Here is a 57671-nt window from a genome sequence, read left to right on the forward strand (position 1 = left end):
GATCTGCTTGTCCTCGCGCATCACCGCTTCCAGGGCGCGGACGGATTTCTCGCGCCCGACGAAGAGCGGGACGATCATGTGGGGGAAGACCACGATGTCGCGCAGCGGCAGCACGGGCAGCACGTCGCCGCGCAGCGGAGCCGGGGTGGATTGGGGGGAAGCCGCCATGTCGGACCTCACTTGGGACAGTCGGCGCGGAACCCGCCCCCGGTGCGACGCCCCGCATGGGCAGCCCCGGTTATCGGCACGGGCCCCGTCGCCACGGGGTTGTCACACAGATGGGTCCCCGTGAGGCAGCCGCAAGCGGCGGGGACCCGGCAGTTCAGGCACTCGACTGTTCGGCCTTGCGCTCGCCATAGATGAAGAGCGGGCTGGCGCGGCCTTCCGCGACCTCGCGGTTCACCACCACCTCCTCGACATCCTCGAGGCCCGGCAGGTCGAACATGGTGCCGAGCAGGATGCTCTCCATGATCGAGCGCAGGCCGCGCGCGCCGGTGCGGCGCTGGATGGCGCGGGTGGCCACCGACTTCATCGCATCCTCGGTGAAGGTGAGCTTCGCTCCCTCCATCTCGAACAGGCGCTGGTACTGCTTGACCAGCGCGTTCTTCGGCTTGGTCAGGATCTCGATCAGCGCCTTCTCGTCCAGGTCCTCGAGCGTGGCCACCACCGGCAGGCGGCCGATGAATTCGGGGATCAGGCCGAATTTCAGCAGATCCTCGGGCTCGACCTCGCGCAGGATGGCGCCGGTGCGGCGCTCATCCGGGGCGCGGACCTCGGCGCCGAAGCCCATGCCCGAGCCCTTGCCGCGCGCGCCGATGATCTTCTCGAGCCCCGCGAAGGCGCCGCCGCAGATGAACAGGATGTTCGTCGTGTCCACCTGCAGGAATTCCTGCTGCGGATGCTTCCGCCCGCCCTGCGGCGGCACGGAGGCGACGGTGCCTTCCATGATCTTGAGCAGCGCCTGCTGCACGCCCTCACCGGACACGTCGCGGGTGATCGAGGGGTTGTCCGACTTGCGGGAGATCTTGTCGACCTCGTCGATGTAGACGATGCCGCGCTGCGCGCGCTCCACATTGTAGTCGGCCGCCTGCAGCAGCTTGAGGATGATGTTCTCCACATCCTCGCCGACATAGCCGGCCTCGGTCAGCGTCGTCGCATCCGCCATCGTGAAGGGGACGTCGAGGATGCGCGCGAGCGTCTGCGCCAGCAGCGTCTTGCCCGAGCCGGTGGGCCCGACCAGCATGATGTTGGACTTCGCGATCTCCACCTCGCCCGACTTCCCGCCATGGGCGAGCCGCTTGTAGTGGTTGTGCACCGCGACCGAGAGCACCTTCTTCGCGTGGTCCTGGCCGATGACGTAGTCGTCGAGCACCTTGCAGATCTCGCGCGGCGTCGGCACGCCGTCGCGCGACTTCACGAGGTGCGTCTTGTGCTCCTCACGGATGATGTCCATGCACAGTTCGACGCACTCGTCGCAGATGAACACGGTGGGCCCGGCAATGAGCTTGCGGACCTCGTGCTGCGATTTGCCGCAGAACGAGCAGTACAGGGTGTTCTTCGAGTCACCGGACTTGCTCATGCGCGCTCCGAAAGTCTACGGCCGGGCCCGGCCGCGGCTGCGGCAGGACAGGACCGCCACCCCCCACGCGGGGGGCGGTTGAAGGGTCAGTGTAGCCCCGTGTTCTCGCCGGGGAAAGCATCGAACGCGCAAGGAACGAGGCGCGAACACCGCGGGAACGCGGCGTTCACATGCCCCGAGGCGGCGCGGAGAGGGGCCGATCAGCTCTTCGCCGCGTCGGCCGGCGGCACCGGCCGCTGCTGCACCACCTCGTCGATCAGCCCGAAGGCGCGGGCTTCCTCGGCGCTCATGTAGGTGTCGCGTTCCATCCGGCGCTCGATCTCGTCGATCGCCTGGCCGGTGTGGTGGGCGTAGAGCGCATTCAGCCGGGCGCGGGTCTTGATGATCTCGCGCGCCTGGATCTCGATGTCGGTGGCCTGGCCCTGGGCGCCGCCGGAGGGCTGGTGGATCATCACCTGGCTGTTCGGCAGGGCGAAGCGCTTGCCCTTCGCACCCGCCATCAGCAGCAGCGAACCGGCAGACGCCGCCATGCCGATGCACACGGTCGAGACGGGGCTGCGGATGTACTGCATCGTGTCGTACATCGCGAGGCCGGCCGTCACCACGCCGCCGGGGCTGTTGATGTAGAAGGCGATGTCCTTGTTCGGGTTCTCGCTTTCCAGGAACAGGAGCTGGGCGCAGATCAGCGAGGCCACCTGGTCGTAGATCGGCCCGGTGAGGAAGATGATCCGCTCCTTCAGCAGGCGCGAATAGATGTCATAGGCCCGCTCGCCGCGCGCCGTCTGTTCGACGACCATCGGCACCAGCGAGTTGTTCAGCACTTCGACCGGATCGCGGTCCCGCATGGTCAGTCCTTTCCTGCCGGCCCGGAGGGCGCCGGCGCCTGGTTGGGTGGGGCTGCCGGAGCCGTCACGGCCCCCGGCGACTCTACCCGGTTGCGGTTAATGTGGGGAAACCGCGGGCGGGCGCAAAGCCCCCCCCCGGCCCGGCTCTTTTCGGCCGGCATCGCCAGCCATCCCCCGGCACGGTAGAAGGTGCTGCATGCGAAGCCTGCTTCTCCCGCTCACGCTGGCCGCGCTGCTGGGTCGCCCCGCCGCGGCCGACACCGCGACCGACCCGTGGGAACGGGTGAATCGCCAGGTCCACGCCTTCAACGCGGCCGCGCGCAGCCATGCCCTGTCGCCGCTGGCGCGGCTCTGGCGCAGCCATGTGCCGCCGGGCGCGCGGGCCGGGATCGGCCTCGCGGTCGGCAATCTGGGGGAGCCGTTGACGGCGCTCAGCGGGCTGGCCGCCGGCGAGATGGGCCTTGCGGGCCATGCGCTGGCGCGCTTCGGCATCAACACTACGCTCGGCCTGGGCGGCTGGCGGGATGCGGCCGCCGAACGGGGCTGGGAGGTGCGGCGGATGACGCCGGGCGATGCTGCCTGCGCCTGGGGCATCCCAAGTGGCCCCTTCCTGATGCTGCCGCTGCTCGGCCCCTCGACGCTGCGGGACGCGGCGGCGGGGCTGGCCGGCAATGCCGCCCTCGCCCAGGGGCTGGGCACGCTGCCGGTCGCCGGCCTGCAGGCGGGCGAGGCCTTCCTGGGCTATGAGCGGGTGGAACCCGCCCTGCAGCGGCTGGAGGCCGAAGCGCTCGACCCCTATGCGGTGCTGCGCAGCGCCTGGCTGCAGCGCCGCGCGGCGGCCTGCCCCCAGGACGCCCTGGCCGAGGAGGCCCGGGCGCCCGAGGAGTAGGGCCCGGGCCGAGGCCCTCAGGCGGCGGGGGTCAGCGCGTCCGGCGCCACGGACACTTCGGTGACCTTGGCGAGTTCGAGCACGAAATCGACCACCTTCTCCTCGAAGATCGGCGCGCGGAGGCTTTCCACCGCCTGCTGGTTCTTCTGGAAGAACTCGATCACCTGCTTCTCCTGGCCCGGATAGCGGCTGGCCTCGCGGCGCATCGCCTGGCCGAGTTCCTCGTTCGTCACCTGGATGTTGTTGGTGCGCCCGATCTCGGAGAGCAGCAGGCCGAGGCGGATGCGGCGCTCGGCGATGGCGCGATAGTCCGCCTTCAGCGTCGCCTCATCCTTGCCCTGGTCGTCGGCGTCGAGCTTGCCTTCCTTCATGTCGGCCTCGACGCGCTGCCAGATCTGCTCGAACTCGCCATCGACCATGCCCGAGGGCACCTCGAAGGCGGCGCGCTCGGCCAGCGCATCCAGCAGCAGGCGCTTCACGTTCTGGCGCGCGACGGAATCATACTCGCGCTGCAGGCTCTCGCTGACCTGGGTGCGCAGCGAGGCCACGTCCGGCAGGCCGAGCCGCTTGGCGAATTCGTCATCCACCTCGGGCAGGACCTTCTTCTTCAGGCCCTTGGCGGTGATGGCGAAGACCGCCGCCTTGCCGGCGAGGTCGGCCGAGCCGTATTCGGCCGGGAAGGCCACGTCGATGTCGCGCGACTCACCCGGCGAGAGGCCGACGAGTTGCTCGGTGAAGCCGGGGATGAAGCCCGAGCCACCGACCTCGATCGGCATGTCGCTGGCGGTGCCGCCCTGGAAGGGCTCGGCCAGGGAGCCGTCCTCGTTCTTCAGGCGGCCGACGAAGTCGCAGACCAGCACGTCGCCGGTCACGGCCGGGCGCACTTCGGCCACGTCCTCCATGTTGGCGAGGCGGTCGCGCATGGTGGCGAGGAAGCCCTCGATCTCGGTCTCGCCCGGGGTCGCCTTCTGGCGCTCCAGCGCGATGGTGCTGAAGTCGGGCATCGGGATCTCGGGCAGCAGCTCGAGGTCGATCTTGTATTCCAGGTCGCCACCCTCGGCGTAGTTCACCAGCTCGATCTTGGGCTGCATCGCCGGGCGGAGGCCGCGATCGGTGATGACCTGGCGCGTCGCCTCATCGACGGACTGCTCCAGCACTTCGCCGGCGACCGCGGTGCCGTAGCGCTGCTTGACGACGGCCGGCGGCACCTTGCCGGGGCGGAAGCCGGGCAGCTTCAGTTCGGCGCCGAGCTCGGCGAGGCGCTTGTCGCGCTTCGCGGCGAGGCTGGCCGCGGGGACCACGACCTGGAACGCCTTCTTCAGCCCCTCGGCGGGAAGCTCGGTGACCTGCATGGGGAACCTTCTTGATCAGTTAGGGGGCGGCCGCTCGATGGCGGGCGCCAGGAGCATGGAAGCCGGCCCCGATAGCGCCCAGGACGCGCGGGGGCAATGGGGCGCGCGCAGAAAGGGCGCGGCCCGGCCGTCCGCGCCACCCTTTCCAGGGCTGCACAGCGGTCCCCGCGCCCATTGTCCGAGGGGCGGCATATGCGGGCGAAGGGACTCGAACCCCCACGGCTTGCGCCACTGGAACCTAAATCCAGCGTGTCTACCAATTCCACCACGCCCGCACGGGGTCGGTCACCCGTGCCGCATGACTATCCCGGCAAACGGGGCCGCGCCAAGCGTCTCAGGCGGCGGGCGCGGTGGCCTCGAGCTTCAGCGCCTCCAGCATCGCGCCGCAGGCGGCCAGCTGCTCGCGGCGGCTGACACGGGCGGGCACGAAGCTGCGGTCGGTCCGGATCCGCAGCCAGGCCTCGCGCGGGGCAGGCGAGGCCGGCAGGCGCAGCGTGATCCAGCGCTCCGGCTGCGCCGGCCCGCTGGCCTCGATCGGCGCCCCGGCCCCGGCCAGCTCCAGGCTGAGCGTCACGGCGGTGTCGATGCCCGGATAGGCCGCGAATTTCAGCCGCAGCACCCCGCCCTCGGGCAGGGGCGGTAGGCGACAGGCGAGGCCGGCGATGTCCGCCTCGGTCCAGAAGCCGCGCCCCGCCAAGGGCAGCCACCCTGCCGCGAGGAAGGCCCGGGCGGCGGGCTCGGCCGGAAGGGTGCCGTAGCGATAGGTCTGGCCGGGCGTGATGTCGGGGAAGTGCGTCGGCCGGCTGGGCTGGCGCGGGGCCAGTTCGGCCTCGATCTGGTCCAGCATGATGTCGCGCTGGGCGATGAAGTCGGGCGTGAGATAGGCGAAGGGCGCCGCCGGCAGGCCGAGCGCCTGCAGCCGGCGGAAGATGTAGCCCTCGTCGAACATCACGCGGCGGGCATCGATCACCGGGTAGCGCAGCATCCGCTGCTCCAGCGCGTCCAGCGAGTGCACATAGCGCCAGTTCCGCCGCCGCAGGCGGGAGACCACCTCGCCGAGGTCGCGGCGCACGAAGATCACCTGGAAGTCGTCCGGGTGGCGCTCCAGATAGTCCAGCACCTGGAAGGGCTGCACCACATCCTTGACGATGCAGGGCGCGGCCGTGGTGGCGTAGCGCTTCAGGATGGCGGCGAAGCGGCCCTGCAGCTCGGGCCGCGTGCTGTAGAAGATGGGCTCGCCCAGATCCGCGAGCTCGGCCGGCACGGGCAGGCCGGCGCCTTCCCAGCGCAGGGCGTTGAGCACCTCGCCCGCCATGGCGCCGGAGGTGGCCAGCCCGGTGGCGCGGGCCACGATGTCATAGGTCTGCGTGGTGAAGCCGCGCGGAAACCCGATCAGCAGCAGTGATCTGCGCATGGCGCGGCACCGGGCGCTTCAGCGCCGGAGCAGCGCGCGGGCGCAGGCATCCAGGATCGCCTCCGCATCCAGCCCATAGGCCTTGTAGAGGTCCGGGATGTCCCCCGCCTGGCCGAAGCGCGCCACGCCGAGGGGTTCCACCGCCTGGCCGTGCACGCCGCCCAGCCAGGCATGGGCGGCCGGGTGGCCGTCGAGGATCGTCACCAGCGCGGCCCTTGGGTCGAGTGGCGCAAGCAGCCGGGCGATGTGGCTCTCGCCACGGCGGGCCAGCCAATCCGCGTGCAGCCGGTCGGGCGAGGTGATGGCGAGCAGCCCGGCCTCGGGCACGTCCTCGCGCAGCGCCGCGAAGGCCTCCTGCGCCTCGGGGGCGAGCGCGCCCTGGTAGGCGATGGCAAGCGGCGCGCCCGGACCGGGCGGGATCGCCCAATAGGCGCCGGCGATCACGCCCGCCGCATCCAGCACGCGATCGGGCTGCGCCAGCGCGCGGGTGGACAGGCGCAGCCACACCGCGCTGCCGTCCGGCTTCTGCATGTGCTCGAAGGCGAAGCGCAGCAGCACGGCGAGTTCATCGGCGAAGGCGGGCTCGAAGCTCGCGAGGCGATCCTGCGCCATGCCGATCAGCGGCGTGTTGACCGATTGGTGCTGCCCGCCCTCCGGCGCCAGGGTCAGGCCCGAGGGGGTGGAGACCAGCAGGAAGCGCGCATCCTGGTAGCAGCCATAGATCAGCGCATCGAGGCCGCGATTGACGAAGGGATCATAGACGGTGCCGATGGGCAGCAGCCGCGCCCCGTAGAGGTCATGCGCGAGACCAAGCGCCCCCAGCACCAGGAACAGGTTCTGCTCGGCGATGCCCAGCTCGATGTGCTGGCCTTCCGGCCCCATCCCCCAGCGCTGCGCACTCGCCAGCTTGGCGTCCCGGAATACGTCGTTCTTGAGATGCCGGTCGAAGATGCCGCGCCGGTTCACCCAGGGGCCGAGATTGGTGCTGACCGTCACATCGGGGCTGGTGGTGACGATGCGCGCGGCGAGATCCGCCGCATCGCCGTGCCCGCGGCCGATCTCGGCCAGGATCTCGCCGAAGGCCGCCTGGGTGGAAAGCATCCGCCCCGGCGGTACGCGCGGGCCCGGCAGGGTGGCGGGCAGCGGCACCGGAGAGGCGTTCAGCCGCCTGCCCTCCGGCGCGATGGGCCTGGCGAAGGGCGTGGAGTCGAGGAAGGCGCGCAGCGTCTCGGGGCTGGCGGCTAGGCCCTCGAACTCATCCCACTCATGGCCGTCGCGGATGTTCATGGCGCGCTTGAAGGCGGCCATCTGCTCCTTCGTCATCAGCCCGGCATGGTTGTCCTTGTGCCCGGCGAAGGGCAGGCCCATGCCCTTGATGGTGTAGGCGATGAAGCAGGTGGGCTGGTCGCCCGATTCCGCCTGGGCGCGGAAGGCCTCGCTCAGCGTCTCGATGTCGTGGCCACCGAGATTGGTCATCAACTCCGCGAGTTCGTCATCGCTCAGCGGATCGACGATGGCGCGCACGCCGGGCACGCGGCCCAGCTCGGCCAGCAACGCGTTGCGCCAGGCCGCACCACCCTGGAAGGTCAGCGCGGCGTAGAGGCTGTTGGGGCAGTCGTCGATCCAGCGGCGCAGCGCCTCGCCCTCCGGCCGCGCGAAGGCGGCCTCCAGGCGCTTGCCGTATTTCAGCGTGACCACGTTCCAGCCCATGTCGCGGAACAGCCCCTCGATGCGGCCGAACAGCCGGTCCGGCACCACGCTGTCGAGGGATTGGCGGTTGTAGTCGATCACCCACCAGACATTGCGGACATCATGCTTCCAGCCCTCGAGCAGGGCCTCGTAGATGTTGCCCTCATCAAGCTCGGCGTCGCCCACGATCGCCACATGCCGCCCCGGCGGGATCTCGGGCCGGCCAAGCCCGTGCAGGCGCACATAGTCCTGCACCAGCGCGCCGAAGGTGGTCAGCGCCACGCCGAGGCCGACCGAGCCGGTGGAGAAATCCACCTCCGCCCCGTCTTTGGTGCGGGACGGATAGGGCTGGATGCCACCGAATGCGCGCAGCGTGGAAAGCCGCTCGCGCTGCTGGCGACCGAACAGGTAGTTGATGGCGTGGAAGACCGGTCCGGCATGGGGCTTCACCGCCACGCGATCCTGCGGGCGAAGGATCTCGAAATAGAGCGCGGCGAGGATCGACACGGCCGAGGCGCAGCTCGCCTGGTGCCCGCCGACCTTCAGCCCGTCGCGGTTCGGGCGGATGTGGTTCGCGTGGTGGATCATCCAGGCCGAGAGCCAGAGCAGCTTGCGTTCGAACTGATGCAGCAGTTTCACGCGGTCCGCCGGGGGGATCTCAGGACGGATCGGCCGATCCACGGTCATGCTGCGTCTCCGGTTCTCTGGCTGGGCCAGATGGGTATGCCGGCCCCGGCGGCGGAAGGACCCGGCTATGGGGAGCATAGAGCTTTTTGCAGTTCCCGCACGCCCCGCCTCCGGGGCATGATCCGTCCCGGTTGCAGATCGACCTGCCTATCCCCTGTCCAGGAGAAGCCCGCGATGCCGCCCAAGAGCCAGCCCGAGCCCACCGCCACGCCCCACCCGATCACTGAGGCGCAGTTGCGCGCCGCCAGCGGCGGGCTGTGGCAGTTCAACGGGGGCGGGAACCAGAACACGACCGGCAGCAAGGACGGCGACTGGATCATGGGCGGTGACGGCAACGACACCGTCGACGGCAATGGTGGCGAGGACCTGCTGGAAGGCAATGCCGGCAACGACCTGATCTTCGGCGGCAATCAGCGCGACATGATCTATGGCGGCTCCGGGGACGACACGATCGCCGGGGGTGGCTCCGGCGACCGGCTCTACGGCCAGGACGGCAATGATTCGATCTATGGCGGAGGGGGAAATGTCGTCGCCTATGGCGGTTCGGGGCAGGACACCATCGTCTCCGGCTGGTCCCATGATCCCCAGCGCCCCGGCGACCACGCCTTCGCTTATGGCGAGTCCGGCAATGACAGCCTGCTGAGCGGCAACGGCCACGCGCTGCTCGATGGCGGCAGCGAGGACGACACGCTGATCGGCGGGAACCAGGGCGGGGATACGCTGCTGGGCGGCTTCGGCCAGGACGTGATCCGCTCCACCGGCAACAGCCTGATCGATGGCGGGCTCGGTGCCGACCTCATCTACGCCAAAGGCGGCGACCACGTGACAGGCGATGCCTCCGACACGCTGGTCGTCTCCGTCCCCGGGATGACGCTGCAGCAATTGGCGGACAACCTCAGCATCTCGCACTGGGCCGGCGTGATGTTCAAGGAACCGGGCATCGTCATCGACTGGGAGCGCAACACCATCACCTTCACCGATGGGGTGGGCGAGTGCCACATCGCGCTGCCCGACGGCACCGGCATCTTCTTCACCGGGGTCGGCACCATCCGCCTGGAGTCGGGCACATGATGGCGCGTCGTGTCCCGGCCCCTGCCACAGGGGAGTCCGTGGCGCTGGACGCCGCGGCGCTGGCCCGCGTCTCGGGTGGCGTCTGGCGCTTCCATGGCGGCGGCAACCAGGAGGATGGCGGCTCCGGCGAGGATGACTGGATCATGGGCGGCGACGGCCAGGACACGATCCGCGGCGGGAACGGCCAGGACGCGCTGGAGGGCAATGCCGGCAATGACAGTGTCCACGGCCAGGATGGGCGGGACACGCTGCATGGCGGCAGCGGCGATGATCGCGTGCTCGGCGGCCATGACGAGGATGTGCTGAACGGTCAGGATGGCCAGGACTGGGTCGAGGGCGGCTACCACGACGACACCGCCTATGGCGGCGCGGGCGACGACACGATCCTCGGCGGCAATGCCGGCCAGTCGAGCTGGAGCAACGGCGCCGATGGCAATGACGTGCTCCATGGCGAGGACGGCAATGATTCCATCCGCGGCGGCTTCGACGACGACACGGCCTATGGCGGCTTCGGCAACGACACCCTCATCGGCGAGACGGGCGATGACCGGCTGGAGGGCGATTTCGGCCATGACTGGCTGGATGGGACGCAGGGCGACGACACGCTGTTGGGCGGGGCGGGCGACGATACGCTCAACGCCGGCACCGGCGAAGACGTGATGGACGGCGGGCTGGGCGCCGACACCTTCATCGTCTCGGGCAGCGACATCAAGAACGGCACGGTGAACCTCGACATCCGCGGCGACGGCGCGGATACGCTGCTCTTCGACCTCGACCGCTTTGACTATTCGCCGGCGCAGATCATGGCGGCACTCACCGTGACCCATGCCGGCGGCCCCGCCTTCCCGGCGCCGCAGATGCGCTATGACGCGGCGACGGGCACGCTGACCTTCACCGGCCCCGTGGGCAGCGGCAGTATCCAACTCGGGCAGGATGTCATCAGCTTCACCGGGATCGGCACGATCAGGTTCCAGGTGAGCTGAGCCGACGCAGGCATCGCCTCCCCCTCTCCATTGGCCATGCCCTTCCAGCCGGCCGGCGGCATGGCCTAGACTGAAGGGCAGGTCAGGCGGGGGCAGGTTCATTCCGATTGGGCGTCTCACGCGGCGCGGGCTTGGCGCGGCCGCGCTCGGCATGGCGAGCCCGGCGCTTGGCGCCGGGAGCAGCCGGTATTTCCGCACCTCGGATGGCGTGCGGCTGCACTACCTCGAGGCCGGGTCGGGCCGCACGCTGGCCATCATCCCCGGCTGGTGCATGCCAGCCTGGATCTTCGAGCCCCAGATCGCCGCCCTCTCGGCGCGCTACCGCGTGGCGGTGCTGGACCCGCGCGGCCAGGGGCGGTCGGAGATCCCGCGCCAGGGCTATGAACCCACAAGGCGGGGGCGCGATGTGGGGGAATTCATCGCGCAACTCGGCCAGCCGCGCCTGGTGCTGGCGGGCTGGTCGCTCGGCGTGCTCGATTCGCTCTCCTGCGTGAATGAGAGCGGGGATGCGCGCCTGGCCGGCCTGGTGCTGATCGACAATTCCGTGGGCGAGGGCACGCCGCCCCCCGCCCCTTCCGGCAATTTCTTCGGCAATCTCCGTCGCCAGCGCGACCGCACGGTGCGCGGCTTCGTCGCCAGCATGTATGCCACGCCGCAGAGCGCCGACTATCTCGATCGCCTCGCGCGCGATGCGCAGCGCATGGCGGTGGAGGACAGCATCCGCCTGCTCTCCTACCCCCGCCCGCGCGAATTCTGGCGCGAGACGCTGTATGCGACGCGCCGGCCCGTGCTCTACGCGGTGCGCCCGCGCTTCCGCGGCCAGGCGGAGCTGGTGGCCCAGCGCCACCAGGCCGCCGAGATCGACATCTACGACAATGCCGGCCACGCCCTGTTCGTTGATGAAGCCGCGCGCTTCAACGCCAGCATGGACCGCTTCCTGACGCAAAGGGCTCGATGGGCGTGAGTGCAACGATGACGGCGCGTCGCGCCTCGGCTTCGCTGGTGCCGCTGTTCCTGATCGCGGCGGCGGCGGTGGGGGTGGAGATCGCCCTCACCCGCTTCTTCGCCGTCGCGGGCTGGTCCGAATATGGCTACTGGGTGATCTCCATCGCCATGACGGGCTTCGCCGTCTCGGGCGTGGTGATGGTGCTCGGGCGGCGCTTCTTCCTGGATCGCGCGGCGGTGCTGCTGCCTGGCCTGCCGCTGGCGATGCTCGCGGCCGGGGCGGCGGGCTGGATCGCCGCGGCGGCGAACGGCTTCAACCCGCTCGAACTGCAGAACCCGGCCACGGCGGGGCCGCAGCTGTGGAACATCGCGGGCTACTACGCCGCGCTGTTCCCCTTCTTCTTCCTCGCCGGCCTCGCCGTGTCGCTCAACTTCGTGGTGCATGCCGACCAGGTCGGGCGCGTCTACGGCTATGACCTGCTCGGCGCCGGCTTCGGCGCGGTGGCCGCGCTCGCGCTCATGTTCGCGCTGCATCCCTTCCTGCTGATCCCGGCGCTGCTGCCCCTGCTTGCCCTCGCCGCCTTCCTCAGCGGACGCGGGCCCTGGCGAATCGCGGCCGCGCTGGTGCTGGTGGCGGCGGAGGCGGCGGTGCTGCTGCTCGCCCAGCCGCGCGTGAGCGAGTTCAAGGCGATCTACGCGCCCCTCAACGTGCCGGAATCGCGGGTGATCGGCGCATGGCTGCACCCGCGCGGCCATTACCAGCTGCTCGACAATTTCACCGAGCGGCTGGACACCGACGTCTCCAACAATGCCGGCGGCATCGGCACCGCCCCACCCCCGCGCAGCTTCGGCCTGTATCGCGACGGGGCGCGCATCGCCGCCCTGCCGATGCCCGGGCCGGTCAGCGCCGGCCATGCGCCCTCCGCGCTCGATGCCGCGCCCTATGCGCTGCTGGAGGCGCCGCGCGTGCTGGCACTCGGCGGCGCCGGTGGCTTCCGCCCGGCCGAGGTGCTGGCGTTGGGGGCAAGCCATGTCACGCTGGTGGAGCCCGAGGCGATGCTGGCGCGCGCCCTGCGCCAGGGCCTCGGCCCCTCCCCGGCCCTGGCGCCGGATCCGCGCGTGAGGCTCGCGGAGGAGCATCCGCTCACCGTCGCCGGGCGCTTCGACCTGGTGGACATCTCGGGCGATTTCCTTGGTGCGGATGACCAGAATCGCCATCTCTACACCGCCGAGGTGCTGGCCGGCTGGTTGCGGCGGCTGGAGCCGGGCGGGTTGATCTCGGTGCCCATCGGCATCCGCGAATTGCCCGCCTATGCGGTGCGCGTCATCGCCACCGCCGAGGCCGCGCTGCGGCTCGCCGGCGTGGCCGAGCCTGCGCGGCACCTCGTGATCATCCGCTCCGCCTGGAATCTGCGCGTGCTGATCGCGCGCGACCCGCTGGATTCGGCACGGGTAGCAAAGCTGGAGGCATTCGCCGCCGCGCGCAGCTTCGACATCTCCCACGCGCCGGGCCTCGCCGCGACGGGGCGCAATGTCTGGAACGACCTGCCGCCGGTCTCGCTGGAAGCGACCGAGATGGCGACCGCCGAGGCGGCCGAGGACGCGGTGGCGGAGGAAGCGGCACTCCTGCTGGCCGGCACGCCCAAGCGCGACGCCTTCGACCGCTCGGCCGTCACCGCCGACCGGCCCTGGCTGACACCGGTGGTGCAGCTTGCCGCACTGCCCGCCGCCATCGCGCGGATCGAGTTGCTGCCCCAGCCGGAGATCGGGCTGCTGGTGAATGCGGCGGTGCTGGCGCAGGCGACGATCCTCGCGCTGGTGGTCTCTGGCCTGCCGCTGCTCGCCCGCGGGGCGCTGCGCGTGCCGGGGCGGATCCTGGGCCGGGCGCTGATCTACTTCCCCGCGCTGGGCCTGGGCTTCCTGCTGATCGAGATCGCCCTGATCGAACATGCGGCGCTGCTGCTGGGCGACCGCACCTCGGGCTTCGCGCTGGTGCTGACGGCGATGCTGGTCTTCTCCGGGCTTGGCGCGATGCTGGCCGGGCAGGCGCGGAACCCGGATCGCGCGCTGCGCCTGGCCGTGGCGCTCGCGCTCGCCTCGGTGGTGCTGGCGGTGCTGTTCCTGCCGGGCGCTGTCCGGGCCGCGCTTGATCTGCCCTGGGCGCTGCGCGTGGTGCTGCTGGTGGCGGCCCTCGCGCCGCTCTCGCTCGCGATGGGCATGCCCTTCCCGCTCGGGCTGGATCGCTTCCAGGAATCGGGGCCGGCGATGCTGCCCTGGGCCTGGGCGCTGAACGGCGCCTTCAGCGTGGTGGCGACACCGCTGGCCAACCTCATGGGCCACGGAATCGGCATCACCGCATTGTTTCTTGCGGGATTCGCTTGTTACCTTGGCGCCGCCCTAGCCTGGCCTCGGAGAGCCTGATGATCGCGACCCGCCGAACCCTGCTTGCCGCCGGCGCCGCCGCGCTCGCGCTGCCGGCCGCTGCCCAGACCCCCGCAGCCCCGGCAGCACCAGCCGCCAGCGCCTGGACGCGCGAGAGATACCTGGAGGCGATGCGCGCCTCGAACCGGCCGACCGACATCTCGGTGGCGAATTTCCAGGCGATCCAGACCCGCAAGGTGGCCGCGCTGAACCGGATCGAGGCCTATCTGCGCGCCCGCTTCCAGGCCGCCGACCCGGCCGTGATGCGCGCCTTCGCCGAGGTGCCGCGCGAATACTTCCACTACATGCATGAGGGCCGCCGCTCCACCGCCACCGACGCCTATGAGACCGAAGCGAAGCCCTGGGCCGTGGGCTATGGCTCGGCGCTGTCGGATTACCTCGGCCAGGCCTACATGACCCAGGTCTGCGCGCCGAAGCCGGAGCATGTGGTGCTGGAAATCGGCACGGGGTCGGGCTTCCAGGCGGCGCTGCTGTCGCGCATCGTGGCGAAGCAGTATTCGATCGAGATCATCGCCCCGCTCGGGAATTCCGTGGCGCCGATGTGGGCGCCGCTCGGCTACACCAATGTGGAATCCCGCGTCGGCGATGGCTTCTTCGGCTGGCCGGAGGTGCAGGGCGGCTTCGACACCATCATCGTGACCTGCGCCGCGCAATGGGTGCCGCCCGCGCTGCTCGAGCAGCTCAAGCCCGGCGGGCGGCTGGTGATCCCGATCGGCCAGCCCTTCCGCCGCGGGCAGTTCCTCTACATCTACACCAAGGATGAGGATGGGCGCGTGCGCAGCCGCAAGGATGTGGGCGTGTATTTCATTCCGATGACGGGTGCGATGATGAACCGCCCGGAGCTGCGCCAGGCGCCGCCGCAGTAATCGGCTACAGGAAGCCCTTCGCCAGCTTGCGCACCGCGCTCGACGCGGCGCGCCCGCCCTCGCCCGCATAGTCCTCGTGGTATTGCTCGATCTTCGCGGGATCGTAGAGGTAGTTCACCATCAGGCCATGGGCCTCGCGATACCCCTTCTCGGAGGTATCGCCGCGCCAGTTCAGCCTCTCCACCCGCGCCCCGTTGGACAGGTGGAAATGCCCCACCGGGTCGCGCGCGCGGTTGCCGCGCCCGGCGCTCTCGGCCAGGAGGTAGCGCGCGGCGGCACGCAGCAGCACGGGCTTGAGCAGCTTGGCCAGCGCCTCCTGCCGCGGCCAGCCGCGCCGCTCCAGCGCGCGGGCAAGCGCCGCCACGGGCGTCTCGCCCAGCGGCGCCAATTCGCCGAGCGCCAGGCGGATCGGCACGGCCTCCTCCTCGCTCAGCAGCCCGGCATCGCCGGCCGCCAGCTTCTCCTCCAGCCAGCGGCGGAAGCCGGGCATGGGAGACAGCGTGGCGAAGGTCTTGAGGTTGCGGAACTCGGATGACAGCAGCGTCACCACGCGCTTGATCAGGAAATTGCCGAAGGAGATCCCATCCAGCCCGCGCTGGCAGTTGTTGATGGAATAGAAGATCGCCGTGTCGGCCTCGGCCGGGTCCTGCACCGGCGCCTTCTCGTCCAGCAGGCGCTGCACGCTGTCGGCCATGCCCTTCACCAGCGCGACCTCAACGAAGATCAGCGGCTCATCGGGCATGCGCGGGTGGAAGAAGGCGTAGCAGCGGCGGTCGGAATCCAGCCGGTTCTTCAGGTCGCGCCAGCCGCGGATGCGGTGCACCGCCTCATAGCCCACCAGCTTCTCGAGCAGCGAGGCGGGGGATGACCAATCGACCCGGCGGAGTTCGAGGAAGCCGAGGTCGAACCAGCTTGCCAGCAGGCCGCGCAGATCGGCCTCCAGCGCCTGCAGCAGCGCATCGCCCTTGGTGAGCATCAGCAATTCGGCGCGCAGATCCACCAGGAACTTCACGCCATCCGGGATGCCGGTGAACTGCGTGAGCAGGCGCAGCCGCGGCGGCTCCAGCGCACGGCGCATCCGGGCCTTGGCGACGGCTTGCTCGACGGGCGTCGTGGCCTCCGCCACCTGCGCCCAGGCGGCGCGCGCGGCCTGCATGTCGGAATCGAAGCCGGCCAAAGTGCGCAGGAAATGGCCGCGCCCCTCGGCATCCAGGCCCAGATAGGCCTGCGCCAGCCCCGCCGCGCGGCCCCGGGCCGAGACCTCGCCGCCCTTGCCCGCGAGGCAGGCGCGCATCTGTTCCGCGAGGTCGGCCACCGGCTCGCCGCCCGCCACGTCGCGCCAGAGCGCCGTGACGCGCCTGAGGGCCCGGTCCAGAAGTCCCGGGGCCTCTGCCAGCTCCGACATCACGGTTCCTTTCGCCATGTTTCAGGAAGCTTGCCAGAAGCGGCAGGCGCCCGTCGAGAGAAACCGGGTGTCGGGCCGAGGCGAAGCCGCCTCAGCCGAACAGCGTGATGTCCGCCGCGGTGAGTGTCGGCTTCCCGGAGAACTGGAACATCGCGCTGGCAGCCGCACCGCCGCCGCCATCCGCATCGAACCAGAGCCGGCCGGTATCGGTCTCGTAGATGAATTGCGGCGTGCCGCTCGCCGAAGTCGCGAGGCCGGTGGCATTGGCCGCGAAGTTCGCCGCCGCGAGCGCGCCGGGCGCGAGGCTGCCGAAGCCGGCCGCGGCGAATTCCAGCCGGTCCACCAGGTGCTCGAAGCCGAACACGCGGTCACCGGCGGTCTCGGCCAGGTTCGCCCAGCGGAAGATGTCGGCCACGCCCGCCGCGCCGGTCAGGCGATCCGCGCCCTCGCCGCCGATCAGCGTATCGCCGCCACCGCCGGCCGAGAGCCTGTCGTCACCGGCGCCACCCTCCAGCAGGTCAGCACCCGTCTGGCCGTTCAGCACGTCATTGCCCTCGCCGCCCTGCAGCGTATCCGCCCCCCCGGCGCCGTTCAGCGTGTCGTGGCCTGCGAGGCCGGCGAAGAGATTGTTGCCCGCATTGCCGAGCATCTGGTTGCCGCTGGCATTGCCCGTTCCGGCGATGTTGGCGCTGCCCAGCAGGCGCAGGATCTCCACCTCCGCCGAGAGGACATGCGAGACGGTGGCGCGCACCTCGTCTCGCGCCCCCTCGCCGGCCACCTCCACCACAAGGTCGAGGGCATCGCGGATGAGGTAGATGTCGTCATTCGCCCCGCCCAGCAGGCTGTCCGCCGCGCCGATGCCGCCATCGAGCGTATCCGCCCCCACGCCGCCCAGCAGCGTATCGGCCCCGTCGCCGCCAGTGAGCACATCCGCGCCGCCCAACCCGGCGAGCAGATTGGCGGACGCATTGCCGGTGAGGGTGTTGCCCCCCTCGCTGCCGGTGCCCTTCTCCGCCGTCCCGAGCAGCACCAGCGCCTCGAACCCATTTGCCAGGGTGAAGTCGATGCTGGCGCGCACCGTATCGATGCCGCCGGCCCCAGTCTCGTTCACCGCGTCACCGAGGGCGTCCACGATGTAGACATCGTCCCCCAGCCCGCCGAACATGCGGTCATTGCCGCTGCCGCCATCGAGCGTATCGGCGCCATCGCCGCCGAGCAGGCGATCATCGCCCGCACCACCCTGCAGATTGTCGGCGCCGAGACCGCCATCGAGCGTGTCCGCGCCATCCAGACCCTGCAGCGTATCGTTGAATTCGGCGCCGCGGAGCGTGTTGGCCAGCGCATTGCCGGTGCCCGAGAAGCTGCGCCCGCCCGTGAAGACCAGATGCTCCACCTGCGCGGCCAGCGTCAGGGCGCCGATGCCGGTGCGCACCGTATCGATGCCACCACCGGCCGCCTCCACCACGACATCGCCCGCGCGATCAACGATGTAGACGTCATCGCCAAGACCGCCGGTGAGCGTATCCGCCCCGCCGCCGCCATCGAGCGTATCGGCGCCGGAGCCACCGAACAGCGCATCGGCCGCATTGCCCCCGGTGATCGAATCCGCCGACGCCGAGAACACCGGCAGGGTCAGGTCGAAGCCCGCGCTCAGCCCATCCAGGCCCGTCGCGATGATGCGGAAGGTCAGCACCCGGCCGAGATGCGCCGCCAATGCATTGTCCGCCGCCACCTCCAGTGCGGCGCCGTTGAGGCGCAACAGGGCGGCAGCGGCCGATGCGCTCAGCCCGCCCGCGGCATCGCCGAAGGCGTAGCTCTGCACATCGCCGAAGACGCCATTCGCATCGGTGGCGCTGAGCAGGCCGATCCGGTGCCCACGCAGGTCGCCGGCCTCGCCGATGGCCTCGGCCGCGCCGTCGCGCAGCGTCAGGGCCGTGGCGGCCTGCGCCATGGCATCGGCAATGGCGCCGCTGCGCCCGCCGAAGCTGAGCAGTTCCACCGCCGCGTTGACGTAGTCCTCGCCCTCATGGCCGGGCGTCGCTGGCGCGCGCAGGTCTAGGACCTTGTAGTCGCCATGGGCCAGGCGCGTGACGCGGTAATTCGCCCAATCGGCACTGTAGACGGCGACATCCGGCGCACCATCGAGCGCCTGGGACTGGTCGAGGATGTTGTCGTTGCCCGCGCCGCCGATGAAGCGATCGGCGCCCTTGCCGCCGATCAGCAGGTCATCGCCGGCCCCACCGATCAGCGTATCGGCATCGACCGCGCCCGCGCCCTGGCGCAGATCCCCGGTGATCTGGTCATTGCCATCGCCGCCAAGAAGCAGGTCAGAGCCTCGGCCGCCATACATGGAATCGTCGCCGGCGCCGCCGTCGAAGACCACGCTGGCCGTGCCGGAATCGGGGCTGCCCGCCAGCCGCGCCCACATCACATCATGGCCGCCATAGCCGTAGACCGTGTCCGCACCGCCGCCCGATTCGAAGTAGTCGGCGGAGTTGCCCTCGAGCCCGCGCAACAGCTCCGCCGCGGTCGTGCCCTGGAAGAGCTCATCCTGGCCACCGACCACGAGCTCGACCGTGCCGCGCGCGGAGACATGCCCCACCGCATCCACTGCCGCGTAGCTGATCAGCACATAGGCGTTGGTCGGCGAGTTGCCGTCCGGATGCGTCAGGTAGTCGTTGAGCATCGCGTTGAACACGCTGTTGGGCGTGAAGCGCAGGCTGCCCGTACCCTCGATCGAGAGTTGCGCCTGAAGCTGCGCGATCAGCGCGGCGCCGGTGGTGGCGATGCCGTTGATGACAACCGCGCCGGTCGTGGCGTCGATCGCCGCACCCGGATCACCGAAATGGACGCTGGTGATCCGCGGCCCGTCCGCGCCCGTGGCGATGGCCAGCACATCGCCGACATCCGCATCGGTGTCGTTGCCGAGCACGTCGACGAGGATCGCTTCATCCTCGCTGCCGCCACCGTAGTCCTCCACCGCAACGGGCGTGGCCACATTGCCGGAATCGACGCTGATGGTGACGTCCCGGGACAGGCTGAGACCATCCTGGCCGGTGGCGCGCAGCGTGACGCGCAGCTCCGTGCCGAGCGGCAGCGTCGCGCCCTCGCGCACCCGGATCTCGGTGCCGACAATGCTGAACAGCGCCTGCGCTGCCGCCGAATCTAGCCCGCCCTCGCGATCGGCGAAGGTGAAGAGCTGCGTATCCCCGAAGACCGCGTTGACATCGGTGGCGTCGAGCGTCGCCACCAGCGTGCCGGCCGCGGCAAGGCCAGAGAGGGTGATGGCCTCGCCCTCGCCGGGTGTCGCATCCGTCACCGTCATCGCCGTCGCGGCCTGGCGGATCGCTGCCGCCATATCGCCAGTGCGACCGCCGACGCGCAGCAGCTCGATGCCCTGCAGCGTATCGGCCTCACCGCCCGCGGTCACCAGATAGGCGCCGCCCGGCAGCGTGGTGACATTCAGATCCGGCCAGAAGCCCGCATAAAGCGCGACATCCGCCGCCCCCGCGCCGCCATCGAGCAGGTCCGCGCCGAGCCCGCCCTCGAGAACATCGTTCTCCTCACCGCCCCGCAGCGTATCCGCGCCCGCATCGCCCTGCAGCGTATCGGCGCCGCCGAGGCCTTCGAGGCGGTTCGCCCCGATATGGCCGAGCAGCCTGTTCCCCTGCGCATTGCCGCTGCCACTGGTCACGGCGAGGTCGGCCAGCACCATCACCTCGAAATGGTCCGGCAGCACCATCTCCGTGAGGGCGAAGATGGTGTCGGCGCCCTCGCCCGCCAGCTCGGTCACGACATCGCCGGCGGCAACGAGATAGGCGTCGTTGCCCGCCCCACCCTGCATCGTGTCGGCGCCGCCGCCGCCCGCGAGCACATCGTCGCCCGCCAGGCCGCGCAGCAGATCCGCGCCGAGCCCGCCTTCCAGCGTATCCGCCGCCGCCGTGCCTTCCAGCGTGACGTTGGCCTCGCCCACGATCAGCGTGAGCTCCGTGCTGCCGGTCAGCCCATCGGTGCCGGTGGCGCGCAATTCGAGGCGCAGGGTCTGCCCGCCGAGGGCGGCCAGCGCCGCGCCATCGCGCACGAACAGATTGCCGTCCTGAAGGCGGAACAGCGTGGTCGCGTCCACCTCATCGCCCGCCACGTCGAGGAGGGAGAAGCTCTGCGTGTCGCCGTAATCGCCATTGGCGTCGCTGGCGCCAAGCTGGCCGAGCAGCGCACCGGTGGCGAGGCCAGGTTCGAGGATCTGGGTGGTGCCCCCGGCCCGCCCGCCCTCGGGTGGCTGCAGCACCACGAGGCTCGCCGCCTGGGCCACGGCATCGCCAATGGCCGTGGTGACGCCGCCGATGCGGATGGTCTCGATCCCGCTCAGCAGGTCGGTGCCCAGCGGCGCGCCGGCGCGCAGATCCGTCACGCGGTAGCCGCCCGAGACCTGCTCCACCCGCAGCTGGTTCCAGGCGGCGTCGTAGATGGCGAGATCCTCGCCCTCGCCACCGATCAGGATGTCGTTGCCCGCCCCGCCGGTAAGCGTGTCGGCACCCGCAGCGCCCTCCAGCGTATCGGCGCCAGCCGCGCCCTGCAGCACATTCGCCCCGGCATTGCCGGTGATCCGGTTGGCGGCATCATTGCCGCTGCCCGTGCTGGCGGCATCGCCCGTGAGGATCAGGTTCTCGAAGCCCTCGGCGAGCGTGAAGCTGAGCGCGGTGCGCACCGTGTCGATGCCGATGCCGGTCTCGAACAGCGAATCGGCGGCGCTGTCCACGACATAGGTGTCGTTGCCCTCGCCACCGGACAGGGTGTCATTGCCCTGGCCGCCATCCATCCAATCATCGCCTGCCTCACCGACGAGCTGGTCGACGCCATCGAGCCCGAGCAGCGTATCCGCGCCATCGCCGCCGTTCAGGAGGTTGCCGTCGTCAGTGCCGGTGATCCGGTTGGCGAGCGCATTGCCGAAGGCGAAGGAACTGCCGCGTTCCGTCACGCCCACCAGCACGATGTTCTCGACATGCGCGAACAGGTCGTTGATGGCATCGACCCGTACCTCGTCGATGCCGCCATCGGCGGCTTCCTCGACCCGTGTACGCGGGGCGAAGTCGTTGTGGACGAAGCGCAGCACATAGGCGTCGTTGCCGGCGCCGCCGCGCAGCGTATCCGCACCACCCGCGCCATCGAGCACATTGTCGCCCTCGTTGCCGAGGATCAGGTTGGCCGCGGCATTGCCGGTGCCGGCCACGCCGCCGGCGATCAGTTCCAGCACCTCGATATTCGCGCCCAGCGTGAAGCTGGCGGCGCTGGATTGCACGCGGTCCTGCCCGGCATTCGCGGCCTCGACCACCACATCGCCGGCCTGATCGACGATGTAGGTGTCGTTCCCCGCGCCACCCACAAGGCTGTCGGCCCCGGTGCCGCCATCAAGCGTATCGGCGCGCATGTCGCCGATGAGCGTGTCATTGCCGCCGAAGCCGCGCAGCGTGTCGAAGCCGCGCCCACCCGCGAGGCTCTCGCTGGCCTCGGTGCCCTCGACCAGCAGGCCCGAGGGGCCGACCACCACCTCGACCAGCGCCTGCGTCGTCAGGCCATCAAGGCCCGTCGCCGCCAGCATCAGGCGCAGCGTTTGCCCCCCAAGCGCTTCAAGCAGGCCATCGCCGCGCAGGCGCAGCGCCGTATCCGCATCGCCCTGCACCAGTTCGAACAGAGCGCCGGCCTGCGCGGCATCAAGGCCGCCAGCGGCATCGCGGAACGTCACGGTGTTGCGATCGCCCAGCGGGGCGTTGCGGTCCGTGACGGTGATCAGGCCGATCTGCGTGCCTGCCGCCGCATCGAAATCAACCACCCCGGCGGTCAGCGCGATGGCGCTCGCGGCCACGGGCATCGCATCCGCGAGACTGCCCGAACGACCCGCGAAGGAGAGGAACTCGATCCCCTCCAGCGTGTCCGCGCCTTCGGCCCCCGCGATGCGCAGCAGACCACCGCCGAGATCGGTGAAGGTCACCTCGCCGAAGCCGGAGTCGAAGATCGCGGTGTCATTGCCCGCGCCACCGACCAGACGGTCATTGCCGCGCCCGCCCGTCAGGCGGTTGTCGCCGGCGTTGCCGGTGATGACGTTGTCACCCGCATTGCCGGTGCCATTGAGGTTGGCGCTGCCGGTCAGCGTCAGGTTCTCGATGTTCGCCGCCAGCACATGGCTGCCCTTGCTGATGACGAGGTCGATGCCCTCACCTGCGGCCTCGGTCAGCACATCCTGGCCATCGACGTAGTAGGTATCGTTGCCCGCCCCGCCCGCGACGCTGTCCGGCCCGGTGGCGGGGCTCACGAAGCCGGTGATCGAGATGCTCTCGCCGAAGTCATTGTCCAGCACGAAGGTATTCGCGCCGGCATTGCCGGTGATCCGGTCGGCCCGCGCCTGCGAGCCGGTGATGGAGAGATTGGCGCTGCCGGTCAGCACGATCTGCACGTTGATGCGGGTCGGCGTGCTGATTTCGGGGGTGAAATTGTACAGCTGCGCACCGGCGAGGTCGATGCCATCGAGTCCGGTGAGCACCACGTCGAACAGGTCGTAATTCAGCTCATCGATGAGTTCTTCGTAGTGATAGGTATCGGCACCCGATCCACCATCGTAGTAATCGGCACCCGCACCGCCGATCAGCACATCATTGCCGGCATTGCCGTACAGCCAGTCATTGCCGCCGCCGCCATTCAGCGTGTCGTTGCCCACGCCGCCATAGAGCGTCTCGGCCGCATTGCCGCCCTGGATAGACTGCGCCAGACCGACAACATCCACGATCACCCTCTGGTCGTAGGACAGCCCGTCCTGGCCGGTGGCGCGCAGGGTGAAGCCGAAGCCCGACCGCAGATTGCCCAGCAGCACCTGCGTCTGCACATAGGTGTCCACGGCGATGAGCTGGTCGCCCTCAACCCGGAACACCGCATCGGCCCGGAACTGGTGGATCTGGCCGATGATCTCGAAGCTGTAGGTCTCCCCGAAATACCGGTTGGCGTCGATGACGAAGATGCGGCCGAGGGACACCCCAGCCGAGGCGCTGGCAGACATCTGCACCAGCACCCCGCCATCGGCTCGCGCCGTGCCGAGCGCGACGTAGGAGGGCGCCTGCGCCACCGCCTCGGCGATGCCGGCCTCGCTGCCATTGGGCGTGCTGCCTTCGAAGATGATCTGCTCGACGCCGAGCAGCAGATCGCCATCCACCCGGTAGCCATCGCCCTCACGCGTCACGCGCGTCGGCGTCCAGGCCCCGCTGTAGATCGCCTGGTCATTGCCCTGCCCGCCGTCGAGCGTGTCGGCGCCAGCGCCGCCGAGCATCGTGTCGTCGCCGGCCTCGCCGCGCAGGAGGTCGGCATCCTCGCCGCCTTCCAGACGGTCATTCTGCGTCCCGCCGAGCAGCGTGTCGGCGCCCGTCCCGCCGAACAGCATGTCGGCATCCAGCCCGCCGCGCAGCACATCGTCGCCGGCATCGCCGGAGAGACGGTCATTGCCCTGTTCGCCATCGATGGTGTCGTTGCCGCCCGCACCGTTCACCGTATCGGCGCCGCCGCGGGCGTTCAGCGCATCATTGCCCACACCGCCCGAGAAGCTGTCATGCCCGTTGCCGCCCGCGATCACGACATCGAGCGTCGTGATCCGGACGGTGAAGCTTTCGACCCTGGTGAGCCCATCGAGACCCGTCGCCGCCATGGCGAAGGTGATGCTCTCGCCCACCGTGCGCGTGGGCAGGGCGGCGGGGTTGCGCAACTGCACCTCATCGCCGACCAGTTGGAAGGCTGCCGCCGCGGCGGCGGCGGAGAGCCCGCCCGGCGCATCGACGAAGCTGAAGGCCTGCACATCGCCGAAGACCGCGTTGCGGTCGGCCGCATGCAGCCGACCCACCACCGCGCCGGCGGCGGCGGTGTTGAGCAAGGTGAGCGTGCCGTCGGAGCCAGGGGAGAGATCCTCCAGCCGCAGGCTGTCGGCGGCGACCGCCACGGCATCCGCGATGCGTCCGGTGAAGCCGGCCACACGAAGCATCTCGACGCCCGAGAGCCGGTCGTGCCACAGCCCCGCCAGACCGCTGACCGTCGCCCCCGGCGTCGCGTCGGTGTTGTCGCGCAGCCAGTAGCCGCCCTCGAAGGCGGCCAGGACAAGCTGGTCCCAGCGCGCGGCATGGACCGCGAGATCAAGCTCGCCCGCGCCACCATCGAGGCTGTCACGCCCCGCACCACCCGTGAGCGTGTCAGACCCCGCCCCACCGAGCAGCACATCGTCGCCCGCGAGACCCGATAGCGCGTTCGCGCCAGCATTGCCTTCGATCGTCTCGCCCTGCGCCGTGCCGGTGGCATCGATCGCGTCGCTGCCGAGCAGGCGAAGATGCTCGATATTCGTCATCGTGACGGCGAAGGCGGCCTCCACAGTATCGGTGCCACCATTCGCCGCCTCGACGATCTGGTCGAAACCATCTTCCAGGCGGTAGAGATCGTTGCCGGCGCCGCCGGTCAGCGTATCGGCACCGGCACCGCCGGCGAGCGTATCGTCCCCATCGCCACCGAGCAGCGCGTCTGCGCCGTCACCGCCGAGCAGGCTGTCCGCATCGCCGCCGCCCGAGAGCGAGTCGGCCCCCGCGCCGCCCTCCAGCAGATCCTCGCCCGCACGGCCCGAGAGCGTATCCGCGCCATCGAGACCGCGCAGCGTATCGGCGCCCGCGCCACCGAGCAGGCTGTTGGCAGCCCCGTCACCCGTCAGGCTGACGGGTGTTACCGCGCGCTCGAAGGCGAAGGTGAAGCCGCGGCTGAAGCCATCGAGGCCGGTCGCCCGGATGCCGATGTCGAGGCGCGTGGGCATGTCCGCCACGTCGACACCGCTGCGCAGCACGATGTTGCTGCCCGCGAAGGTGAAGAACTGATCCATGACGGCGCGCGAGGTGATGCGCACCTGCCCGCCGGCACCGTAGGAAATGGCCTGCTCGAAGCTGTAGCTCTGCACATCGCCGAAGATCGCGTTCACGTCCGTGGTCGCGATGGTGGCGATCACCTCGCCGGCCGTGGCCAGTTCGCGCACGCGGATCGCGCCGGTCTGCACCACGCCGCCCACACTCAGCGTCATCTCCGTCGCGGCGCGCCGCACCGCCTGTTCCGCCGTGCCGATGACACCATTGAAGCTGAAGCGCTCGACGAAGCCGATGAAGTCGATCTCGCCATTCGGCAGGGTCATCAGCGTCATGGAGGAATTGAGATCGGCGTTCCGCCAGGCGATGTCGTAGATCGCCAGATCGTCGCCATCGCCGCCGAGCAGGCGGTCATTGCCGGCGCCGCCGATCAGCACATCGTCGCCCGCACCGCCCGTCAGCGTATCGGCGCCATCGCCGCCCGACAGGCGGTCCGCGCCCGCCTCACCCTCCAGGCCATCATTGTGCAGGCCGCCGGTCAGCGTATCGGCACCCTCGCCGCCGAAGATGAAGTCGCGCTCATCGGCGCCGGTCAGGACGTTGGCGCCCTCATTGCCGATGATGGTCGCGGCGACATAGGGCGCCATCCCGAGCAGGCTGACATTGGCGTTGCCCGCGCCGGTGAGTCGGATCACCTCGGGCGTCGGCGCCGCGCCGATGAAGGTACCCAGGGTGACCGAGACGCTGGACAGGATCGTCCCGCGCTCGGTACCGCTGTCCTGGATGCGGTCGCCGACATTGTCGAGGATGAAGAGGTCGCGCCCTGCCCCGCCCGAGAGCGTGTCCGCGCCCGTGCCGCCATCGAGCGTGTCCGCGCCGTCCGCGCCCTGCAGCAGGTCGGTCCCCGCGCCGCCGAGCAGCAGGTCATTTCCCCCGGCGCCGATGAGCGTGTTGGCGGCGTTGTTGCCCTCCAGCGTCTCATCCCGCGCGCCGCCCTCGGCGGACACCGCGCTGCCGCCGTTCAGCAGCACGACGTTGTCGAACCAGGCGGCGTGGTCCGCGGCCCGGTAGTTCACGCTGGTGCGCAGGGCATTCGCCTCGCCGGTATCGGCCGCCACGCGGTCGCCGGCATCGTCGATGATGTAGAGATCGCGCCCCGCACCACCCGAAAGGCTGTCCGCCCCCGCGCCGCCATCCAGCGTGTCGGCACCAAGGCCCGCATCGATGGTGTCCGCGCCGGCGCCGCCGAGCATCGAATCGGACGAATCGCGGCGGAAGAGCTCATCGACCACGCGCGTGTACACGGCGATGGAAGGATGGCCGCCCGCATCGCCATAGGCGAGCACGATGCGATCGCCCTCGGTGCGCAGATCGAGCGCCACGCCTTCGCGCGCAGTGACGATGTCGTTGCTGCTGTCGGTCAGCAGAACCGTCTCGCCGGTGCCGCGGTGGTGGATGTAGACGTGCGGCTGGCCATCCGCGACGCCTTCGATGCTCGCCGAACCGATCTCCCAGTAGGAAATGCCGATGACCGGGCCCTGCAGCATCCGCGGTTCGACCGTGCGCAGGGTGGCGGCGATGTTGGTGGCGCGCGTGACAAAGGCCACGATCTGGCCGTCATCGGAAATCGCCACCTGGCTGACCGCCGCATTGGCGCCGCGCGTGATCAGATGGGTGACGCCCATCTCCATGTCCCGCACGAAGACATCGCGCTGGCCGTTGGTGTCGCCGGCGACGAGGTTCGAGGCCTCGCTGAGGAAGGCGACGAAGCGGCCATCGGCGGAGATATCGGCGTTGGTGCTGGCGCCATTCGCCTGCGCCCCCCCAAGCCCCACGGACACACGGGTCATGTTGGCGAAGGTCGCCGCCACGCCATCCGGATTTTGGTCCGACACCGGCACGTTGTGGATATCGACGTTGAAGGCCGGCGCGCCAGTGCTGCGCAGGTAGATGTCCCAGGTGCCGTTGGTGTCGGTGTTGGTCCAGGACAGGGTCGAGAGGCTGTAGCTGCGATTCAGGTTGGCCGCCTGCGTCTCGAAGGCGAGCCAGGCGCCATCGGCCGAGATGGCGGCGTTGCGGCTGTTGCCATCCGCGGCCTCGTTGCCGAACCAGTTGCTGGCGACCTCGAACCTGTCGCCCCGGCGTTCCGGGAGGCGATCGTCGCCGGTCAGCGGACTGAACCAGGAGAGGCCGATCTTCTGCACACCGCCCTGGCTGAAGGTGAACGCCACGACGTTGCCATCGGCCGAGGCCGAAGGATCGACGATGGCGCCGATGGTGCTGTCCTGCGCGCCGATGACCTGCGTGAGCCCGCCCCTGGCGTTGGCCGTGGACACGATGTCGAAGTCGCGAAAGAGCGTGTCGTAGCGATAGAGCAGCGGCGTGTTGCCACGGCCGTCATCCATCAGGCTGCGCGTCGAGGTGAAGAAGACGAAGCGCCCATCGTCGGTGGCGTCGAACAGCGCCCGCGGCCCGTTGGTGGCCGGATCGACGATCAGCGTGTTGATCAGGCGATTGCCAATCCTCAGCTGCGCTGGCGCCTCCTCATACACGAAGGCGACGTCTTGGGAGTGATAGAGGGCGGGCAGCGGGCCAAGGGCCAGGCCCGGCGCGTGGTCGATCAGCAGATCGTCGCCCGCCCCACCCAGGAGCGTGTCGCGCCCGAACCCGCCCTCAAGCGTATCGGCGCCCTCGCCGCCATCGATCAGGTTCGAGCCGTCATTGCCGCTGATGCGCTCATTGCCGATGCTGCCGGTCGCGGTGCTCGCACCCTGTCCGAGCAGGCGCACCACCTCGATGCCGCCGCCCAGCGTGATGCTGTCCACCGTCTCCACCGTGTCGGTGCCGCCGGTCTCGCCACTGATCGTGTCGCCGAAGCTGAAGCGATAGAAATCGTTGCCCAGCCCGCCCTGCAGCAGGTCATTGCCACGGCCGCCATTGAGCACATCGTCTCCAGCGCCGCCGATCAGCGTCGTGTGCTGGTCATTGGCGTTGATCCGGTCATTCCCTTCGCCGCCATCGAGCGTGGCGTTGCGGTCACCGAAGCGAACGGTTTCCGCAAACAGGCCGGACATGCCGCCGCGCCCGTCACCATCGAGTGCGCTGTAGCGCGTGTTGGTGATGTCGATCGTGTCGTTGCCGCCAAAGCCCTGGATCAGCCCGCGTGGCGTGCCCTGGGCCGTGCCGCCATAGCGCGGCGCGGTGACGGTGATGAGATTATCCTGCGCGTTGCCGTCGGCATTGCCGCTTTCGAGCTGCAGCGCCTCCAGATTGTCCCGCAGGCGCCCGCCCTGCCTGAGCACCACGGTATCGAAGCCGCCGCCCTCGAGCTCGACGATGTTCTCGCTGCCGACGAAGGTGTCGTTGCCGGCGCCGCCGATGAAGATGTCGCCAGACCAGCCGGCCTTGAAGAAATTGTCCTGGGCGTTTCCGGTGATGGTGACCGGCGTCATGCGCCAGGCCGAACCCTGGACATCCACCGGGTTGCTGACCGGCGATGTCGTAACGGCCTCGAAATTCAGCGCCAGGGTCATGCTGTAGTAGGTGAACACCATGTCGATGCCACCATTATCGAGCTCGACAACGGTATCGCTCGAATCGACCCCCTCATAGGTGTCGTTGCCCAGGCCGCCGATCAGCGTGTCCTCGCCCTTGCCGCTGATCAGCAAATCATCACCGATGTCGCCATCGAGATAGGACGGATCGTCACGCCCTGCGCTGCCGAGCGTGTCGTTGCCGGCACCGCCGTTGAGGAAGTCGGTCTTCGCCCGCTTCTTGCCGCCGCTGAAGAGACTGCCGATCGAATGAGAGAAGGTGTGACCGTTGCTGCCAGGATCGGTGATGACGTCATCGCCATCGCCGCCGAAGATCGTGTCCGCCCCGCGCCCGCCATCGATGATGTCGTCGCCGATCCCGCTGTCATAGACTTCGACCATGGCGCGGCCGTTGAAGCTGCCGGAATAGCGCAGCAGCGCGTCGCCGTGGATGTATTCGTCGCCATTGCCGCCCTTGATGACGTCGTCGCCATTGCCGCCATAGAGCTGGTTGCCGCCCGCACCGCCCTGCAGCGTGTCCCGCCCATCGCCGCCATAAAGGACATCATCCTCCGGACCATCGACGAGGTACTCCATGATGAGAAAGAGCCCGAAGTCACGCAGCTTGCCCTCGATGAAGCCAACCGGATCGCCCACCGTCTCCGGCGAGGTCAGTTCCTCCATGTCGATCCACTCGAAGCCGCGGTTGCGGACATCGCCGCCGTCGATGAGCAGGTCGTCGCCGCTGTCGCCGAGCAGCGTGTCGTTGCCCATGCCGCCCCAGAGCACATCTCGGCCCACGCCACCATCGAGATAGTCAGATCCGTAGTCACCGCGCAGGATGTCGGACCCGCCCTCGCCATAGATCGTGTCGGCATCCCAGGTGATGACGGCGCGGCCCTGGATCTTCTCCGACCATCGGGAAGAGCCGTCTGTATGGGTCTCATCGGCTTCCTCGCTGTCGCCGCCGCCGATGATCATGTCATCGCCGGCGCCGCCATAGAGCAGGTCCTCGCGCTCGCCGCCCTCGAGCATGTCGTTCCCGGCCCCGCCGCGGATCGTATCGTTCGCGGAACCGCCACGCAGCCAGTCCCGCCCCGCCGTCCCAATAACCGAGTCTGCGTTGCCCTCCTGAAGAAAGACCGCAAAAGTCGTTGGCACCTGTTTCAATATCCCGCCGACGATCGGCGCTTTTTCCGCTACGGAACTCGGGTCAAAGTACAGGCGAACGAGAAATTTGTTCTGGGCAATGATGTCGTTGATGGCGCTGATCAGGGCGGGTCCCGTCTTCCCCTTCGATTTGATCAACAAATCAGACAGGACCCCCTCGGGAGAAGCCAATTCTGCCGAGTCTTCCCAGAATGAGTCCCAGCCTTCCTTCAGATCATTCGACGTAGCCAGAATGGTGCGATCAACGCGAAGGCCGATCTGCCAAAGGCTGACCGGCGTAACCATGCTGCCCACAGCTTCCATGACACCCACTCTCCAAACCGTGCGGTGACATGCCGGCGTTCGATCCGTCGCAGACCCAAGCACCCCGATCGGCGCCATGCCGATCGCAACCACCCCTCCGCCCCTCCTGGGCGTTCACAAATACGTTACCAGATGGAAAAGCCTCGGGGAACGAGACTAATGATTAAGGAAGCGTGAGTTTTTTTCACGCAGCCGGGGCGCGGCCTGGCCCCCGCGCCAGCCGCCGCGCGGCGTCGCGCACCGCCTCGGGCGTGATGCCGAAATGCCGCCAGAGATCGGCCTCGGCGCCCGAGGCGCCATAGCCCGACATGCCGATGAACCCGCCCTCCGGGCCGATCCAGCGATCCCAGCCGAGCCGCACCGCGGCCTCCACCGCCAGGCGCGGCGCGGTGCCGAGCACGCCGGCCCGCCAGGCCTGATCCTGTTCCTCGAACAGATCCCAGCAGGGCATGGAGACCACGGCGGCGGCGATGCCCTCCGCCGCCAGCAGCGCCCGCGCCTCCAGCGCCAGGGCGACCTCCGAGCCGGTGGCGAGCAGCGTGAGGTCGCGCGGCCCCGCCGCCTCGGCCAGCACATAGGCGCCGCGGGCCGAGCGGTTCTCCCCGGCCTCGGTCCGCACGGCGGGCAGGGGCTGGCGCGCGAAGACGAGGCAAGTCGGGCCCTCCCGGCGGGCCAGCGCCAGTTCCCAGCATTCGGCGGCCTCCACCGCATCGGCCGGGCGGAAGACGCGCATGCCGGGGATGGCGCGGAAGGAGGCCAGGTGCTCCACCGGCTGGTGCGTCGGCCCGTTGCGGCCGATGCCGATGCTGTCATGGCTGAAGGCGAAGATCGCCGGCAGCTTCATCATCGCCGCGAGGCGCAGCACGGGGCGGAGATAGTCCGAGAAGACGAGGTAGGTGATGCCCGTCGGCACCACGCCGCCATGCGCGGCCATGCCCACCATCATCGCGCCCATCGCATGTTCGCGCACGCCGTAATGCACGTAGCGGCCGGCGCGATTCCCGGCCGTGAAGGCAGCGAGCCCGCGCTTGTGCTGCGTCGCGCCCTCGAGGTCCGGGGCACCGGTCAGCAGTTCGGGAATCGCCTGCGCGGCGCGTTCGAGGATGTCGCCCGAGAGCTTCCAGCCATGGTCGCCATGCCCGCGCGCGGCGGCATCCCGCGCATAGGCGCGCAGGCCCTCCTGCCAGCCATCGGGCAGGCGGCCTTCGATCAGCCGGTCGAGGTCGCGCCGGCGCTCGGCCGGCAGGGCGGCGACACGGGCGCGCCAGGCGGCGTGCGCGGCGCCACCGCGCGCCCCGGCCCCGGCCCAGGCGGCGGCCACGTCATTGGGCAGGGTGAAGGGCGGGTGCGGCCAGTCCAGCAGGCGGCGCGCCGCCTCGGTCGTTTCGCGGGCGATGCGCGCACTGTGCGCCGCGCGCGTGCCCTCCACCCCCGGCAGGCCACGGCCGATGATGGTGCGGCAGGCGATGAAGGAGGGGCGCGGGTCGCGCTTCGCGGCGGCGATGGCGGCGTCGAGCGCCGCCACGTCATGCCCGTCCACCGCCTGCACATGCCAATGCGCGGCGCGGAAGCGGGCGCAGAAATCCTCGCTCATCGCCAGGCCGATGTCGCCGTCATCGGTCATGCGGTTGTCGTCCCACAGCCAGGTCAGCTTCGACAGGCGCAGATGCCCCGCCAGCGCCGCGACCTCATGGGCGATGCCCTCCTGCAGGCAGCCATCGCCGGAGAGCACCCAGGTGCGATGGTCCACCAGATCGGCGCCGAGTTGCGCCGCGAGGAAGGCCTCGGCGAGCGCCATGCCGGCGGCATTCGCCACCCCCTGGCCGAGCAGCCCGGTCGTGACCTCCACCCCATGCGCGGGGGCGCGTTCCGGATGGCCCTCGCAGGCCGAACCCAACTCGCGGAAGCGGCGCAGCTGCTCGATGCCCATGCCGGGATGGCCGGTCAGGTGCAGCAGCGCATAGAGCAGCATCGAGCCATGCCCGGCGCTGAGCACGAAACGGTCGCGGTCGAACCACAGCGGGTCGGCGGCGTGGAACTTCATGTGCCGCGTCCAGAGCGCGGTGCAGATCTCGGCCGCACCCAGCGGCGTGCCCGGATGGCCCTCGCCCACCCGCTCGATCGCATCCATGGCGAGGAAGCGGATGGCGTTGGCCATGCGGCGGGGATCCGGGGCGGCATCGGGCGGGGTCATGGGCGTTCCTCCGCGCCCTGGGTCCCCCGCATCCGGTTCATCGTCCAGCGAGAAATTTGCGCCGATGGGTGAGCCAGATTAACCTGAAAACCCAGATGCAGCGCCATTTGCCCCTCTCCGCCCTGCGCGCCTTCGAGGCCGCCGCCCGCACCGGCGCCTTTCGCGCCGCGGCCGAGGATCTCGGCCTGACGCCCTCCGCCGTCAGCCATGCGATCCGCGGGCTGGAGGCCTCGCTCGGCGTGCTGCTGTTCCGCCGCGAGGGCCGCGCCATCCGCCTGACGCCCGAGGGCGAGACGCTGATGCGCCATGTCGAGCGCGGCTTCGGCGAGTTGCGCCTTGGCCTGGCCGGCATCGCCGCGCGCGGGCCGAAGCTGCTGCGGCTGCATTGCGCGCCGAGCTTCGCGGCGCAATGGCTGGTGCCGCGCCTCAAGCGCCTGCTGGCCGAGGCGAACGGGCTCGAGGTGCGGATCGCGGCGGGGGCGGACTACACGCGCTTCGCCTCGGACGAGTTCGACGCCGACATCGTGTATGGCGCGCCCTCGGCCGCCTTCTATGGCAGCCAGTCGCTGGTGACGCTGCCGCTCGGGACCGAGGTGATCACGCCGCTCTGCGCCCCCGCCCTCGCCCCCGCCATCCGCGATGCGGCCTCGCTGCGCGAGCAGGTGCTGATCGAGAGCGCGGTGAAGCGGGTGCGCTGGCCGGCCTGGTTCGCCGCCAACGGGCTGATCGCGCCCGAGCCGCGCGGGCCGCGCTTCGACCGTTCCTTCCTCTCGCTCCGCGCGGCGGTGGATGGGCTCGGCGTGGCGCTGGAATCGACACGGCTGGCCGAGCGCGAACTGGCGGAGGGCAGCCTGGTGCGCCCGCTCGCGGGCATCTGCGAGGACGTGGTCTATACCGGGCATTGGCTGGTCTTCCCGCCGGCCAAGCGCTACGCGCAGGGGGTGGTTGCCTTCGCGGAATGGCTGGCCGCGGAGCTGGGGCTGCAGCTCGACCTGGATGCGCCGGCGCAGATAGAGTGAATCTGGCTCACCGATAGGCGAGAAAATCGCGCTTGCCGGTGAATGGCCGGCGTGTGACGCCTCCGTCCAACCAGAAGACGGAGGGATGGATGCTGCTCCAGGGCAAGGTGGCCGCGATCAGCGGCGCGGCGAGCGCGCGCGGCATCGGCCGGGCCACGGCGAAGCTCTTCGCCGCGCATGGCGCCAGGGTTGCCATCCTCGACCTCGATGCGGCGGGCGCGCAGGCAGCCGCCGCCGAACTCGGCCCCGATCACCTCGGCCTGGGCTGCGACGTGACCGACCCGGCCAGCTGCCATGCGGCGGCGGCGGCGGTGCTGGCGCGCTACGGGCAATGCGACATCCTGCTCAACAATGCCGGCATCACCCAGCCGCTGAAGGTGATGGACATCTCGCCCGCGAACTGGGGCAAGGTGATCGACGTCAATCTCTCGGGCGTGCTGTATCTCAGCCAGGCCTTCATCCCGCACATGCGCGCCCGCAAGCAGGGCAGCATCGCCTGCATGTCCAGCGTCTCCGCCCAGCGCGGCGGGGGCATCTTCGGCGGGCCGCACTACTCGGCGGCGAAGGCGGGCGTGCTCGGCCTCGCCAAGGCGATGGCGCGCGAACTCGGCGCGGATGGCATCCGCGTCAACTGCGTCACCCCCGGCCTGATCCAGACCGACATCACCGGCGGCAAGCTGACCGATGAGATGCGCGTGGAGATCAAGAAGGGCATCCCGCTGAACCGGCTGGGCGAGGCGAGCGACGTGGCGGGCGCCTATCTCTTCCTGGCCTCGGACCTGTCCTCCTACATCACCGGCGCCGTCATCGACGTGAATGGCGGGATGCTGATCCACGGATGAGCCCGCTGCTCGCCAATGCGCCGAGCCTCGCCGCGCGCGCCCGCAACATCCGCCGCCATGCGCTGCGCATGGGCGAGGTGCAGGGCCAGGGCTACATCGCCCAGGCGCTGGGCATCGCCGATGTGCTGGCCGTCGCCTGGTTCCACGCGTTGCGGCACCGGCCGGAGGACCCGCATTGGGAAGGGCGGGACCGCTTCCTGCTCTCCATCGGCCACTACGCCATCGCCTTCTATGCCGGGCTGATCGAAGCCGGCGTGATACCCGAGAGCGAGATCGAGACCTACGGCACGGATGACAGCCGCCTGCCGATGTCCGGCATGGCCGCCTATACGCCGGGGATGGAGATGAGCGGCGGCTCACTCGGCCTGGGCCTTGGCATCGCGGTCGGCCGCTGCCTCGGCCTGCGGCGCAAGGGCAGCGACAGCATCGTGCTCAACCTGATGTCCGATGGCGAGCTGGATGAGGGGCCGACCTGGGAGGCCGCGATGTCCGCCAGCCACTACCGGCTCGACAACCTCATCTGCCTGGTGGACGTGAATCGCATGCAGGCCGATGGCGTCTCGACCGGCGTGCTGAACTTCGAGCCGCTGGCCGAGAAATGGGCCGCCTTCGGCTGGCATGTGCAGCGCGTGGACGGCAACGATATCCCGGCCCTCGTCGCCGCCTTCGATGAGGCCCGCAACACGACAGAACCCAAGCCGCGCGTCATCATCTGCGACACGAAGATGGCCAAGGGCGTGCCCTTCCTGGAGACGCGCGAGAAGGCGCATTTCCTGCGCGTCGAGGCGCATGAATGGGCGCTGGCCCTGGCGGCGCTTGAAGAAGGCGCGCAGGCATGAGGCGCCGGCAGCACCCCATCGCCGCGGCCGATCCGAACAAGCCGCGGCTGACCACCTCGGCGATGATCGCCTCCCTCGCCGGCGCGGACCAGCGCAGCAGCGCCGCCCCCTTCGGCCGCGCGCTGGTCGAGCTCGGCCGGAGCCGGCCCGAGATCCTCGGCATGACCGCCGACCTCGCGAAATACACCGACCTGCACATCTTCGCGCAGGCCCATCCCGACCGCTTCTACCAGATGGGCATGGCCGAACAGTTGCTGATGCTCGCGGCGGCGGGCCTCGCACATGAGGGCTTCATCCCCTTCGTCACCACCTATGCCGCCTTCGCCTCCCGCCGCACCTTCGACTTCATCAGCCAGGGCATCGCCGAGGAAGGCCTGCCGGTGAAGATCTGCTGCGCCCTGCCGGGCCTGACCACCGGCTACGGGCCGAGCCACCAGGCGACCGAGGATCTCGCGATCTTCCGCGGCATGCCGGACCTTGTGATCGTCGATCCCTGCGATGCGCTCGACATCGAGCAGGCGGTGCCGCAGATCGCCGCCCATGACGGGCCGGTCTACATGCGGCTGCTGCGCGGCAACGTGCCGCTGGTGCTCGACGAATATGAATATCGCTTCGAGCTCGGCCGCGCGAAGCTGCTGCGCGACGGCGCCGATGTGCTGCTGATCGCCTCGGGCTTCATGACGATGCGCGCGCTGGAGACGGCGAAGCTGCTCGCCGCCGACAAGGTGGATGTGGCGGTGCTGCATTGCCCAACCATCAAGCCGCTGGATACGGCAGCGCTGCTGCACGAGGTCGGCCGCAAGCCGCGCCTGACCGTGGTGGCGGAGAACCACAGCGTGATCGGCGGCCTGGGCGAGGCCGTGGCCACGCTGCTGCTGCGCGAGGGCACGATCCCGCCGCGCTTCCGCCAGATCGCCCTGCCCGACGCCTTCCTCGATGCCGGTGCGCTGCCCACGCTGCATGAGCGCTACGGCATCTCGGCCGAGGCGATGGCCGCCAGCATCCGCGGCTGGCTCGGCTGATGCTGCCGCTGCGCGCCATCGCGGTCTTCCACGCGGCGGCGCGGGCCGGCAGCCTGACGCGCGCGGCGCTGGAACTGGGTGTCACGCCCTCGGCCGTGTCGCAGCAGATCGCGGCGCTGGAGGTGCAGCTCGGCACCGCGCTGATGACGCGCCAGGGGCGGCGCATCGCGCTGACCGAGGCGGGGCAGCGCTACCTCGAGATGATCGCCCCGCATGTCGAGCAGATCGCGGAAGCCACGCGCTATGTGCGGGGCACGCTCTCCTCCGCCTCGGTGATCCTGCGCGCCACGCCGAGCTTCGCCACGAAATGGCTGTTGCCGCGCCTGCCCGGCTTCCTCGATGCGCATCCCGAGATCGAGCTGCGCGTGGACGCCACCAACGAGCCCACCGACTTCACGCGCGAGGGCGTGGACCTCGAGGTGCGCCATGGCGAGGGTGAGTGGCCGGGGCTGGTGGTGGAGCCGGTGGCGGAGGAACGCTTCCTGCCGGTCTGCGCCCCTGCCCTGGCCGCCCCGGGCAGCCTACAGGCGGCGGATCTCGGCAAGCACCGGCTGATCCATTCGGTGAAGTCGCAGGTGAAATGGGCCACCTGGTTCGCCGCCGCCGGCACGCCGCTGCCGGCCGCCCGCCGGGTGCTGTTCGATCGCAGCCACATGGCGGTGGATGCGGCCATCGCGGGCATGGGGATCGCGCTGGAGAGCACGCTGATGATGGGCGATGCGCTGCGCGACGGGCGGCTCGCCTGCCCCGTGGCGGGGCCGCCGGAGATCCGCCGCACCACGCAATGGCTTGTCTGCCCGCCGGACCGGCTGCGCCATCGCCGCGTGCGCGCCTTCGCCGACTGGCTGCGGGCGGAAGCCCTGGCATGGCAGGGCCAATCTTTAGAAGAACTGAAGCAAAGCGCCGAAAAACTCGTTTGTGCCTAATGATTTGCGCCACCTAGCCTCAGGCCCGCACAAGATTGAGGGAGTGAAACAGTGAATCTTTCGACGCTGCTGGCCGCGCGTGGCCGCCCCGTGCGGGTCGGGCTGATCGGCGCCGGCAAGTTCGGCTCCATGGTGCTGGCCCAGGCGCAGCGCATCCCGGGCTTCCATGTCGTCGGCGTGGCCGATCTCGATGTCGGCAAGGCCCGCGCCTCGCTCGCGCGCGTCGGCTGGCCGGCAGAGCGCTACGCGGCGAAGAGCCTCGAGGACGCCCATCGCACGGGCGGCACCTGCGTGCTGGACGACGCCGGCAAGCTCGCCGCCTTCGAGGGCATCGAGTGCATCATCGAGGCCACCGGCCACCCCATCGCCGGCGTGCGCCATGCGCTCGCGGCCATCGAGGGCGGCAAGCATGTGATCATGGTGAATGTCGAGGCCGATGTGCTCTGCGGCCCGCTGCTGGCCGCCAAGGCGCGCGCCAAGGGCCTTGTCTATTCGATGGCCTATGGCGACCAGCCCGCCATCATCTGCGAATTGGTCGATTGGGTGCATGCCTGCGGCTTCGAGCTGGTCTCCGCCGGCAAGGGCATGAACTTCGCGCCGCACTATCGCCATTCCACCCCCGACACGGTCTGGGGCTTCTTCGGCTGGAGCGCGGAGGAGGTCGCGAAGGGCGACTTCAACCCGAAGATGTACAACTCCTTCACCGACGGCACGAAGGCGGCGATCGAGATGGCCGCGGTGGCCAACGGCACGGGCCTCGACTGCCCCGATGAGGGCCTGGCCTTCCCCCCCACCGGCCTGCATGACCTCGCGCAGGTCTTCAAGCCGCGCGACGAGGGCGGGCGCCTGCCGCGCGCGGGGCTGGTGGACATCGCCGCGAGCCGCGAACCCGATGGCCGCGTGGTGCACAACAACATCCAGTACGGCGTCTTCGTGACCTTCCGCGCCAACAACGACTACACGCGCGCCTGCTTCGCGCAGTACGGGCTGCTGGTGGACAAATCCGGCTGGTACGGCTCGATGTGGCGGCCCTTCCACATGATCGGGCTCGAGACCAGCGTCTCGGTGCTTTCGGCCGTGCTGCGCGGTGAGCCCACCGGCACGCCGCGCGAGTTCCGCGGCGATGCGGTGGCCATCGCCAAGCGCAACCTCCAGCCCGGCGAGATGCTGGATGGCGAGGGCGGATTCACCGTCTGGGCCGATGCCATCCCCGCCACGCGCAGCCTGGCCGCGCGCGCCCTGCCGATCGGCCTCGCGCACCATGTGAAGCTCCGCCGGCCGGTGGCGCAGGGCACGCTGGTCTCCTTCGACGATGTCGAGATCAGCCACGACCTCGATGTGCTCGCACTGCGCCAGGAGATGGAACGCGCCGGCGCGCCGGGCAGGGCGCAGGCCGCATGACCAGGTAATGATCCGCGCCGCGCAGGACGCGGCGCGCAGGACTGCAACCAGCCTGACCCCCAGAAGGGGGCCGGCTTCCAGAGGGAGGAACCAATGAGCATCATCACCACCCGCCGCGCCATGCTGGCCGGCGCCGCGCTGCTGGCCGCACCGGCCACGCTGCGCGCCCAGGGCCAGGTCCGCCTGACGCTGGCGCATGGCACGGCCGCGGCCAATCCGCGCGGCGTGACCGCCGAGCGCATGGCCGCGCGGCTGCGCGAACTCTCGGGCGGGCGCATCGAGATGCGCGTGGCCCATGCCGCGCAGCTCGGCGACGACGTCGCCATGCTGACCGCGCTGCGCACCGGCACGCTGGACATGAGCGTGAACAGCCAGGGCCCGACCTCGGCCCTGGTGCCCGAGATCGCGGCCCTCGGCCTGCCCTTCCTCTTCCCCGACGCCGCCGCCGCCTACCGCGTGGTGGATGGCGCGGTGGGGCAGGAGCTGGCGCAGAAGCTGGGTGCCGTCGGCCTGCATTCGCTGGGCTTCTGGGACAATGGCATCCGCCACATCACCAACCGCCGCCGCCCCATCAACCGGCCCGAGGATCTGCGCGGCCTGCGCATCCGCACGCCCGCCGACCCCGCGACGATCGACACCTTCCAGGCGCTCGGCGCGGCGACGCAGCAGATCAACTTCTCCGAGCTCTACGTCGCCCTCCAGCAGGGCGTGGTGGATGGGCAGGAGAACCCGCTGGCGAACATCCATGCCTCGAAGCTGCATGAGGTGAACCGCTACATCTCGCTGACCGCGCACAAATGGGAGTGCTCGCCCTTCCTGGCCTCGCGCGTTGCCTGGGCCCGGCTGAACGAGGCCGATCGCGCCCTGGTGACCCAGGCCGCGCGGGAGGCCACGGCGCATAACCGCATGCTCATGCAGCAGGCCGATGTGCAGCTGCTGGCCGAGTACCGCACCATGTCCTCGGTCGAGGTGAATGTGGCCGACCAGGCCGCCTTCCGCGCCGCCACGGCCGGCGTGCTGGACGCCTGGCAGAACCGCCCCATCGGCGGCTTCGTGCGCCAGCTGCGCGCCGCGGTGTCCTGAGATGGGCGGCCTGCGCATCGCCGGGGGTGTGGACGCGGCGGTGCGCGGGCTGTGCCGGCTGGTGCTGGTGCTGACCGGCATCGCGCTGATGGTGGCGCTCGGCGCCAACGTCATCGCCCGCTACATCTTCGACACGGGCGGCTTCGACTGGGCGCAGGAAGTGCCCGAGCGGCTCTTCCCCTGGTTCATCATGGCCGGCGTGGCCCTCGCCGTGCAGACCGGCGGGCATGTGGCGGTGGAGACGGTGCTCTACCTGCTGCCGCGCCGCGCCGCGCAGGCGCTGCTGCTGGCCGGCCACGCGCTGGTGGTGGTGGCCTATGTGGTGCTCGCGCGCTCGGCGCTGGAGGTGGCGGAGATCGCGGCCATCGAGCGCTCCCCCGTGCTCGGCCTCTCGGGCGCGCATGGCTATTGGGCGGTCTCGGCAGGCTGCGCGCTGCTGGTGGTGGGCACGCTGACCAACATGCTCCGCGTCGCGCTGCTCGGCCCCGAGGGCCTGCCGCGCGAGGGTGAGGAGACAGCAGTGACATGAGCCTCGTCCTGGTCCTGGCCTTCCTGGCCCTGATGATGGCGGCGCTGCCGGTGGCGCATGCGCTGGTCATCGCCTCCGGCCTCGCGGTGATGTGGGACGGGCAGATGCCGCTGATGCTGATCGCGCAGCAGATGTTCGCCCAGACCCAGTCCTTCCCCATGCTCGCCCTGCCCTTCTTCATCCTCGCCGGAGCGCTGATGATGGATGGCAGGCTGGGCCAGGAATTGCTGCGCTTCGCGGGCGAGGCGATGATGCCCTTCCGCGGCGGGCCCCTGCAGGCGACCGTGGTGGGCTCGGTGGTGTTCGGCGGCGTCTCGGGCTCGGCGGTGGCGAATGCCTCGGCGCTCGGCTCGGTGCTGATCCCCTGGCAGCGGCGGCTGGGCTATTCGCCGGGGCTCTGCGCGGCGAACAACGCGACCTCCGCCGTCATCGACATCCTGATCCCGCCCTCCATCCCGATGATCCTCTTCTCCGTCGTCTCGGGGGTCTCGGTCGGGGCGCTGTTCCTCGCGGGCGTGCTGCCCGGGCTGATGATGGCCGGCGGCTTCCTCGCCGTCTGCTGGTGGAAGGGCCGCCCGCCCGAGGCCGATGCGCGGCTCGACGTCCGGCGCCTCGCGCGGCTTGCGCTGCTGGCCTCGCCGGCGCTGCTGCTGCCGATCCTGATCCTGCTGGCGCTGCGCTTCGGCTTCGCCACGCCGACCGAGATCGCGGTGATGGCGGTGTTCTACGCCCTTGCAGCCTCGATCCTGATCTACCGGGACATGACCTGGCGGCGCTTCCTGCGCGCCTTCGTCGATGCGGGCATCGCGACGGGCATCGTCATGCTGGTCATCATGGGCAGCGCCGCGGCGTCGTGGATCCTGACCTTCGATCAGGTGCCGCAGCGCTTCGCGGAATGGATCGCGCTGACGCTGCAGCACCCGGTGCTGATCATCCTGGCGATGAACCTCATCATGCTGCTGATCGGCGGGCCGCTCGACCTGCCGCCGGCGATCCTGCTGCTGACGCCGGTCTTCCTGCCGCTGGCCGCGCAGATCGGCATGGATCCGCTGCAGCTCGGCCTGATGATGGTGATCAACCTCGGCATCGGGCTCTACACGCCGCCAGTGGGCACCACGCTGTTCATCTCCTCCACCATCGCGCGCGCGCAGATGGGCGATACGGTGAAGGCGATGTGGCCCTTCTTCGGCGTGGCGATGGCCGTGCTGTTCGCCATCAGCTACATCCCGGCGCTGACGCTGCGCTTCTGAGGAAGCCGGCCTCAGCCGCCGAACATCGGCTCGGGCAGGCCGCGCACGCCAAGGCCCGTGATCTCGATGAGCCCGCCTTCCATCCGCTGCACGCGGCGCTGCCAGCCATTGAGGAATTTGCGCGCCGAGGTGACGTAGAGCACATCATGCGCCGGCCCGCCGAAGCTCGGCATGGTGGGGCAGGAGACCGGCATGCGCCAGCACTGGTCCACGCGCCCATCGGGCGTGTAGCGCATGAGCAGCCCGTCATAGGGCACCGCCGCCCAGTAGAAGCCCTCCGTGTCCACCGCCGCGCCATCGATCTTGCCGTTGTGGCCGGGCAGGTTCGCGGAAGAGAGGAAGATGCGCCGGTTCGAGATCACGCCTGCATCGAGGTCGAAATCATAGGCCCAGACGGTCTTCGCACTGCTGTCGGAGAGATACATCGTGCGGTCATCGGGGCTGAAGGCGATGCCATTGCCCACGATGATGCCGGTCTCCATCCGGTGCGCGCTGCCATCCGGATCGAGCCGCCAGAGCGAGGCGCTGGGCTCATAGGTCTCGACGAAGCGCGCATTCATGCCCGCGCACCAGAAGCGCCCGCGACGATCCACCTTGCCGTCATTCATGCGGTTGCCGAGGCTGAGCGGCTCGGGCTCGACCAGCGTCTCGAACCGCCCGGCCTCGGGCTCGATCACCGCGAAGCCGCGCAGCGTGCCGGCGATGAAGCCGCCCCGCGCGCGCAGCCCGATCGAGCCCACGAATTCCGGCAGCGGAAAGGCCGCATGCGCCCCCGTGGCGGGGTCGCAGCGATGCAGCGCGGGCTTGAGGTTGTCGAGCCACCAGAGGCAATTGTCGCGCGGGTCCCAGACCGGGCTCTCGCCGAGTTCGTCCTGCGTATCGGCCAGCAGGCGCATCTGCACCATGGGTCTCACCCTTCCTGCGCGCCGGCGGCGGCGACGATGGGCTGCCACTTCGCCATTTCCGCCGTGACCAGCGCGCGCAGCGCCTCGGGCGTGGAGGCGGCGGCGTCGGCGCCGAGCGCCGTGGCGCGGGCGCGGAAGGCCTCGCGCGCCGTGATGGTCGCGATCGCCTGGCCAAGCTGGGCGACAATGGGTTCCGGCAGGCGCGGCGGGCCGAAGATCGCGTTCCAGGTATAGGCGTCATAGGGGCGGATGCCGGCCTCCTCCATCGTCGGCAGTTCCGGCAGGGCTGCGATGCGCCGCGGCGTGGTGACGGCGAGCGGGCGCACGGCGTTGGACTGCAGCAGCCCCATGGCGGAGGGCACGGCATCGAACATGAAGGTCAGCCGCCCCGCCTGCAGATCCTGCAGCGCGGGGGCCGAGCCGCGATAGGGCACATGCACCGCCTGCACGCCCGCCACCTGCTCCAGCAGCACCGCCGAGAGATGGATCGGCGAGCCCACGCCGGCCGAGCCGTAATTGTGCCGCCCCGGCTCCGCACGCAGCAGCGCCACCAGCTCGCCGGCTGTGCGCACCGGCACGGAAGGATGCACCATCAGCACATTGGCGATGGTGGCGAAGAGCGAGACGGGCGCGAAATCCCGCCGCGGATCATAGGCGGGCGTGCGCGCGATCAGCGGCTGCAGCGCATGCGAGCCCAGCGTGCCCACGACCAGCGTGTAGCCATCGGGCGCGGCCTGCATCACTGCCTGGCTGCCGATCGCCCCGGTGGCGCCGGCGCGGTTCTCCACCACGAAGGGCTGGCGCAGCTCGGCCTCGAGCTGCGCGGCGAGCAGCCTGCCCATGATGTCGGTCGGCCCACCCGGCGGGAAGGGCACGATCAGGCGCACGGGCCGCGAGGGCCAGGCGCCCTGCCCGCGCGCGAGGCGCGGCGTGGCGAGAAGGGCGGGCAGCGCGAGCAGCGCGCGGCGGGAGAGCAGCGTCATGATCGGTCACTCACCTGTTGGGGGAAGAAGCGTGTGCCAGTCGGTCGCCGCCTGGAAGGCCTCGGCGAGGTCGAGCAGCGTGCGGTCGGCGCCATAGGGGGCGACAAGCTGCACGCCCACCGGCAGCCCCGCGCGCGTCAGCCCGCAGGGCAGGCTGATGCCGGGCCAGCCCATGGCGTTGGCGAAGGCGGTGAAGGCCACGGCCTGGGCCGGCCCGGCGGGCATGCCGGGCACGCGCGCGCTCGCGGCCTCGAGCGGCCAGGCGGGCAGCGGGCAGGTCGGCGTGACGAGGATGTCCACCCCGTCCATCGCCGCCGCCGTCGCGGCCCGCCAGGTCGCGAGGTCGTCCATCGCCGCGATGTACTGCGCGGTGGTGAGGGCGAAGCCGCGTTCGGCCGCGACGCGGATCGGCGGCGTCACCTTGCTTTCCCACTCCGCATGCGGCGCCACCACGCGCGCCACGCCGGCCGAACTCAGCACGGAGCGGATGGCGACCAGCCGCTCGGCATCATGCGGCATCGGGCCTTCATGCAGCGCATGGCCGAGCCCGCGCAGCACCTCGGCCGCGTCGCGCACCAGGGCTGCGACCTCCGGATCGGTCTCCGTCCCGCCGGGCACGAGGCGCAGGCGCAACTTGCGCGGCGCGGCGGCGCCGAGACCGGTGAAAGCCAGCGAGGCACGGTCCCGCACATCCGGCCCCGCCATGATCTCGGTGGCGAGGCGCACCAGCCGCGCGCTGCGCGCCATCACGCCGATCGCCTGGAAATCGAGGGTGAGCGGCGGGAAGCCGTGCAGGCGCGGGATCAGCCCCACGCTCGGCCGATAGCCCGTGATGCCGCACAGCGCCGCCGGCAGGCGGATGGACCCGCCCGCATCGGTGCCGATGGCGAGCGGCGCGATGCCCGCCGCCACCGCCGCCGCCCCACCACCCGTCGAACCACCCGGCACGCGCGTGGTGTCCCAGGGGTTGCGCGTGGTGCCGAACACCGCATTGGAGGTGTGCGTGGCCAGCGCGAATTCCGGCGTGTTGGTCTTGCCCAGCAGCACCGCGCCGGCCGCGCGCAGCCGCGCGACGCAGAGGTCATCCTCGGGGGCGATGTTGTCGGCGAAGAGGCGCGAGCCCCAGGTCGCGCGCATGCCGCCGACATGGAGGTTGTCCTTCACCGTGAAGGGCAGGCCATCGAGCGGGCCGCGCGCGCCCCCTGCCCCGCGCCGCGCCTCGGCAGAAGCGGCTGCCCGCGCCGCTTCATCGAGGCAGGGCAGCACCACGGCGTTGAGACGCGGATTGTCCGCCTCGAGCCGCGCCACGCAATCCGCCAGCAACGCCTGCGCGCCGAGCGTGCCGGCGGCGAGCGCCTCGGCCGCGGCATCGTCCCTCATTCGAAGATCGCCACCGCGCGGATCGGGCTCGCCGTGCCGCCCCTGATCTTCAGCGGGAAGCCGATGAAGCGGAAGCGCCCGCGCCCGACCAGCGCCTCGAGATTCGCGAGGCACTCGATATGCGTGATGCCGCGCTCGGCGCAGGCCATGTGCGCCTGGAAATTGAGCTCGCCTTCGGGGGCCGGGCTGATCGCCTCCACGCCGAACATGCCGATGCCGCGATCCGCGAGCCAATGCACGGAGGCCAGCGCGAGACCCGGGAAATCATGCAGGTAGCCCGGCTTGCCGAGCAGCCGCGCATTCACGCCCATATGCAGCAGCACCGTGTCGCCGGGCCGGATCTCCTGCCCCGAGGCGGCGAGCGCGGCCTCCATCTCCGGCACGGTGATCGCGTGCTTGAGGGGCACATGCGAGAGGTCGAGGCAGATGCCGGATGTGTAGAATTTCTCCAGCGGCACCTGGTCGATCGAGGCCGCGCCCGGGCGCGGGTCGAAATGCACGGGCGCGTCCACATGCGTGCCCGCATGGTCGCTGAAGGCGATGGAGAGCGCCTTGCTGCTGAAGGTGGTGGCACCCGCCACCTTCTTCTCCGCATGGTCGTTCCACACCGTCATCACCACCGGCGGATGCGAGGGATGGGTCTGGGTGCGGTGGAAGATCTCGCGGCTGAGATCGACGATGTCCATGGCGTTCTTCTCCCGGGTTCGACAGGTCAGGCGAGGCTGGTGGGGTCCTCGCCGCCGAGCTTCTCGCGTTGCAGGAAGGCGACCATCTCGTAGCCCACGCCGGCATCGAGCACGCGGTTCAGCTGTTCGACGATGTGGCGGTTGGCGAGGCGCTTGGTCCAGGCGAGCGCGAAGGCGCCGCGCGCGAGCAGCCCCTGCACCAGCTCTTCCACCTTGGCGTCGAGCTCTGCGGCGGGGACGGCGTAGTTGATGATGCCCATGCGCTCGAGCTCGACCGCCGTGTAGGGCTTGGCGAGCATCAGGTATTCCTTCGCCTTGCAGGGCGTGAGGAAGAGCGGGATCAGCGCGCAGCCGCCATCGCCGGGCACGTTGGAGAAGAACTTCGTGCGCCCCGGCAGCGGCCCGCCCATGTGGTGGTCCATGAACACCGCATCCTCCTGCGCCACGATCAGGTCGCAGGCGAAGGCGAGCGACTGGCCGAAGCCATAGGCCGGCCCGTTCACGCGCGCGATCACCGGCTTCTCCATCTCCGCCATCGCCTGGTGGCCGCGGATGATGGCGGAGAAGGTGCGCCAGGCGTGGTGGGGATCCGTCAGCCGGTGCCCCCCGCCCGGCAGGATGTATTCCGCCGCCGGGCCGGGCACGTGGAACTCGCCATCCGAACCCGTCAGCACCACCACGCGCACGCTGTCATCCGCGCGCAGCCGCGTGAAGACATCGGCGATCTCCTCATGCGAGTGGCGGCGCAGCATGGTGACGGTGGCGACCGGCCCGGCGCGATCGAGGCGCAGCGCGCGATACTCTTCCATGCCGTCTTCCCCCAGGCGGCGCGGCTTCCCCAGTGGATTTGCGCGCGCCATGCGCGCAGGATTGCGCGGAACGAGGGGACGCGGAAGAGGCATGGCGGAGTGGGTGCTGGTCACCGGGGGCAGCCAGGGCATCGGCCGGGCCATCGCGGCGCGCTGCGTGGCGGAAGGCTGGCGCGTGCTGTCGCTGGATCGCGCCGCGCCCGAAGCCTTGCTGCCGGGCGAGGAACATCGCGCGGTGGACCTCGCGGATGCGGCCGCAACCGCCGCGGCGCTGGCCGACATCGTCGCGCAGCGCCCCATCACGCGGCTGGTCAACAATGTCGGCACGGTGCGGCCGGGCACGCTGGCGGAAGCGAGCCTCGCGGATCTCGACGCCGTGCTCGGGCTCAACCTGCGCTGCGCCATCCAATGCGCGCAGGCGCTGCTGCCGGGCATGCAGGCGGCGCGCCGGGGGCGCATCGTCAGCATCGCGAGCCGCGCCATGCTCGGCCTGCCCGCGCGCACCGCCTATGCCGCCGCCAAGGCCGCGCTGGTGGGCGCGACGCGCTCCTGGGCGGCGGAACTCGCGCCCCATGGCATCACCGCGAATGTGGTCGCGCCGGCCTCGGTGGATACGCCGCTCTGGCAGCAGTTGAATCCGCCCGGCAGCCCAAGGCGCGCGAGGATCCTCGCCGGCCTGCCGATGGGCCGCCTCGCCACGCCCGAGGACGTGGCGCAGGCCGTCGCGTTCTTTCTCGATGCGCGCTCCGGCTATGTCACCGGGCAGACGCTGTTCGTCTGCGGCGGGCAGAGCGCCGGCGGGGCGCTGCCCGCGTGACGACCGAAAGGAGGAGAGACACCATGCATCGCACAGGCATCACCCGCCGCGCCGCCCTGGCGCTGGCCGCGGCCTGGCCTTCCGGCGCGGCGCTGGCCCAGGCGGCGCCCTGGGCGCCGTCGCGGCAGGTGCGCATCATCTGCCCCTTCCCGCCCGGCGGGGCGGCGGACCTGCTCTCGCGCGCGCTGGCGGAGGAACTCGGCGGCGTGCTCGGCCAATCCGTGGTGGTGGAGAACCGCGCCGGCGCGGGGGGCAGCATCGGCACCGAGGCCGCGATCCGCGCACCAGCCGATGGCCACACGCTGATCATGGGCAGCACCGGGCCGAATGCGATGAACCCCGCCTTGTTCAACCTGCCCTTCGACCCGGCGCGCGACCTCGCGCCCGTGTCGATGGTGGCGACCGTCGCCTCGATCCTGGTGGTGCACCCCTCGGTGCCGGCGACGACGCTTCCCGAATTGCTGGCGCTGCTGCGCGCCCGGCCCGGGCAGCTTTCCTACGCCTCGGCCGGCAATGGATCCTCCATCCACCTGTTCATGGAATTGCTGAAGTCGCTGGCCGGCGTGGAGATCCAGCACATCCCCTATCGCGGCGGCGGGCCGGCGATGGTGGATGTGATCGCGGGCCGTGTCGCGATGATGTTCGACACCATCCCCACCGCCATGCCGCATGTGCGCGAGGGGCGCGTGCGCGTGCTCGCGGTCAGCAGCGCCGCGCGTCATCCGAGCCTGCCGGAGGTGCCGACGGTGGCGGAATCCGGCGTGCCGGGCTTCGAGGCGGTCGGCTTCTACGGCCTGCTCGCGCCACTCGCGACCCCCGAGCCCGCCATCGCGCGCTACACCAGCGAGGTCGCCACGGTGCTGGGCCGCCCCGCCTTCCGCGCGCGGCTGCAGGGGATCGGCGTGGACCCCGCCGCCGAAGGGCCGGCGGCCTTCGCCGCCTTCGTGGAGCGCGACCGCGCGCGCTGGACGCAACTGGTGCGCAGCGCCGGCATCCGGCCGGATTGAGCCGGGCGCCGCGGATTTCGATCCTTCACCTGGGCAGAAGGCCGCGCCGGTCGGCGGCGATGATGTCGGGATCGGCGCCGCGCCCGACCGGGCTTCGGCTGGGGCGCGACCATCATCCGCGAGACGTGGCTGGTTGCGGGCCCTGATCGGGCGAAACCAGCGTGAGCGCGGGGATCAGTTCCTCAGCGATCAGCCGCGGGCCGAGGCTGGCGGCGGCCGCGCCGTGCCAGTGGGCGGCGGCGGCGGCGGCCTCGAAGGCGGGCATCCCCTGGGCGAGCAACGCGGCGATGATCCCCGCCAGCACATCGCCGCTGCCGGCGGTGGCCAGGCTCGGCGGCGCGTTGTGGTTGATCGCGGCGCGGCCATCGGGGGCGGCGATCACGGTGTCCGGGCCCTTGAGCAGCACCACCGCGCCGCTCCTGCGCGCCGCCGCGCGGGCGGCGGCCAGGCGATCGGCGCCGACCGGGCCGAAGAGGGCGGCGAACTCGCCCTCATGCGGCGTCAGCACCGCCGCGCCGCGCAGGGCTTCGGGCGTGCCGGCCGCGCCCAGCGCCCCGGCATCGACCACCACCGCCCGCCCCGCGCCCAGCACCTCGGCCAGCAGCGCGCCGGTCCGGGGGATTGCCGGCAGGCCGGGGCCGATGACCCAGGCCTTGAGCCGCGCATCGGCAAGCAGCGCGGCGAGCGGCGCCTCGCTGACCATCGCCCCGGGCTCGCCAGCGCGCAGCACGGCGGCGGTGGCGGGGTCGGGGGCGTGCAGCGTCACCAGCCCCGCCCCGGCCCGGCGCGCCGCCCCGGCCGCGAGCCGCGCCGCGCCCGTCATCGTCGCCCCCGCGAGCACGCCGACATGGCCCCGGTGGTATTTGTGGCCCGTCGGGGCAAGGCCAGGCAGGCGCCACAGGCCCGGGCCATTGGCGAAGGTGGCGGGGGCGATCCCGCCCAGCACGGAGGCCGGCAGGCCGATATCGGCCAGCACAAGCTCGCCGCACAGCGCCCGGCCTGGGAAGAGCAGGTGGCCGGGCTTGAGGCGGAAGAAGGTGACGGTCAGCGCCGCCGCCGCGACCTCGCCCCGCGCCTGGCCGGTCGCACCATCCAGGCCGGAAGGGACATCGACCGCCAGGATCGGCCCGCCCGCCGCCGCCAGCATCCGCGCCACCGCCGGCTCGACCGGCCGCGCCAGCCCCGCGCCGAACACCGCATCGATGACAAGGCCCGCCCGCGCGGCCTCCGCCGGCACGAAGGGCAGCATCGGCCCCTGCCAGCGCGCCGCCGCCTCCGCCGCCGCGCTGCCCGCGCGCGGCGGGGCGAACGCGGCCACGGCCACGGGCCAGCCCGCCTGCGCCAGCAGCCGCGCCGCGACATAGCCATCGCCGCCATTATTCCCCGGCCCGGCGAGCACGAGCGTACGCACGGGCCGGAAGCCGCGCATCGCCGCCCGCGCCACGGCGCGCCCGGCCGCCTGCATCAGCACCGCCACCGGCACGCCGGCCGCGAGGGCAGCGGCATCGGCGCGCGCCATCTCCGCCGGCGTGAGCAATTCCAGGGGCCAGGACATGGGGCGAGCCTATCGCAGCGCAGCAGGCTTGGCCTAGGGCGTGGCCGGGCTTGCTGCTAGGCTTCGCGCGCAAACACGGAGTCGCAATCGCATGGTGCTCGTGGTCGCCGTGGCCCAGCGCAAAGGGGGGGCGGGCAAATCGACGCTCGCCGCCAACCTCGCCGCTGCCGCCGCCGGCACGGGGCGGCGGGTGGCGCTGCTCGATACCGATCCGCAGCAATCCCTCGCGCGTTGGGGCGAGTTGCGGGCCAAGGCCGGGCCGCGCGCCAACCCCATCGACATCGAGGCCCCGGCCGGATGGCGCGTGCCCGCGACCCTCGACAAGCTGCGCCGCAGCCATGAGCTGGTGCTGATCGACACGCCCCCGCATGCCGACACCGATGCGCGCATCGCCATCCGTGGGGCGGATCTGGTGCTGGTGCCGCTGCAGCCCTCGCTGGCGGATCTCTGGGCGATGGAGGCCACGCTCGAACTCGTCAAGGCCGAGAAGCGGCCCGCCGCGCTGGTGCTGAACCGCGCGCCCGCGCAGGGCAAGCTGCTCGGCGCCATCCTCGGCGAGTTGAAATCGCGCGGCCTCACGCTGCTCGACCCGCCGCTTGGCAACCGCACCGGCTTCGCCACCGCCTTCGCGCTCGGCCTTGGCGTGACCGAGGCCGCGCCGCGCTCGATCGCGGCGGATGAGGTGCATGCGCTGGCCGCCGCGCTGGCCCGGCAAGGAAAGACCCGCCCGTGAGCGGTGAGAGCGATTTCGAGATCGTCGAGGACGCCTTCCCGGAACTCGACGCCGTGGCCGCCATCCAGCGCGGGTTGCACACCTTCAACCAGGAGATGGGCGGCCCCTATGACCGCGAGCCGGTGACGCTGCTGGCCCGCGCGGCCGATGGCACGCCGCGCGGCGGCCTGCTCGGCCTCACCTTCTGGGGCTGGCTGTTCATCGACTGGCTCTGGCTGTCGCGCGAGCTGCGCGGCAAGGGCGTGGGCTCGGAACTGTTGCGCCGTGCCGAGGATGTCGCGCGGGGGCGCGGCTGCCAGCACGCCTACACGGACACCTTCAGCTTCCAGGCGCCCGGCTTCTGGGAGCGCAACGGCTATGCCGAGTTCGGCAAGCTGGACGGCATGCCGGCCGGCCATTCACGCGTGTGGTTCCGCAAGACGCTGTAGCCCCCATGCCCGCTCCGCCGATCGATCCCCTGCCCCGGGTGTGGGACCCCGACAGCCGCATCGGCGACATGCTGAAGGGCAAGCGCGGCCTGGTGGTGGGCATCGCGAACGAACACTCCATCGCCTATGGCTGCGCCGCCAAGCTGCGCGCCTTCGGGGCGGAACTCGCCATCACCTGGGTGAACGAGAAGGCCGAACGCTTCGTCCGCCCGCTGGGCGAGCAGCTCCAGGCCAGCCTGATGATGCCCCTCGATGTCGAGGAACCGGGCGCGCTGGAAGCGGTGTTCGCGCGCATCGCCGCCGAGTGGGGCGGGCTCGACTTCGTCATCCATTCCATCGCCTTCGCCCCGCGGGCGGATCTGCATGGCCGCGTCGTGGATTGCTCGGCCGAGGGCTTCGGCCAGGCCATGCGCGTCTCCTGCTGGTCCTTCCTGCGCATGGCGAAGCTGGCGGAACCGCTGATGGGCCAGGGCGGCGTGCTGGTGACCATGAGCTACTACGGCGCCGACAAGGTGGTGGAGAACTACAACCTGATGGGCCCGGTGAAGGCCGCGCTGGAGGCCTCGGTGCGCTATGCCGCGGCCGAGCTTGGCCCGCAGGGCATCCGCGTCTTCGCCGTCTCGCCCGGCCCGCTCCGCACGCGCGCGGCCAGCGGCATCGCGCAATTCGACGAGCTGGTGGCGATGGCGCAGGAACGCGCGCCGCAACATCGCCTGGTCGACATCGCGGAGGTCGGGCGCGTCGTTGCCTTCCTGGTGGGCGGGGCTTCCTCCGGCATGACCGGCGACACGATCTATGTCGATGCCGGCCTGCACAACATGGGCTGAGGCGCGATCATGCAACGCAGGGCCATCACCCCCGCACAGGCGGCCGAGCGGATCCCGGACGGCGCGAGCGTGCTGTTCGGCGGCTTCATGGCGGTCGGTACGCCCGAGCGCATCATCGATGCGCTGGTGGCGCGCGGCGCGCGGGGCCTCACCCTGATCGGCAACGACACCGCGCGCCCCGGCGTGGGCGTGGGCAAGCTGATCGATGCCGGCTGCGTGGCGAAGGTGATGGTCAGCCACATCGGCACCAACCCCGTGACCCAGCAGAAGATGATCGCCGGCGAGATCGAGGTGGAACTCATCCCCCAGGGCACGCTGGCCGAGCGCATCCGCGCCGGCGGGGCGGGGCTGGGCGGCGTGCTCACCCCCACCGGCCTCGGCACCGTGGTGGCCGAGGGCAAGCGCATCATCGAGGTGCAGGGCAGGCCCTATCTGCTGGAGGAGCCCATCACCGCCGACGTCGCGATCATTCGCGCGCATGAGGCCGACTACAACGCCAACCTCACCTATCGGCTGACGGCGATGAACTTCAACCCGATCATCGCGCTGGCCGGGCGCTGCGTCATCGTCGAGGCGGATGAGATCGTGCCCGTCGGCGTCATCCCGCCCGACCATGTGCGCACGCCGGGAATCCTGGTGCATCACCTGCTCGAAAGGCCGCGCTGACATGGAGGCGAAGGAACTCATCGCCCGCCGCGTGGCGCGCGAGCTGCGCGACCACAGCCTGGTCAATCTCGGCATCGGCCTGCCCACGCTGGTCGCGCGCCATGTGCCGGCGGGCCTGACCGTCGCCTTCCAGAGCGAGAACGGCATCATCGGCTTCGGCGCCCCGCCGCCCAATGGCATGGAGGACCCGAACCTGACCGATGCCGGGGGCGGCTTCATCTCCGCCCTGCCCGGTGCCGTGTCCTTCGACAGCGCCTTCTCCTTCATGCTGATCCGCGGCGGGCATCTGGACATGACCGTGCTCGGTGGCCTGCAGGTGGATGCGCGCGGGCGGCTCGCGAACTGGATGGTCCCCGGCAGGCTGGTGCCGGGCATGGGCGGGGCGATGGATCTGGTTGCCGGCGCGCGGCGCGTGATCGTGGCGATGCAGCACGCGGCGCGCGGCGAGAGCAAGATCGTGCCGGAACTCACCCTGCCCGCCACCGCCGCCCGGCCGGTGACGCTGGTGGTCACCGACCTCGCGGTGCTGGAGCCGACCGAGGGTGGCCTCGTGCTGCGGGAGCGCGCGCCGGGGGTGAGCGTGGCCGAGGTGTTGGCCGCCACCGCCGCGCCGCTGATCCTGCCGGACAGCGTGCCCGAGATGGTGCTGGCGGGCTGAGGGGCGCGCGCGATGGACGGCATCCTGCTGGTGCTCAATGCGGGCTCCTCCTCGCTGAAATTCGCGGCCTTCGAGGCCGAGGGCCTGGACGCGCGCTGCATCGGGCAGGTCGAGGGCATCGGCGCTGCGCCGCGCCTGCGCGTGCGCGATGCCGCCGGGGCGGTGCTGCACGCGCAGGATTGGGCGGGCGGCGGCGCGCCGGGCGACCATGCGGCGGCGCTGGGCGCGATCATCGCCTGGCTCACGCAGGCGCTCGGCGGCCGGCCCGTCGCTGCCATCGGCCATCGCGTGGTGCATGGCGGGCCGGATTTCGCCGCGCCGCGGCGGGTCGACGCGCCGCTGATGGCGGCACTCGAGGCGCTGGTGCCGCTCGCGCCGCTGCACCAGCCGCACAATTTGGCCGGCATCGCGGCGGCGGCGCGGCACTTCCCGGGCGTGCCGCAGGTCGCCTGCTTCGACACGGCGTTCCACCGCACCCAGCCCTTCGTTGCCGATACCTTCGCGCTGCCGCCCGAATTCCATGCGCAGGGCATCCGCCGCTACGGCTTCCATGGCCTGTCCTATGAATACATCGCCCGGCGCCTCACGGCCGAGGACCCCGCGCTGGCGGCAGGGCGGGTGGTGGTTGCGCATCTGGGCAATGGCGCCTCGCTCTGTGCCCTCGCGGGCGGGCAGGCGCAGGCGAGCACCATGGGCTTCACCGCGCTGGATGGCGTTCCGATGGGCACGCGCTGCGGCCAGCTTGACCCGGGCGTGGTGCTGCACCTGATCGACACGCTCGGCATGAGCACGGGTGAGGTCGCGCAGCTGCTCTATGGCAATAGCGGGCTGAAGGGCATGTCCGGACTCTCGCAGGATGTGCGCCAGATCGAGGCCGCCGGCACGCAGGAGGCCGAGCAGGCGCTGGCCTATTTCGCCTATCGCGTGCGCCGCGCGATCGGGGAGTTGGCGGCGGCGCTGGGCGGGATCGACGCGCTGGTCTTCACCGCCGGCATCGGCGAGAACGCGGCCGGGCTGCGCGCGCGCATCTGCGAGGGGCTGGGCTTCCTCGGCCTCGCGCTCGATGCGGCGGCCAATGCGGCGCAGGCGCCCGACATCGCCGCCGCCGGCAGCCGGGTGCGCGTGCTGGTCCGCCGCACCGATGAGGAACGCATGATCGCCGAGCACACGCGGCGGCTCCTCACCCAGGCGTCTCCATGATCCGCAGGAAGGGCCAGCGCGCCCGGTAGCTCTCCGCCTTGGCGCGGAACAGGTCGGGCCGGTCGTTCAAGGGGTTCGGCCGCAGCAGCCCGGCCTCCAGATCCGCCAGCCCGTTCGGCGCATAGAGCGCGCCCGTGGCGAGTTCGATGCCGACACAGGTGCAGGCGACGAGGTAGCGGTCGATCCCCGCCCGCGCCGAGGCAAGCTGCGGATAGCCCGAGCCGAAGCGCTGCGGATACCACAGATGCACGCGCGCCTGGTTGCGCACCTCCACCTCCACGCCGAGGGGGCCGCAGGCCGCGCGCACGCGCCGGATCACGGCATCCTCGGCCTCCCAGGACAGATCGGCATCGTCGAAGTAGAAGACATCGTGGTCGCGAACGCCCCAGCCGACGGGCCGCCCGGCCCGGTGGTTCCACACCTCCTGGAACAGGCAGCCGGCGGCGAGGAAGCCCTGCTTCAGGCCGAGCCTGGGCAGCACGTCCAGCAGCGCCGCATTCGCGGGGTTGGCGCGGGCCAGGGCCTGCAGCCGCGCCGCCGCCTCGCTCACGCCCGTGGCCGCGTGCCGCACCAATCAGCGATGAAAGCGGCGATGGTGAGCGTGCAGGTCTGGAGATCGGCGAGGCTGGTGCGCTCATCGAAGCCATGCGCGCCCTCCCCCTTCGGCCCGTAACAGAGCCCGGGCACGCCCATCTGCAACCCGTAATAGCGCGTGTCGTTCACCGCCGTGGAGCGCCGTTCGGGCATCGCGCCGCCATGCACGGCGGCGTGGGCGCGCGCGAGCACGGCCTCGGCCTCGCTGCCCGGTTCCAGCACATAGGGCTCGGTCTGGAAGCCATGCCAGAGGATCTCGGGCGGGTTGTTGGCGAGGAAGGTGTCGCCCTGCGCGGCGGCGCGCACCGCCGCCTCGACGCCCGCCATCGCCTGCGCCGGCGTGGTGCCGGGCAGCAGGCCGATGCGGCAATCCACCTCGCACCAGGAAGGCGTGGAAGAGGCCCAGTCGCCGCCGCGGATGATGCCGGGGTTGAACTTGATCGGGTCGGTGATGCCGCCATACCAGGGATTGTCCCGCCCGGCCGCGTTCAGCGCCCTGGTATGCGCGTAGAGGGCGTTGATCAGCGCATAGGCGGACATGATGGCGTTCGAGCCATCCTGCGCCACCATCACATGCACCGGCACGCCGCGCACCCGCAGGCGGAACCAGATCGTGCCGGTCTGGGAGCGCGTGATGGCATGGCCGGTGGGTTCGGGGATCAGCGCGGCCTCCGCGCGATAGCCGCGCAGCAGCGTCGCCAGCGCGCCATTGCCGGTGCTTTCCTCCTCCGTCACGGTCTGGAGATAGACATCGGCCGCGGGCTCGAGCCCGGCGCTGCGGATCGCCTCCAGGGCGAAGACCATGGCGGCGACGCCGGCCTTCATGTCATGCGCGCCGCGGCCGTAGAGCCAGCCATCGCGGATCACCGCGCCATAGGGCGGGTGGGTCCACATCGCGTGCGGGCCCTCGGGCACCACGTCGATATGGCCTTGCAGGATCAGGCTGCGCCCGCTCGGATTCGCGGCACGATGCGCCGCCACCACCTGCACGCTGCGCGCCGGATCGGCATCGACCATGGGCGCGGCCTGCGGATGCCCCGCCAGCGGCACATCGGCCAGGCTGAACCGGTCCATCGCATAGCCGCGCGCGCCGAGATCCCGGTAGAGCCAATCCTGCAAGGGCGCCTCGGCGCCGCGCAGGCTGGGAAAGCGCACGATGTCCTGGAGGAAGCGCGTCTGCGCCGCGAAATTGCCGGCGACGGCGGCGCGCAGGCGATCGAGCAGGGCGGGGTCGGGCATGGATTCGCTGCGCCTCACCCCACCGCCGCCCAATACGACCACCCGCCCAGCGAGATCGACCTGATATTGCTGAACTCGATGGTCTCGCCGCGGATGGTCAGGGTGCCGCCCATCACCTGGCTGCCCAGGATGATGCGGCCATCCTCCACCGTGATGCTCGGCGTCAGCCCGTCATGGTCCGGCCCGAACAGGACGGTTGCCGCTTCCTCATCCGTCGCGATGAGCCGCAGGTCCAGCCCGGCCAGGATCTCCTCTATCGTGACGACGTCGTAGGCGGAGCCGTCGATGACGATGTTGCCGTTGTTGCCGTTCTCATCCCGGAAGCCGTGGATGGTGTCGTTGCCGTCGTTGACGTTCCATTTGAAGGTGTCCTGGCCGGGGCCACCCCGGATCAGGTCATTGCCCGCCCCGCCCGACAGCACGTCATTGCCCAGGCCGCCCGAGAGCGTGTCCTCGCCCGCCCCGCCCGAGAGCGTATCATTGCCCAGGCCACCCGCGAGATTGTCCTCGCCCCACATCCCCTCGATCTCGTCATGGCCCGCATCGCCCCAGAGCGTGTCGTTGCCGCTGTTGCCGTTGATCCGGTCATCCCCGTCGCCGCCGAAGATCAGGTCGTCAACCGGCGCATCCACACCGGGTTTCCAAGTGTCGAAGGAGAGGTTGTAGGAGAAGCTGTCGCCGGCCAGGCTGTCGTTCCCGGCGCCGCCATAGATGGTATCGCTGCCCTCGGAGCCGGACATCGTGTCCTCGCCGGCGCCGCCGGCCATGTAGTCGCGCCCCGCGCCGCCATCGGCGCTGTCGTCACCCGCGCCGGCCCGCAGCGTGTCGCGGCCCTCGCCGCCGTCGAGTACGTCGTCGCCCGCGCCGCCCTCGAGCCAGTCATTGCCCGCACCGCCGTCCAGGTGGTCATTGCCCGCATGGCCCGAGAGCAGGTCGGTGGTGTCGGTGCCCTGCAGCGTGTCCCGCCCCTCCCCGCCGCCCAGCACGGCGCCGCCATGCACACGGGCCAAGTCGCCCATATCGAGCGGCGTCGGAGTGATGTTCCGCATCGGCGGCGGCCTTTCAGGAGCGGCGTGGCAACGATCTTCCATCCCACGACGCCACGCGCAGCACCAGCAGGAAGTGCCGATGGTCGCCTGAGGCGACCCCTATTGAAGGGCAGCCGGCCGGGAGAGGCTCCCGGCCGGCGCTGGCGGTCAGCGCATCGGCGGCGCGTATTGCAGGCCACCCTGCGTCCACAGCGCGTTGATGCCGCGCGGCACGCCGAGCGGCGTGATGTTGCGGGTCCAGACCTCGCCGAAATTGCCGACCTGGCGCACCACGGTCACGGCGAAGTTGTTCTCCAGGCCGAGCATGCGGCCCAGATCACCCGTGCGGCCCATGAAGCGCTGCACTTCGGGGTTGGTGCTGTTGGCGAAGCTGTCGATGTTGGCACTCGTGATGCCAAGCTCCTCGGCCGTCACCTGGGCGAAATGCGTCCAACGCACGATGTCGAAGAACTTCTGATCGCCCTTGCGGACCACCGCACCCAGCGGTTCCTTCGAGATGATCTCGGGCAGCAGCAGGTAGCGATTGGCATTCGGCCCCTGGCTGAAGGCGAAGGACGCCAGCGAGGAGGCGTCGTTCGTGTAGGCATCGCAGCGACGCGCAATGAAGGCGGCGCGGATTTCCTCGATGCTCTCGATCACCACCGGCGTGAAACGCAGGCGGTTGGTGCGGAAGAAGTCCGACATGTTGAGCTCGGTGGTCGTGCCGGGCTGCACGCAGACCGTCGCGCCATCGAGCTGGCGGGCGCTGGTCACGCCGGAATCGCGGTGCACCATGAAGCCCTGGCCATCGTAGAAGGTGATGGAGGCGAATTGCAGGCCGAGCGAGGCCTCGCGCGCCAGGGTCCAGGTCGTGGTCCGCGCCAGCATGTCCACTTCGCCCGACTGCAGCGCGGTGAAGCGGTTCTGCGTCGTGGTGGCGACGAAGCGGACCTTGGACGCGTCGCCGAAGATCGAAGCCGCAACGCCGCGGCAGGTATCGGCATCGAT

Annotated in this window: 42 protein-coding genes and 1 tRNA gene (2 of these 43 only partly in view); 23 read left to right on the plus strand and 20 right to left on the minus strand. The window is 70.6% G+C overall.

Translation table 11 applies throughout. The features are described 5' to 3' along the window. The 3 genes from lon to clpP all read right to left on the minus strand — a co-directional run. A protein-coding gene (gene lon / locus AC2D9U_RS20555) for an endopeptidase La (RefSeq protein ID WP_484752403.1) crosses the window boundary here: on the minus strand, positions 1 to 168 show its 5' end (the start). Its footprint begins 2265 nt before the window's first position; only the first 168 of its 2433 coding nucleotides appear in the window; its start codon is at positions 166 to 168; its stop codon lies off the left edge, out of view. Positions 169 to 322: 154 nt separating this feature from the next. Next, complete coding sequence (gene clpX, locus AC2D9U_RS20560) at positions 323 to 1579, minus strand: ATP-dependent Clp protease ATP-binding subunit ClpX (protein ID WP_484752405.1); 1257 nt, start codon at positions 1577 to 1579, stop codon at positions 323 to 325. A 200-nt stretch (positions 1580 to 1779) separates the two neighbouring features. Then, on the minus strand, positions 1780 to 2424 hold the full coding sequence (gene clpP, locus AC2D9U_RS20565) for an ATP-dependent Clp endopeptidase proteolytic subunit ClpP (RefSeq protein WP_484752407.1): 645 nt from the start codon (positions 2422 to 2424) through the stop codon (positions 1780 to 1782). A gap of 196 nt (positions 2425 to 2620) precedes the next feature. Between clpP and AC2D9U_RS20570 the strand changes: the two genes are divergently transcribed. Then, complete coding sequence (locus AC2D9U_RS20570) at positions 2621 to 3313, plus strand: MlaA family lipoprotein (protein ID WP_484752409.1); 693 nt, start codon at positions 2621 to 2623, stop codon at positions 3311 to 3313. A gap of 17 nt (positions 3314 to 3330) precedes the next feature. On the opposite strand, the gene tig is transcribed toward AC2D9U_RS20570, so the two are convergent. From tig to AC2D9U_RS20590, 4 genes are all read right to left on the minus strand, one after another. Then, a complete protein-coding gene (gene tig / locus AC2D9U_RS20575; protein WP_484752411.1) occupies positions 3331 to 4665 on the minus strand; it encodes a trigger factor in 1335 nt (444 codons plus the stop codon). A gap of 193 nt (positions 4666 to 4858) precedes the next feature. Continuing rightward, a tRNA-Leu gene (locus AC2D9U_RS20580) sits at positions 4859 to 4940 on the minus strand. 59 nt (positions 4941 to 4999) lie between these two features. Then, positions 5000 to 6079, minus strand: a complete 1080-nt coding sequence (locus AC2D9U_RS20585) for a hypothetical protein (RefSeq protein WP_484752413.1) — start codon at positions 6077 to 6079, stop codon at positions 5000 to 5002. Between the two features lie 18 nt (positions 6080 to 6097). Then, positions 6098 to 8455, minus strand: coding sequence for a 1-deoxy-D-xylulose-5-phosphate synthase N-terminal domain-containing protein (locus AC2D9U_RS20590; RefSeq protein ID WP_484752415.1), 2358 nt, complete (start codon positions 8453 to 8455; stop codon positions 6098 to 6100). Between the two features lie 174 nt (positions 8456 to 8629). On the opposite strand from AC2D9U_RS20590, the gene AC2D9U_RS20595 reads away from it, so the two are divergent. From AC2D9U_RS20595 to AC2D9U_RS20615, 5 genes are all read left to right on the plus strand, one after another. Then, positions 8630 to 9526 carry a calcium-binding protein gene (locus tag AC2D9U_RS20595; protein ID WP_484752417.1) on the plus strand — a complete coding sequence of 299 codons (897 nt, stop codon included), beginning with the start codon at positions 8630 to 8632 and terminating at the stop codon, positions 9524 to 9526. After that, positions 9526 to 10509 (plus strand): calcium-binding protein, encoded by a 984-nt coding sequence (locus tag AC2D9U_RS20600; RefSeq protein WP_484752419.1) that lies wholly within the window; start codon positions 9526 to 9528, stop codon positions 10507 to 10509. The genes AC2D9U_RS20595 and AC2D9U_RS20600 overlap by 1 nt, the downstream gene beginning before the upstream one ends. Positions 10510 to 10660: 151 nt before the next feature. Continuing rightward, positions 10661 to 11473, plus strand: a complete 813-nt coding sequence (locus tag AC2D9U_RS20605; protein WP_484752421.1) for an alpha/beta fold hydrolase — start codon at positions 10661 to 10663, stop codon at positions 11471 to 11473. Between the two features lie 8 nt (positions 11474 to 11481). After that, positions 11482 to 13875: a polyamine aminopropyltransferase gene (locus AC2D9U_RS20610; protein WP_484752423.1), complete on the plus strand. Its 2394-nt coding sequence runs from the start codon at positions 11482 to 11484 to the stop codon at positions 13873 to 13875. Beyond that, the gene (locus AC2D9U_RS20615) at positions 13875 to 14762 is read left to right on the plus strand and encodes a protein-L-isoaspartate O-methyltransferase family protein (protein ID WP_484752426.1); all 888 of its coding nucleotides are present in this window, start codon (positions 13875 to 13877) and stop codon (positions 14760 to 14762) included. Before AC2D9U_RS20610 ends, AC2D9U_RS20615 begins: the two co-directional genes overlap by 1 nt. Positions 14763 to 14766: 4 nt before the next feature. On the opposite strand, the gene AC2D9U_RS20620 is transcribed toward AC2D9U_RS20615, so the two are convergent. The 3 genes from AC2D9U_RS20620 to AC2D9U_RS20630 all read right to left on the minus strand — a co-directional run bounded on the left by AC2D9U_RS20620 (position 14767) and on the right by AC2D9U_RS20630 (position 32237). Next, the gene (locus tag AC2D9U_RS20620; RefSeq protein WP_484752428.1) at positions 14767 to 16167 is read right to left on the minus strand and encodes a malonyl-CoA decarboxylase; all 1401 of its coding nucleotides are present in this window, start codon (positions 16165 to 16167) and stop codon (positions 14767 to 14769) included. 91 nt (positions 16168 to 16258) lie between these two features. Then, a complete protein-coding gene (locus AC2D9U_RS20625) occupies positions 16259 to 30121 on the minus strand; it encodes a calcium-binding protein (protein ID WP_484752582.1) in 13863 nt (4620 codons plus the stop codon). Between the two features lie 106 nt (positions 30122 to 30227). Further along, positions 30228 to 32237, minus strand: coding sequence for a transketolase family protein (locus AC2D9U_RS20630; RefSeq protein WP_484752430.1), 2010 nt, complete (start codon positions 32235 to 32237; stop codon positions 30228 to 30230). Positions 32238 to 32332: 95 nt separating this feature from the next. On the opposite strand from AC2D9U_RS20630, the gene AC2D9U_RS20635 reads away from it, so the two are divergent. From AC2D9U_RS20635 to AC2D9U_RS20675, 9 genes are all read left to right on the plus strand, one after another. Continuing rightward, entirely contained in the window at positions 32333 to 33256 is a 924-nt protein-coding gene (locus tag AC2D9U_RS20635) for a LysR family transcriptional regulator (protein WP_484752432.1), read from the plus strand. Between the two features lie 89 nt (positions 33257 to 33345). Further along, positions 33346 to 34098 (plus strand): SDR family NAD(P)-dependent oxidoreductase, encoded by a 753-nt coding sequence (locus AC2D9U_RS20640; RefSeq protein ID WP_484752434.1) that lies wholly within the window; start codon positions 33346 to 33348, stop codon positions 34096 to 34098. Then, positions 34095 to 34937, plus strand: a complete 843-nt coding sequence (locus AC2D9U_RS20645) for a transketolase (protein WP_484752436.1) — start codon at positions 34095 to 34097, stop codon at positions 34935 to 34937. Before AC2D9U_RS20640 ends, AC2D9U_RS20645 begins: the two co-directional genes overlap by 4 nt. Continuing rightward, positions 34934 to 35959 (plus strand): transketolase family protein, encoded by a 1026-nt coding sequence (locus AC2D9U_RS20650; protein ID WP_484752439.1) that lies wholly within the window; start codon positions 34934 to 34936, stop codon positions 35957 to 35959. The genes AC2D9U_RS20645 and AC2D9U_RS20650 overlap by 4 nt, the downstream gene beginning before the upstream one ends. Next, on the plus strand, positions 35959 to 36885 hold the full coding sequence (locus AC2D9U_RS20655) for a LysR substrate-binding domain-containing protein (RefSeq protein ID WP_484752442.1): 927 nt from the start codon (positions 35959 to 35961) through the stop codon (positions 36883 to 36885). Before AC2D9U_RS20650 ends, AC2D9U_RS20655 begins: the two co-directional genes overlap by 1 nt. Positions 36886 to 36936: 51 nt before the next feature. Beyond that, on the plus strand, positions 36937 to 38286 hold the full coding sequence (locus AC2D9U_RS20660) for an NAD(P)H-dependent oxidoreductase (RefSeq protein WP_484752444.1): 1350 nt from the start codon (positions 36937 to 36939) through the stop codon (positions 38284 to 38286). A 93-nt stretch (positions 38287 to 38379) separates the two neighbouring features. Continuing rightward, a complete protein-coding gene (locus tag AC2D9U_RS20665) occupies positions 38380 to 39369 on the plus strand; it encodes a TRAP transporter substrate-binding protein (RefSeq protein ID WP_484752446.1) in 990 nt (329 codons plus the stop codon). A 1-nt stretch (position 39370) separates the two neighbouring features. Next, positions 39371 to 39898, plus strand: a complete 528-nt coding sequence (locus tag AC2D9U_RS20670) for a TRAP transporter small permease (RefSeq protein ID WP_484752448.1) — start codon at positions 39371 to 39373, stop codon at positions 39896 to 39898. Beyond that, on the plus strand, positions 39895 to 41148 hold the full coding sequence (locus AC2D9U_RS20675; RefSeq protein ID WP_484752452.1) for a TRAP transporter large permease: 1254 nt from the start codon (positions 39895 to 39897) through the stop codon (positions 41146 to 41148). Before AC2D9U_RS20670 ends, AC2D9U_RS20675 begins: the two co-directional genes overlap by 4 nt. 11 nt (positions 41149 to 41159) lie before the next feature. Here AC2D9U_RS20675 and AC2D9U_RS20680 read toward each other — a convergent pair whose 3' ends face one another. The 5 genes from AC2D9U_RS20680 to AC2D9U_RS20700 are packed head-to-tail and all read right to left on the minus strand — an operon-like array spanning position 41160 to position 45911. Next, positions 41160 to 42053 carry an SMP-30/gluconolactonase/LRE family protein gene (locus AC2D9U_RS20680; protein WP_484752454.1) on the minus strand — a complete coding sequence of 298 codons (894 nt, stop codon included), beginning with the start codon at positions 42051 to 42053 and terminating at the stop codon, positions 41160 to 41162. Positions 42054 to 42058: 5 nt separating this feature from the next. Next, entirely contained in the window at positions 42059 to 43036 is a 978-nt protein-coding gene (locus AC2D9U_RS20685; RefSeq protein ID WP_484752458.1) for a Bug family tripartite tricarboxylate transporter substrate binding protein, read from the minus strand. Positions 43037 to 43042: 6 nt separating this feature from the next. Then, a complete protein-coding gene (locus AC2D9U_RS20690) occupies positions 43043 to 44416 on the minus strand; it encodes an amidase (RefSeq protein WP_484752460.1) in 1374 nt (457 codons plus the stop codon). Then, the gene (locus tag AC2D9U_RS20695; RefSeq protein ID WP_484752462.1) at positions 44413 to 45102 is read right to left on the minus strand and encodes a cyclase family protein; all 690 of its coding nucleotides are present in this window, start codon (positions 45100 to 45102) and stop codon (positions 44413 to 44415) included. The genes AC2D9U_RS20690 and AC2D9U_RS20695 overlap by 4 nt, the downstream gene beginning before the upstream one ends. Positions 45103 to 45128: 26 nt before the next feature. Further along, the gene (locus AC2D9U_RS20700) at positions 45129 to 45911 is read right to left on the minus strand and encodes an enoyl-CoA hydratase/isomerase family protein (RefSeq protein WP_484752464.1); all 783 of its coding nucleotides are present in this window, start codon (positions 45909 to 45911) and stop codon (positions 45129 to 45131) included. Positions 45912 to 46002: 91 nt separating this feature from the next. Between AC2D9U_RS20700 and AC2D9U_RS20705 the strand changes: the two genes are divergently transcribed. Together AC2D9U_RS20705 and AC2D9U_RS20710 are read left to right on the plus strand one after the other, a co-directional pair. Beyond that, positions 46003 to 46728, plus strand: coding sequence for an SDR family oxidoreductase (locus AC2D9U_RS20705; protein WP_484752467.1), 726 nt, complete (start codon positions 46003 to 46005; stop codon positions 46726 to 46728). Positions 46729 to 46751: 23 nt separating this feature from the next. Then, positions 46752 to 47735: a Bug family tripartite tricarboxylate transporter substrate binding protein gene (locus tag AC2D9U_RS20710; protein WP_484752468.1), complete on the plus strand. Its 984-nt coding sequence runs from the start codon at positions 46752 to 46754 to the stop codon at positions 47733 to 47735. A gap of 112 nt (positions 47736 to 47847) precedes the next feature. Here the strand turns inward: AC2D9U_RS20710 and AC2D9U_RS20715 are convergent, their stop codons facing one another. After that, positions 47848 to 49290 carry an NAD(P)H-hydrate dehydratase gene (locus tag AC2D9U_RS20715; RefSeq protein ID WP_484752470.1) on the minus strand — a complete coding sequence of 481 codons (1443 nt, stop codon included), beginning with the start codon at positions 49288 to 49290 and terminating at the stop codon, positions 47848 to 47850. 91 nt (positions 49291 to 49381) lie between these two features. On the opposite strand from AC2D9U_RS20715, the gene parA reads away from it, so the two are divergent. The 6 genes from parA to AC2D9U_RS20745 are packed head-to-tail and all read left to right on the plus strand — an operon-like array spanning position 49382 to position 53802. Continuing rightward, on the plus strand, positions 49382 to 50023 hold the full coding sequence (gene parA, locus AC2D9U_RS20720) for a ParA family partition ATPase (protein ID WP_484752472.1): 642 nt from the start codon (positions 49382 to 49384) through the stop codon (positions 50021 to 50023). Further along, a complete protein-coding gene (locus AC2D9U_RS20725; protein WP_484752474.1) occupies positions 50020 to 50451 on the plus strand; it encodes a GNAT family N-acetyltransferase in 432 nt (143 codons plus the stop codon). The genes parA and AC2D9U_RS20725 overlap by 4 nt, the downstream gene beginning before the upstream one ends. 5 nt (positions 50452 to 50456) lie before the next feature. Beyond that, entirely contained in the window at positions 50457 to 51278 is an 822-nt protein-coding gene (fabI, locus tag AC2D9U_RS20730) for an enoyl-ACP reductase FabI (protein WP_484752476.1), read from the plus strand. Between the two features lie 9 nt (positions 51279 to 51287). Beyond that, positions 51288 to 51944 (plus strand): CoA transferase subunit A, encoded by a 657-nt coding sequence (locus AC2D9U_RS20735; protein WP_484752478.1) that lies wholly within the window; start codon positions 51288 to 51290, stop codon positions 51942 to 51944. Between the two features lies 1 nt (position 51945). Next, positions 51946 to 52602: a 3-oxoacid CoA-transferase subunit B gene (locus tag AC2D9U_RS20740; protein WP_484752480.1), complete on the plus strand. Its 657-nt coding sequence runs from the start codon at positions 51946 to 51948 to the stop codon at positions 52600 to 52602. 12 nt (positions 52603 to 52614) lie between these two features. Further along, positions 52615 to 53802 carry an acetate/propionate family kinase gene (locus tag AC2D9U_RS20745; RefSeq protein WP_484752483.1) on the plus strand — a complete coding sequence of 396 codons (1188 nt, stop codon included), beginning with the start codon at positions 52615 to 52617 and terminating at the stop codon, positions 53800 to 53802. Here the strand turns inward: AC2D9U_RS20745 and AC2D9U_RS20750 are convergent. The 4 genes from AC2D9U_RS20750 to AC2D9U_RS20765 all read right to left on the minus strand — a co-directional run. Next, positions 53783 to 54352, minus strand: a complete 570-nt coding sequence (locus tag AC2D9U_RS20750; RefSeq protein ID WP_484752485.1) for a nucleotidyltransferase family protein — start codon at positions 54350 to 54352, stop codon at positions 53783 to 53785. The two genes, AC2D9U_RS20745 and AC2D9U_RS20750, sit on opposite strands and share 20 nt — an antisense overlap. Further along, on the minus strand, positions 54349 to 55635 hold the full coding sequence (locus AC2D9U_RS20755; protein WP_484752487.1) for an ArgE/DapE family deacylase: 1287 nt from the start codon (positions 55633 to 55635) through the stop codon (positions 54349 to 54351). Before AC2D9U_RS20755 ends, AC2D9U_RS20750 begins: the two co-directional genes overlap by 4 nt. A gap of 14 nt (positions 55636 to 55649) precedes the next feature. After that, positions 55650 to 56684 (minus strand): calcium-binding protein, encoded by a 1035-nt coding sequence (locus AC2D9U_RS20760; RefSeq protein ID WP_484752489.1) that lies wholly within the window; start codon positions 56682 to 56684, stop codon positions 55650 to 55652. Positions 56685 to 56831: 147 nt separating this feature from the next. Further along, a protein-coding gene (locus AC2D9U_RS20765; protein ID WP_484752491.1) for an amino acid ABC transporter substrate-binding protein crosses the window boundary here: on the minus strand, positions 56832 to 57671 show its 3' portion. It continues 141 nt past the right edge of the window; 840 of the gene's 981 nt are visible here — the last part of the coding sequence; its start codon lies off the right edge, out of view; it ends in the stop codon at positions 56832 to 56834.

The organism is Roseomonas sp. TF40, from assembly GCF_057219975.1.

What these genes read in the sequence shown, in the direction of transcription:
- clpX (WP_484752405.1), bottom strand. Translation starts at nt 1,579, where the DNA reads ATGAGCAAGTCCGGTGACTCGAAGAACACCCTGTACTGCTCGTTCTGC.
- clpP (WP_484752407.1), bottom strand. Translation starts at nt 2,424, where the DNA reads ATGCGGGACCGCGATCCGGTCGAAGTGCTGAACAACTCGCTGGTGCCG.
- AC2D9U_RS20570 (WP_484752409.1), top strand. Translation starts at nt 2,621, where the DNA reads ATGCGAAGCCTGCTTCTCCCGCTCACGCTGGCCGCGCTGCTGGGTCGC.
- tig (WP_484752411.1), bottom strand. Translation starts at nt 4,665, where the DNA reads ATGCAGGTCACCGAGCTTCCCGCCGAGGGGCTGAAGAAGGCGTTCCAG.
- AC2D9U_RS20585 (WP_484752413.1), bottom strand. Translation starts at nt 6,079, where the DNA reads ATGCGCAGATCACTGCTGCTGATCGGGTTTCCGCGCGGCTTCACCACG.
- AC2D9U_RS20590 (WP_484752415.1), bottom strand. Translation starts at nt 8,455, where the DNA reads ATGACCGTGGATCGGCCGATCCGTCCTGAGATCCCCCCGGCGGACCGC.
- AC2D9U_RS20595 (WP_484752417.1), top strand. Translation starts at nt 8,630, where the DNA reads ATGCCGCCCAAGAGCCAGCCCGAGCCCACCGCCACGCCCCACCCGATC.
- AC2D9U_RS20600 (WP_484752419.1), top strand. Translation starts at nt 9,526, where the DNA reads ATGGCGCGTCGTGTCCCGGCCCCTGCCACAGGGGAGTCCGTGGCGCTG.
- AC2D9U_RS20605 (WP_484752421.1), top strand. Translation starts at nt 10,661, where the DNA reads ATGGCGAGCCCGGCGCTTGGCGCCGGGAGCAGCCGGTATTTCCGCACC.
- AC2D9U_RS20610 (WP_484752423.1), top strand. Translation starts at nt 11,482, where the DNA reads ATGACGGCGCGTCGCGCCTCGGCTTCGCTGGTGCCGCTGTTCCTGATC.
- AC2D9U_RS20615 (WP_484752426.1), top strand. Translation starts at nt 13,875, where the DNA reads ATGATCGCGACCCGCCGAACCCTGCTTGCCGCCGGCGCCGCCGCGCTC.
- AC2D9U_RS20620 (WP_484752428.1), bottom strand. Translation starts at nt 16,167, where the DNA reads ATGTCGGAGCTGGCAGAGGCCCCGGGACTTCTGGACCGGGCCCTCAGG.
- AC2D9U_RS20625 (WP_484752582.1), bottom strand. Translation starts at nt 30,121, where the DNA reads ATGGCGCCGATCGGGGTGCTTGGGTCTGCGACGGATCGAACGCCGGCA.
- AC2D9U_RS20630 (WP_484752430.1), bottom strand. Translation starts at nt 32,237, where the DNA reads ATGACCCCGCCCGATGCCGCCCCGGATCCCCGCCGCATGGCCAACGCC.
- AC2D9U_RS20635 (WP_484752432.1), top strand. Translation starts at nt 32,333, where the DNA reads ATGCAGCGCCATTTGCCCCTCTCCGCCCTGCGCGCCTTCGAGGCCGCC.
- AC2D9U_RS20640 (WP_484752434.1), top strand. Translation starts at nt 33,346, where the DNA reads ATGCTGCTCCAGGGCAAGGTGGCCGCGATCAGCGGCGCGGCGAGCGCG.
- AC2D9U_RS20645 (WP_484752436.1), top strand. Translation starts at nt 34,095, where the DNA reads ATGAGCCCGCTGCTCGCCAATGCGCCGAGCCTCGCCGCGCGCGCCCGC.
- AC2D9U_RS20650 (WP_484752439.1), top strand. Translation starts at nt 34,934, where the DNA reads ATGAGGCGCCGGCAGCACCCCATCGCCGCGGCCGATCCGAACAAGCCG.
- AC2D9U_RS20655 (WP_484752442.1), top strand. Translation starts at nt 35,959, where the DNA reads ATGCTGCCGCTGCGCGCCATCGCGGTCTTCCACGCGGCGGCGCGGGCC.
- AC2D9U_RS20665 (WP_484752446.1), top strand. Translation starts at nt 38,380, where the DNA reads ATGAGCATCATCACCACCCGCCGCGCCATGCTGGCCGGCGCCGCGCTG.
- AC2D9U_RS20670 (WP_484752448.1), top strand. Translation starts at nt 39,371, where the DNA reads ATGGGCGGCCTGCGCATCGCCGGGGGTGTGGACGCGGCGGTGCGCGGG.
- AC2D9U_RS20675 (WP_484752452.1), top strand. Translation starts at nt 39,895, where the DNA reads ATGAGCCTCGTCCTGGTCCTGGCCTTCCTGGCCCTGATGATGGCGGCG.
- AC2D9U_RS20680 (WP_484752454.1), bottom strand. Translation starts at nt 42,053, where the DNA reads ATGGTGCAGATGCGCCTGCTGGCCGATACGCAGGACGAACTCGGCGAG.
- AC2D9U_RS20685 (WP_484752458.1), bottom strand. Translation starts at nt 43,036, where the DNA reads ATGACGCTGCTCTCCCGCCGCGCGCTGCTCGCGCTGCCCGCCCTTCTC.
- AC2D9U_RS20690 (WP_484752460.1), bottom strand. Translation starts at nt 44,416, where the DNA reads ATGAGGGACGATGCCGCGGCCGAGGCGCTCGCCGCCGGCACGCTCGGC.
- AC2D9U_RS20695 (WP_484752462.1), bottom strand. Translation starts at nt 45,102, where the DNA reads ATGGACATCGTCGATCTCAGCCGCGAGATCTTCCACCGCACCCAGACC.
- AC2D9U_RS20700 (WP_484752464.1), bottom strand. Translation starts at nt 45,911, where the DNA reads ATGGAAGAGTATCGCGCGCTGCGCCTCGATCGCGCCGGGCCGGTCGCC.
- AC2D9U_RS20705 (WP_484752467.1), top strand. Translation starts at nt 46,003, where the DNA reads ATGGCGGAGTGGGTGCTGGTCACCGGGGGCAGCCAGGGCATCGGCCGG.
- AC2D9U_RS20710 (WP_484752468.1), top strand. Translation starts at nt 46,752, where the DNA reads ATGCATCGCACAGGCATCACCCGCCGCGCCGCCCTGGCGCTGGCCGCG.
- AC2D9U_RS20715 (WP_484752470.1), bottom strand. Translation starts at nt 49,290, where the DNA reads ATGTCCTGGCCCCTGGAATTGCTCACGCCGGCGGAGATGGCGCGCGCC.
- parA (WP_484752472.1), top strand. Translation starts at nt 49,382, where the DNA reads ATGGTGCTCGTGGTCGCCGTGGCCCAGCGCAAAGGGGGGGCGGGCAAA.
- fabI (WP_484752476.1), top strand. Translation starts at nt 50,457, where the DNA reads ATGCCCGCTCCGCCGATCGATCCCCTGCCCCGGGTGTGGGACCCCGAC.
- AC2D9U_RS20735 (WP_484752478.1), top strand. Translation starts at nt 51,288, where the DNA reads ATGCAACGCAGGGCCATCACCCCCGCACAGGCGGCCGAGCGGATCCCG.
- AC2D9U_RS20740 (WP_484752480.1), top strand. Translation starts at nt 51,946, where the DNA reads ATGGAGGCGAAGGAACTCATCGCCCGCCGCGTGGCGCGCGAGCTGCGC.
- AC2D9U_RS20745 (WP_484752483.1), top strand. Translation starts at nt 52,615, where the DNA reads ATGGACGGCATCCTGCTGGTGCTCAATGCGGGCTCCTCCTCGCTGAAA.
- AC2D9U_RS20755 (WP_484752487.1), bottom strand. Translation starts at nt 55,635, where the DNA reads ATGCCCGACCCCGCCCTGCTCGATCGCCTGCGCGCCGCCGTCGCCGGC.
- AC2D9U_RS20760 (WP_484752489.1), bottom strand. Translation starts at nt 56,684, where the DNA reads ATGCGGAACATCACTCCGACGCCGCTCGATATGGGCGACTTGGCCCGT.